Source organism: Rahnella inusitata, from assembly GCF_018288855.1.
GTDB classification, from domain to species: Bacteria; Pseudomonadota; Gammaproteobacteria; order Enterobacterales; family Enterobacteriaceae; genus Rahnella; species Rahnella inusitata.
In genome coordinates this window covers 4,547,839-4,605,022 of record NZ_CP065024.1, presented here as the reverse complement: position 1 = coordinate 4,605,022, position 57,184 = coordinate 4,547,839, and the positions used below count along the sequence as shown (strand labels likewise).

Annotated in this window: 56 protein-coding genes and 1 other RNA gene (2 of these 57 running past the window's edge); 25 read left to right on the top strand and 32 right to left on the bottom strand. The window is 53.5% G+C overall.

What is annotated here, in order from left to right; translation table 11 throughout:
- The 6 genes in view from lptB to I2123_RS21430 are tightly spaced (at most 19 nt apart) and all read right to left on the bottom strand, a layout consistent with a single transcriptional unit that may run on beyond the window.
- Positions 1–502 carry the 5' portion of an LPS export ABC transporter ATP-binding protein gene (lptB, locus tag I2123_RS21455; protein WP_112169191.1) on the bottom strand. It extends 224 nt beyond the left edge of the window, so 502 of the gene's 726 nt are visible here — the first part of the coding sequence; its start codon is at positions 500–502; its stop codon lies beyond the left edge, outside the window.
- Between the two features lie 6 nt (positions 503–508).
- The gene (lptA, locus tag I2123_RS21450; RefSeq protein WP_112169193.1) at positions 509–1,066 is read right to left on the bottom strand and encodes a lipopolysaccharide ABC transporter substrate-binding protein LptA; all 558 of its coding nucleotides are present in this window, start codon (positions 1,064–1,066) and stop codon (positions 509–511) included.
- Entirely contained in the window at positions 1,044–1,613 is a 570-nt protein-coding gene (gene lptC / locus I2123_RS21445; RefSeq protein ID WP_112169195.1) for an LPS export ABC transporter periplasmic protein LptC, read from the bottom strand. The genes lptA and lptC overlap by 23 nt, the downstream gene beginning before the upstream one ends.
- Positions 1,610–2,176, bottom strand: a complete 567-nt coding sequence (gene kdsC, locus I2123_RS21440) for a 3-deoxy-manno-octulosonate-8-phosphatase KdsC (RefSeq protein WP_213051481.1) — start codon at positions 2,174–2,176, stop codon at positions 1,610–1,612. Before kdsC ends, lptC begins: the two co-directional genes overlap by 4 nt.
- Before the next feature lie 16 nt (positions 2,177–2,192).
- Positions 2,193–3,179 carry an arabinose-5-phosphate isomerase KdsD gene (gene kdsD, locus I2123_RS21435; protein WP_112169199.1) on the bottom strand — a complete coding sequence of 329 codons (987 nt, stop codon included), beginning with the start codon at positions 3,177–3,179 and terminating at the stop codon, positions 2,193–2,195.
- Between the two features lie 19 nt (positions 3,180–3,198).
- Positions 3,199–4,176 carry a calcium/sodium antiporter gene (locus I2123_RS21430; protein WP_112169201.1) on the bottom strand — a complete coding sequence of 326 codons (978 nt, stop codon included), beginning with the start codon at positions 4,174–4,176 and terminating at the stop codon, positions 3,199–3,201.
- Positions 4,177–4,513: 337 nt separating this feature from the next.
- Between I2123_RS21430 and mlaF the strand changes: the two genes are divergently transcribed.
- The 7 genes from mlaF to murA all read left to right on the top strand — a co-directional run bounded on the left by mlaF (position 4,514) and on the right by murA (position 9,424).
- The gene (gene mlaF, locus I2123_RS21425; protein ID WP_112169203.1) at positions 4,514–5,317 is read left to right on the top strand and encodes a phospholipid ABC transporter ATP-binding protein MlaF; all 804 of its coding nucleotides are present in this window, start codon (positions 4,514–4,516) and stop codon (positions 5,315–5,317) included.
- A 15-nt stretch (positions 5,318–5,332) separates the two neighbouring features.
- A complete protein-coding gene (gene mlaE / locus I2123_RS21420) occupies positions 5,333–6,115 on the top strand; it encodes a lipid asymmetry maintenance ABC transporter permease subunit MlaE (protein ID WP_112169205.1) in 783 nt (260 codons plus the stop codon).
- Positions 6,116–6,119: 4 nt separating this feature from the next.
- On the top strand, positions 6,120–6,677 hold the full coding sequence (mlaD, locus tag I2123_RS21415; RefSeq protein ID WP_112169345.1) for an outer membrane lipid asymmetry maintenance protein MlaD: 558 nt from the start codon (positions 6,120–6,122) through the stop codon (positions 6,675–6,677).
- A 41-nt stretch (positions 6,678–6,718) separates the two neighbouring features.
- Positions 6,719–7,351, top strand: coding sequence for a phospholipid-binding protein MlaC (gene mlaC / locus I2123_RS21410; protein ID WP_112169207.1), 633 nt, complete (start codon positions 6,719–6,721; stop codon positions 7,349–7,351).
- Positions 7,348–7,665 carry a lipid asymmetry maintenance protein MlaB gene (gene mlaB / locus I2123_RS21405; protein ID WP_112169209.1) on the top strand — a complete coding sequence of 106 codons (318 nt, stop codon included), beginning with the start codon at positions 7,348–7,350 and terminating at the stop codon, positions 7,663–7,665. The genes mlaC and mlaB overlap by 4 nt, the downstream gene beginning before the upstream one ends.
- A gap of 174 nt (positions 7,666–7,839) precedes the next feature.
- Entirely contained in the window at positions 7,840–8,094 is a 255-nt protein-coding gene (gene ibaG / locus I2123_RS21400) for a BolA family iron metabolism protein IbaG (RefSeq protein ID WP_112169210.1), read from the top strand.
- Positions 8,095–8,164: 70 nt separating this feature from the next.
- Positions 8,165–9,424 (top strand): UDP-N-acetylglucosamine 1-carboxyvinyltransferase, encoded by a 1,260-nt coding sequence (gene murA / locus I2123_RS21395; protein ID WP_112169212.1) that lies wholly within the window; start codon positions 8,165–8,167, stop codon positions 9,422–9,424.
- A gap of 72 nt (positions 9,425–9,496) precedes the next feature.
- Here murA and degS read toward each other — a convergent pair whose 3' ends face one another.
- From degS to zapG, 3 genes are all read right to left on the bottom strand, one after another.
- Positions 9,497–10,564: an outer membrane-stress sensor serine endopeptidase DegS gene (gene degS, locus I2123_RS21390; RefSeq protein WP_112169346.1), complete on the bottom strand. Its 1,068-nt coding sequence runs from the start codon at positions 10,562–10,564 to the stop codon at positions 9,497–9,499.
- An 87-nt stretch (positions 10,565–10,651) separates the two neighbouring features.
- A complete protein-coding gene (degQ, locus tag I2123_RS21385; protein ID WP_213051480.1) occupies positions 10,652–12,019 on the bottom strand; it encodes a serine endoprotease DegQ in 1,368 nt (455 codons plus the stop codon).
- A 162-nt stretch (positions 12,020–12,181) separates the two neighbouring features.
- Positions 12,182–12,583: a Z-ring associated protein ZapG gene (gene zapG, locus I2123_RS21380; RefSeq protein ID WP_112169216.1), complete on the bottom strand. Its 402-nt coding sequence runs from the start codon at positions 12,581–12,583 to the stop codon at positions 12,182–12,184.
- A 285-nt stretch (positions 12,584–12,868) separates the two neighbouring features.
- On the opposite strand from zapG, the gene zapE reads away from it, so the two are divergent.
- The 9 genes from zapE (at position 12,869) to nanK (ending at position 21,202) form a co-directional block, all read left to right on the top strand.
- Entirely contained in the window at positions 12,869–14,005 is a 1,137-nt protein-coding gene (gene zapE, locus I2123_RS21375) for a cell division protein ZapE (protein ID WP_213051479.1), read from the top strand.
- A gap of 317 nt (positions 14,006–14,322) precedes the next feature.
- Positions 14,323–14,751: a 50S ribosomal protein L13 gene (rplM, locus tag I2123_RS21370; protein WP_013577239.1), complete on the top strand. Its 429-nt coding sequence runs from the start codon at positions 14,323–14,325 to the stop codon at positions 14,749–14,751.
- Between the two features lie 16 nt (positions 14,752–14,767).
- The gene (rpsI, locus tag I2123_RS21365) at positions 14,768–15,160 is read left to right on the top strand and encodes a 30S ribosomal protein S9 (RefSeq protein WP_056776311.1); all 393 of its coding nucleotides are present in this window, start codon (positions 14,768–14,770) and stop codon (positions 15,158–15,160) included.
- Between the two features lie 380 nt (positions 15,161–15,540).
- Positions 15,541–16,182: a stringent starvation protein SspA gene (sspA, locus tag I2123_RS21360; RefSeq protein ID WP_112169222.1), complete on the top strand. Its 642-nt coding sequence runs from the start codon at positions 15,541–15,543 to the stop codon at positions 16,180–16,182.
- A gap of 3 nt (positions 16,183–16,185) precedes the next feature.
- On the top strand, positions 16,186–16,680 hold the full coding sequence (gene sspB / locus I2123_RS21355) for a ClpXP protease specificity-enhancing factor (RefSeq protein ID WP_112169224.1): 495 nt from the start codon (positions 16,186–16,188) through the stop codon (positions 16,678–16,680).
- Between the two features lie 179 nt (positions 16,681–16,859).
- Complete coding sequence (locus I2123_RS21350; protein ID WP_213051478.1) at positions 16,860–17,651, top strand: transcriptional regulator NanR; 792 nt, start codon at positions 16,860–16,862, stop codon at positions 17,649–17,651.
- 170 nt (positions 17,652–17,821) lie between these two features.
- Positions 17,822–18,721, top strand: coding sequence for an N-acetylneuraminate lyase (gene nanA / locus I2123_RS21345; RefSeq protein WP_213051477.1), 900 nt, complete (start codon positions 17,822–17,824; stop codon positions 18,719–18,721).
- A 96-nt stretch (positions 18,722–18,817) separates the two neighbouring features.
- Positions 18,818–20,308: an MFS transporter gene (locus I2123_RS21340; RefSeq protein WP_213051476.1), complete on the top strand. Its 1,491-nt coding sequence runs from the start codon at positions 18,818–18,820 to the stop codon at positions 20,306–20,308.
- Positions 20,309–20,326: 18 nt separating this feature from the next.
- Positions 20,327–21,202 carry an N-acetylmannosamine kinase gene (gene nanK / locus I2123_RS21335; RefSeq protein WP_213051475.1) on the top strand — a complete coding sequence of 292 codons (876 nt, stop codon included), beginning with the start codon at positions 20,327–20,329 and terminating at the stop codon, positions 21,200–21,202.
- 67 nt (positions 21,203–21,269) lie between these two features.
- On the opposite strand, the gene I2123_RS21330 is transcribed toward nanK, so the two are convergent.
- Together I2123_RS21330 and gltB are read right to left on the bottom strand one after the other, a co-directional pair.
- The gene (locus I2123_RS21330) at positions 21,270–22,688 is read right to left on the bottom strand and encodes a glutamate synthase small subunit (protein ID WP_112169234.1); all 1,419 of its coding nucleotides are present in this window, start codon (positions 22,686–22,688) and stop codon (positions 21,270–21,272) included.
- A gap of 9 nt (positions 22,689–22,697) precedes the next feature.
- Positions 22,698–27,155 carry a glutamate synthase large subunit gene (gene gltB / locus I2123_RS21325; RefSeq protein WP_112169236.1) on the bottom strand — a complete coding sequence of 1,486 codons (4,458 nt, stop codon included), beginning with the start codon at positions 27,153–27,155 and terminating at the stop codon, positions 22,698–22,700.
- Between the two features lie 869 nt (positions 27,156–28,024).
- On the opposite strand from gltB, the gene arcB reads away from it, so the two are divergent.
- Together arcB and mtgA are read left to right on the top strand one after the other, a co-directional pair.
- A complete protein-coding gene (gene arcB, locus I2123_RS21320; RefSeq protein ID WP_213051474.1) occupies positions 28,025–30,364 on the top strand; it encodes an aerobic respiration two-component sensor histidine kinase ArcB in 2,340 nt (779 codons plus the stop codon).
- Between the two features lie 896 nt (positions 30,365–31,260).
- The gene (mtgA, locus tag I2123_RS21315) at positions 31,261–31,989 is read left to right on the top strand and encodes a monofunctional biosynthetic peptidoglycan transglycosylase (protein ID WP_112169240.1); all 729 of its coding nucleotides are present in this window, start codon (positions 31,261–31,263) and stop codon (positions 31,987–31,989) included.
- An 81-nt stretch (positions 31,990–32,070) separates the two neighbouring features.
- Here mtgA and dolP read toward each other — a convergent pair whose 3' ends face one another.
- The 4 genes from dolP to I2123_RS21295 form a co-directional block, all read right to left on the bottom strand.
- Complete coding sequence (gene dolP, locus I2123_RS21310; RefSeq protein WP_112169242.1) at positions 32,071–32,646, bottom strand: division/outer membrane stress-associated lipid-binding lipoprotein; 576 nt, start codon at positions 32,644–32,646, stop codon at positions 32,071–32,073.
- Positions 32,647–32,655: 9 nt separating this feature from the next.
- A complete protein-coding gene (gene diaA, locus I2123_RS21305; protein ID WP_056776362.1) occupies positions 32,656–33,246 on the bottom strand; it encodes a DnaA initiator-associating protein DiaA in 591 nt (196 codons plus the stop codon).
- Between the two features lie 30 nt (positions 33,247–33,276).
- Positions 33,277–33,651: a YraN family protein gene (locus I2123_RS21300; protein ID WP_112169244.1), complete on the bottom strand. Its 375-nt coding sequence runs from the start codon at positions 33,649–33,651 to the stop codon at positions 33,277–33,279.
- A gap of 77 nt (positions 33,652–33,728) precedes the next feature.
- On the bottom strand, positions 33,729–35,753 hold the full coding sequence (locus I2123_RS21295) for a penicillin-binding protein activator (protein WP_213051473.1): 2,025 nt from the start codon (positions 35,751–35,753) through the stop codon (positions 33,729–33,731).
- Positions 35,754–35,815: 62 nt separating this feature from the next.
- Between I2123_RS21295 and rsmI the strand changes: the two genes are divergently transcribed.
- Together rsmI and rnpB are read left to right on the top strand one after the other, a co-directional pair.
- On the top strand, positions 35,816–36,685 hold the full coding sequence (gene rsmI / locus I2123_RS21290) for a 16S rRNA (cytidine(1402)-2'-O)-methyltransferase (RefSeq protein WP_112169248.1): 870 nt from the start codon (positions 35,816–35,818) through the stop codon (positions 36,683–36,685).
- Between the two features lie 25 nt (positions 36,686–36,710).
- An RNA gene (gene rnpB / locus I2123_RS21285) (RNase P RNA component class A) lies at positions 36,711–37,089 on the top strand.
- Positions 37,090–37,270: 181 nt separating this feature from the next.
- On the opposite strand, the gene I2123_RS21280 is transcribed toward rnpB, so the two are convergent.
- Positions 37,271–37,975, bottom strand: a complete 705-nt coding sequence (locus tag I2123_RS21280) for a pirin family protein (RefSeq protein ID WP_112169249.1) — start codon at positions 37,973–37,975, stop codon at positions 37,271–37,273.
- A gap of 110 nt (positions 37,976–38,085) precedes the next feature.
- Between I2123_RS21280 and I2123_RS21275 the strand changes: the two genes are divergently transcribed.
- Positions 38,086–38,991 (top strand): LysR family transcriptional regulator, encoded by a 906-nt coding sequence (locus tag I2123_RS21275; RefSeq protein WP_112169251.1) that lies wholly within the window; start codon positions 38,086–38,088, stop codon positions 38,989–38,991.
- A 68-nt stretch (positions 38,992–39,059) separates the two neighbouring features.
- On the opposite strand, the gene I2123_RS21270 is transcribed toward I2123_RS21275, so the two are convergent.
- From I2123_RS21270 to I2123_RS21225, 10 genes are all read right to left on the bottom strand, one after another.
- Positions 39,060–40,043: a glutathione S-transferase family protein gene (locus I2123_RS21270; protein ID WP_213051472.1), complete on the bottom strand. Its 984-nt coding sequence runs from the start codon at positions 40,041–40,043 to the stop codon at positions 39,060–39,062.
- 155 nt (positions 40,044–40,198) lie between these two features.
- Positions 40,199–40,591 carry a DoxX family protein gene (locus tag I2123_RS21265; RefSeq protein WP_112169255.1) on the bottom strand — a complete coding sequence of 131 codons (393 nt, stop codon included), beginning with the start codon at positions 40,589–40,591 and terminating at the stop codon, positions 40,199–40,201.
- 258 nt (positions 40,592–40,849) lie between these two features.
- A complete protein-coding gene (locus I2123_RS21260; protein WP_112169257.1) occupies positions 40,850–41,134 on the bottom strand; it encodes a YqjK-like family protein in 285 nt (94 codons plus the stop codon).
- Positions 41,131–41,538 carry a phage holin family protein gene (locus I2123_RS21255; RefSeq protein WP_213051471.1) on the bottom strand — a complete coding sequence of 136 codons (408 nt, stop codon included), beginning with the start codon at positions 41,536–41,538 and terminating at the stop codon, positions 41,131–41,133. Before I2123_RS21255 ends, I2123_RS21260 begins: the two co-directional genes overlap by 4 nt.
- Before the next feature lie 2 nt (positions 41,539–41,540).
- Positions 41,541–41,843 carry an ElaB/YgaM/YqjD family protein gene (locus I2123_RS21250; protein ID WP_101074995.1) on the bottom strand — a complete coding sequence of 101 codons (303 nt, stop codon included), beginning with the start codon at positions 41,841–41,843 and terminating at the stop codon, positions 41,541–41,543.
- Between the two features lie 148 nt (positions 41,844–41,991).
- Positions 41,992–42,369: a DUF1090 domain-containing protein gene (locus tag I2123_RS21245; protein WP_112169261.1), complete on the bottom strand. Its 378-nt coding sequence runs from the start codon at positions 42,367–42,369 to the stop codon at positions 41,992–41,994.
- A 155-nt stretch (positions 42,370–42,524) separates the two neighbouring features.
- Entirely contained in the window at positions 42,525–42,908 is a 384-nt protein-coding gene (gene mzrA, locus I2123_RS21240) for an EnvZ/OmpR regulon moderator MzrA (RefSeq protein WP_213051470.1), read from the bottom strand.
- A complete protein-coding gene (locus tag I2123_RS21235; protein WP_112169265.1) occupies positions 42,908–43,588 on the bottom strand; it encodes a DedA family protein in 681 nt (226 codons plus the stop codon). Before I2123_RS21235 ends, mzrA begins: the two co-directional genes overlap by 1 nt.
- Before the next feature lie 385 nt (positions 43,589–43,973).
- Positions 43,974–44,750, bottom strand: coding sequence for a transcriptional regulator ExuR (exuR, locus tag I2123_RS21230; RefSeq protein WP_112169267.1), 777 nt, complete (start codon positions 44,748–44,750; stop codon positions 43,974–43,976).
- 185 nt (positions 44,751–44,935) lie between these two features.
- Positions 44,936–46,228: an MFS transporter gene (locus I2123_RS21225; RefSeq protein ID WP_112169269.1), complete on the bottom strand. Its 1,293-nt coding sequence runs from the start codon at positions 46,226–46,228 to the stop codon at positions 44,936–44,938.
- Positions 46,229–47,088: 860 nt separating this feature from the next.
- Between I2123_RS21225 and uxaC the strand changes: the two genes are divergently transcribed.
- The 4 genes from uxaC to I2123_RS21205 all read left to right on the top strand — a co-directional run bounded on the left by uxaC (position 47,089) and on the right by I2123_RS21205 (position 52,285).
- Positions 47,089–48,501, top strand: a complete 1,413-nt coding sequence (gene uxaC, locus I2123_RS21220) for a glucuronate isomerase (RefSeq protein WP_213051469.1) — start codon at positions 47,089–47,091, stop codon at positions 48,499–48,501.
- Positions 48,502–48,643: 142 nt separating this feature from the next.
- Positions 48,644–50,095, top strand: coding sequence for a tagaturonate reductase (locus tag I2123_RS21215; protein ID WP_213051468.1), 1,452 nt, complete (start codon positions 48,644–48,646; stop codon positions 50,093–50,095).
- A gap of 10 nt (positions 50,096–50,105) precedes the next feature.
- Positions 50,106–51,596, top strand: a complete 1,491-nt coding sequence (locus I2123_RS21210) for a UxaA family hydrolase (RefSeq protein ID WP_112169275.1) — start codon at positions 50,106–50,108, stop codon at positions 51,594–51,596.
- A gap of 125 nt (positions 51,597–51,721) precedes the next feature.
- On the top strand, positions 51,722–52,285 hold the full coding sequence (locus tag I2123_RS21205; protein ID WP_112169277.1) for a YgjV family protein: 564 nt from the start codon (positions 51,722–51,724) through the stop codon (positions 52,283–52,285).
- Between the two features lie 23 nt (positions 52,286–52,308).
- Here I2123_RS21205 and I2123_RS21200 read toward each other — a convergent pair whose 3' ends face one another.
- The 6 genes from I2123_RS21200 to pyrI all read right to left on the bottom strand — a co-directional run.
- Positions 52,309–53,040: a proteasome-type protease gene (locus tag I2123_RS21200; protein WP_213051467.1), complete on the bottom strand. Its 732-nt coding sequence runs from the start codon at positions 53,038–53,040 to the stop codon at positions 52,309–52,311.
- 31 nt (positions 53,041–53,071) lie between these two features.
- Positions 53,072–53,866, bottom strand: a complete 795-nt coding sequence (locus I2123_RS21195; protein ID WP_112169281.1) for a transglutaminase family protein — start codon at positions 53,864–53,866, stop codon at positions 53,072–53,074.
- Positions 53,866–54,807, bottom strand: coding sequence for an alpha-E domain-containing protein (locus tag I2123_RS21190; protein WP_213051466.1), 942 nt, complete (start codon positions 54,805–54,807; stop codon positions 53,866–53,868). The genes I2123_RS21195 and I2123_RS21190 overlap by 1 nt, the downstream gene beginning before the upstream one ends.
- Positions 54,801–56,255, bottom strand: a complete 1,455-nt coding sequence (locus tag I2123_RS21185; RefSeq protein WP_213051465.1) for a circularly permuted type 2 ATP-grasp protein — start codon at positions 56,253–56,255, stop codon at positions 54,801–54,803. The genes I2123_RS21190 and I2123_RS21185 overlap by 7 nt, the downstream gene beginning before the upstream one ends.
- A 320-nt stretch (positions 56,256–56,575) precedes the next feature.
- Positions 56,576–56,962, bottom strand: a complete 387-nt coding sequence (gene ridA, locus I2123_RS21180) for a 2-iminobutanoate/2-iminopropanoate deaminase (RefSeq protein ID WP_112169291.1) — start codon at positions 56,960–56,962, stop codon at positions 56,576–56,578.
- Positions 56,963–57,015: 53 nt separating this feature from the next.
- A protein-coding gene (pyrI, locus tag I2123_RS21175) for an aspartate carbamoyltransferase regulatory subunit (protein ID WP_213051464.1) crosses the window boundary here: on the bottom strand, positions 57,016–57,184 show its final stretch. 296 nt of this gene lie beyond the right edge of the window; the window shows 169 of its 465 coding nt (coding positions 297–465); its start codon lies off the right edge, out of view; its stop codon occupies positions 57,016–57,018.

Here is a 57,184-nt window from a genome sequence, read left to right as displayed (position 1 = left end):
CACCGGCGAAGGGTTCATCCAGCAGGATAAATTTAGGGTTCGCCGCCAGCGCACGGGCAATTTCCACACGACGGCGTTCACCACCGGACAGTGACTGACCGAGGTTATCGCGCAAATGGGAAATATGGAACTCTTCCATCAGCTCGTTGGCGCGATCGTTTCGCTGGTCTTTATTCAGGTCGTCACGGATCTGCAATACCGCCATCAGGTTATCAAACACGCTGAGGCGACGGAAAATGGACGCTTCCTGAGGCAGGTAACCAATGCCGCGACGTGCGCGGGTGTGCAATGGCAAAAGGCTGATGTCCTCGTCGTCGACGATAATGCGGCCCGCATCACGCTGGACGATACCGACCACCATGTAAAACGTGGTGGTTTTACCGGCACCGTTAGGGCCGAGTAATCCGACGATTTCGCCCGAATTAACGTTCAGGCTGACATCTTCAACGACCTTACGGCCTTTGTATGCCTTCGCCAGATTTTCTGCGATTAATTTTGCCATAAATTATCAGTTACTCTTTTTGGTCTGGCCGCCGGCTGCTGCCGGGGTCTTTTCCTGCAACTGCGTCGGGACCAGAACGGTCGTGACACGCTTGCCTTTATCACTGAAGGCTTCCATCTGCTGCTTCTGCACCAGATAGGTAATACGATCGCCTTTCACGTTGCTGTCGAGCTGTTCAAGGTACGCGTTGCCGGTGAGGGTCACCAGATCGGTTTCCACTTCATAACGGACTTTCTGCGCGTGGCCTTTGATAGGCTTGCCGTTGTCTTGTAACTGGTAGAAGGTCACAGGGTTGCCGTAGCCTTCAACCACTTCTTTGCCGGATACGCCTTGCGGGCGGATCACGACCACTTTATCGGCTTTAACCTGAATCGAACCCTGATTCACCACCACGTTCCCGGTAAAAGTCGCCGTGTTGGTGTTCACATCCAGCGCCTGATTAGCTGAATCAATGGTGATCGGTTTCGTTGTGTCATCTTTCAGCGCGAACGCCGGAATGCTGACGGCCAGCAAGGAGCCTGTGATCAGAAGATTACGGATTTTATTTTTTACTTTGAATTTCATAAGAGGTCGTTACCTTTTCGATCAGCTCTGCTGTTTTATCACGCAGATTACCACGCATTTTCATGCCGTTAGATGTAAAACCTGTACCGTAAAGCGTCACTTCATCGTCTGAAGCAACGTCTTGTGTCGTCAGGTTAACCCGTGCATTGTCCGTTTTGATTCTTTGCAGCTGCGATGTTTCCGGCGTCAGGCTATCTGCCTGCACATGCCCATAAAGATAGAGCATTTTATCCTGAGTCATCTTGGCTTTATCAGAACGCAGCACCCAGGTTGGAACTTTATTCTTGTCATACATGGTCGCCACCGGGTTGGTAAACCAGGTTACCTGATCGGTGGTGTAGTATTTGACCTGATCGGAGACCAGTTTGTAAGTCAGGCTACCCAGCGGGTCATACACCATGGTGACCGTGTGGGAGCTTTGATAGGTCGGATCCTGATCGTTAACCGCCTGCGGTGCGTCATCGGAGTTATCCGACAGCGACCAGCCAATCAGCACCAGAACAATGGCTGTCAGAACCAGAATGATCCAAAGTCTTGTTTTATTCATATCGACAGCCCTTTGGCGTCCTCCAGCTTGCCCTGCGCCAGCAGAATCAAATCACATAATTCGCGAACTGCGCCACGGCCACCGGCAATGCGGGTGACGTAATGTGCCTTTGGCAACAGGATAGGATGTGCGTCCTGAACCGCGACGGACAGACCCACTTCGGCCATCACCGGCCAGTCAATCAGGTCATCACCGATGTAAGCGACTTCCTCTGCCCGAAGCGACAGTGTATCTAACAGTTCGCGGAAGGCCAAAAGCTTATCTGATTGACCCTGATACAAGTGACGGATCCCGAGGGTTTTGGCGCGATCTTCTAATAATTTTGCATTGCGGCCTGTAATAATGGCGACCTCAATGTCAGAAGTCAGCAGGCAACGGATACCATAACCGTCGCGAACGTTGAAACTTTTCAGCTCTTCTCCCTGATTTCCCATGTAGATCAGGCCATCAGACATGACGCCGTCCACATCGCAAATCAGCAGGCGAACCGCTTTCGCCCGTTCAAGCACGTCGGTGCTGACCGGACCGTAGCAGGTATCCACCAGGGCTGTGCTAATACTCATTCAGGGCATTCCTCAATTAAACTACGCCAGCGCGCAGCATGTCGTGCATATGTAACACACCCAACAACTGGTCACCATCAGCAACCATCACACAGGTAATGTGTTTTTCCTGCATTAAATTCAGCGCATCCACTGCCAGCAGGGAAGGACGCACGCGAACGCCGCCGGTGGTCATCACATCTGCAATGGACGCCGTGTTGATATTCACGCCCATGTCGAAAATCCGGCGTAAATCGCCGTCAGTGAAGATACCCTGAATTTTCATCAGGTCGTCGCAGATGACGGTCATCCCCAGATTCTTACGGGTGATTTCCAGCAGGGCATCGCGCAAAGACGCATCGCGGCTGACGTGCGGGATTTCATCACCTGAGTGCATGATATCGCTAACGCGCAGCAGGAGCTTGCGACCCAGTGCTCCGCCGGGATGTGACAGGGCGAAATCTTCCGGCGTAAAACCGCGAGCTTCAAGCAGCGCCACGGCAAGGGCATCGCCCATCACCAATACCGCTGTGGTGCTGCTGGTTGGCGCTAACCCGAGCGGGCACGCCTCTTTCGGCACCCGCACGCAAAGATGCACGTCGGCAGCTTTCCCCATGGTACTTTCGGGATTCGCGGTCATGCAGATAAGCGTAATGGCTAAACGCTTTAACACCGGGATTAGCGAGAGAATTTCATTCGCTTCGCCGGAGTTGGAAATCAGGATCACAATGTCCTGTCTGGACACCATGCCGAGATCGCCATGGCTGGCTTCGCCCGGGTGGACAAAAAACGCCGGGGTGCCAGTACTGGCGAAGGTGGCGGCCATTTTCCGGCCAATATGCCCTGACTTGCCCATACCCATCACTACAACTTTACCGGTGCAGGCGAAAATTTTCTCACACGCACGGGTGAAATCACCGTTGATGTATTGATCTAACTGCTCAAGTCCTTCACGTTCTGTTTTCAGCACTTCACGTCCGACAGCCTGGAAATCAAAGTCGGAGGCGAGGATATCGTTAGCCATAGTCAATTCCTGACAGAGTTCAGAGGCCAATGCCGTCCGGTTGAAGGAACAGCACCGCCATATAGGCGATAAATCCACAAAGTAACAGTGCACCGGCTAAATGACCGATACGGTGTTTTCGCATCAGACAAAGCCCGGTAAGTACTATACTGACCGCCAGCATGACCCAGTAATCGCGATGAAACGCATCCGGGTTGAACGAGCCTGGTGCCACCAGCGCGGGTAATCCCAGCACCAGACAGGTATTAAAGATATTCGCGCCGATGATGTTACCCAGCGCGATGTCGTCTTCACCTTTAAGAGCACCGGCAATAAACGTCGCCAGTTCTGGCAGGCTGGTTCCGATGGCAATCACCGTCAGGCCGATCACCAGTTCGCTGACGCCAAAATAACGGGCAATCACGGTACTGTTATCGACAATCATCCCTGACGCCAGCGGCATAATGATAAAGCCCAGCGCCAGCCACAAAAACGCCACGGTGTTACTGCTGTCGGAAGGCAGCTCGGACATCTGCTCATAAGTCAGCGTATCGAGCCCTTCTTTTTCGGCCGCGCGGGCGATTTTTATCACCAGCATCATAAAGACCGCGGCGCTGGCCAGCAGCAAAACGCCATCCAGACGGCTGAGTTCTCCGTCACTTAACAGAAAACCGCAGAGCCCTGTGACCAGTAACAATAGAGGGAGTTCGCGGCGTAATATATCAGAACGCACGGAAAGTGGATGAATCAGGGCTGCACCGCCCAAAATCAGAAGAATATTAATGATATTTGAACCAATTGCGTTTCCGACCGCCAAATCCATTTGATCGTTGATGGCGGCAGTGGTGGAAACGACCAGCTCAGGAAGGGAGATCCCGACGCCGACGACGGTCATCCCGATAATAAGCGGAGGCATGCCCATCGAACGTGCTAATACTGCGGCTCCGTACACCAGACGATCGGCGGCATACACAAGAAGTAAGAGGCCGACAATCATCAGTACGATAGCGAGAAGCATGAAACATCCTTTCTTGGGTATAATGCGAGATTCGTTGCCCAGGCGGGCAGGCGATTCCTTCGTCAACATGGTCTGGTGCAATATTTTGTCTGAAAAGGGCGCCAGCAGGTTCCTGTATGTTAGACGATGAAGGCTTTTATCATAAAATGGTTATTCGTTGATTTTGACCGTCTGTGGCGGAAAAGTAAATCGATGGCAACTTTGGTAACGAAACTGGGGTAAGTTTTTGTAAAAATACCAAAGTTATACAACACGGCTTGCGGGCCAGACGTATTCTTAGCGAAAGTAATTTAAGCGGAAGTCGTCTTTTGCAAAGGCATTCCGAAGGGATAAACGAATGAGTCAAAGCGAGTCGAATCTGGTAGAGATCAAGGGCATGAGCTTCGTGCGCGGCGATCGTCCCATTTTCGAAGAGATAAATATGACGGTGCCGCGAGGCAAAATCACCGCCATAATGGGGCCTTCAGGGATCGGTAAAACGACGTTGCTGCGCCTTATCGGCGGTCAGCTGACGCCCGACAGCGGTGAAATCTGGTTCGACGGGGACAATATTCCGACTCTTTCGCGCCGCAAGCTGTATGAGTCCCGCAAGAAAATGAGCATGTTGTTTCAGTCCGGTGCATTGTTTACTGACCTCAATGTGTTCGAGAATGTGGCGTTTCCGCTGCGCGAACACAGTAAATTGCCGGAGGTCTTGCTGCGCAGCACGGTGACCATGAAGCTGGAAGCGGTCGGTTTGCGCGGTGCCGGTGAACTGATGCCTGCTGAATTATCCGGCGGGATGGCAAGACGCGTCGCACTGGCGCGTGCTATTGCCCTTGACCCGGAACTTATCATGTTCGATGAGCCGTTCGTCGGGCAGGACCCCATCACTATGGGCGTGCTGGTTAAACTGATTGATGAGCTGAACCATGCGCTTGGCGTCACCTGCATCGTGGTTTCTCACGACGTGCCCGAAGTGCTGAGCATTGCCGATTACGCGTATATCGTTGCTGCACAACATGTCATTGCTGAAGGAACGCCTGAGGAGCTGCAAAACAATCCTGATCCGCGCGTTCGTCAGTTCCTTGACGGTATTGCCGATGGACCGGTGCCTTTCCGTTTCCCAGCCGGTGATTACAAAGCCGAGTTGCTCGGATGATGGAGTTTCCAATTTATGTTAACTAAGGCGCTAGCCTCAGTCGGGCGTCGCGGGATACAAACCTGCGTCTCTTTTGGCCGTGCGGGTCTGATGCTCTTCCGGGCACTGGTCGGCAAGCCTCAATTCGCCAAGCAGTGGCCGTTGCTCATCAAGCAACTCTACAGCGTCGGCGTACTTTCTCTGTTAATCATCCTGGTGTCCGGCCTGTTTATTGGCATGGTGCTGGGGTTACAGGGCTACCTGATTTTAACCACCTACAGTGCTGAAGCCAGTCTGGGCATGATGGTCGCGCTTTCTTTGCTGCGCGAGCTGGGCCCTGTGGTGACTGCCTTACTGTTTGCCGGTCGCGCCGGTTCTGCCTTAACCGCAGAGCTGGGCCTGATGAAAGCGACGGAGCAAATCTCCAGTCTTGAAATGATGGCGATCGATCCGCTGCGCCGCGTTGTGGCACCGCGTTTCTGGGCCGGTCTGATTTCCATGCCTTTGCTGACGGCAATATTTGTCGCGGTAGGGATTTGGGGCGGATCGCTGGTCGGCGTGGACTGGAAAGGTATCGACAGCGGTTTCTTCTGGTCAGCGATGCAAACCGCGGTAGACTGGCGGACTGACTTGCTTAACTGCCTGATTAAAAGCCTTGTTTTCGCGATCACTGTGACCTGGATTGCGCTGTTCAATGGCTATGACGCGATCCCGACGTCCGAAGGGATCAGCCGGGCAACGACACGTACTGTGGTGCATTCGTCACTGGCGGTGCTGGGATTAGATTTTGTGCTGACAGCACTGATGTTTGGAAATTAAAACCATGCAAACGAAAAAGAGTGAAATCTGGGTTGGCGCATTTATGATTATCGCATTGATTGCGGTGGTCTTCCTGTGTCTGAAAGTCGCTGATATCCGCTCCATCGGTTCGGATCCCACTTACCGTATTTCTGCGGACTTTGACAATATTGGTGGCCTTAAAAGCGGCTCACCGGTGAAAGTGGGCGGCGTAGTGATCGGTCGTGTCAGTAGCATCACGTTGGATAAAAATTATTCTCCGCGTGTCGAAATGAATATCGATCAGAAGTACAACCAGATCCCAAGCACCAGTACGCTGGCGATCCGTACTTCCGGTTTACTGGGCGAACAATTCCTGGCACTGAATATTGGTTTTGAAGATCCTGAGATGGGGACGACTATCCTTAAAGAGGGAGGCGTCATTCAGGACACCAAATCAGCGCTGGTGCTTGAAGATCTGATAGGTCAGTTCCTGTACAAGAGCGGTGATGGAAAGGCCGACCCTGATGCGGGCGAGGCACCTGCTGCAAATGCCACACCTGCACCTGATGCTAATACAGCCCCACAACCGGCTGTGCATTAAGCATTTGGCAACGTGGATTCTCCAATAAAGAGGAAGTTAGAATGTTTAAACGTTTAGTAATTGCTGCGCTGCTGGTGGTGATGGCCCCGATGGCTAATGCCGCTGTGGATAAAACCAATCCGTACAGCGTGATGAATGAAGCGGCGAACAAGACTTTCACCCGTCTTAAAAACGAACAGCCAAAAATTAAGCAGGATCCAAACTATCTGCGTCAGGTCGTGCGCGACGAGCTTCTGCCGTATGTGCAAATCAAATACGCCGGTGCGCTGGTGTTAGGCCGCTATTACCAGCAGGCTACCCCGGCACAGCGTGAAGCCTACTTCGCGGCGTTCAGCGATTACCTGCAGCAGGCTTATGGCCAGGCGCTGGCGCTGTATAACGGTCAGAGCTATCAGGTTCAGCCTGAACAGTCTTATGCCGACAAAGACATCATCGCCATCCGCGTGACCATCACCGATCCAAATGGCCGTCCTCCGGTTCGTCTGGATTTCCAGTGGCGTAAAAACAGCCGCACCGGTGAGTGGCAGGCGTATGACATGATTGCCGAAGGCGTCAGTATGATTTCCACCAAGCAAAATGAATGGGCGGATATCCTGCGTCAGAAAGGGATTGATGGTCTGACTGCACGTCTGAAACAGGCTGCGGCACAACCGATTACCCTGGATCAAAAATGAGTGATGGCCTGCGCTGGGAATGCCAGCCGCCGCTGCTGACGTTGCACGGCTGCCTGGATCGCGAAACGCTGTTGCCGGTCTGGGATGCCCGTAAATCGCTGCTGGCCGGCGTCACGCGTCTGGATGTCTCCGGGCTGGAACGCGTGGACTCTTCCGGTCTGGCGCTGCTGGTGCATTTGCGTCAGGAAGCCAGCCAGCAAGGCGTCTCTCTGACCCTTGAAGGGACTACCGACCGGCTGAGAACGCTGATCGCGCTGTATAACCTTCAGGACATTATTCCAGCCGACATCTCCGCTCCGGCGGTCAGTCAGTGAATAAAGAATAGTGAGTGGTTACGGTAAGTTAGCGAACCTGCCGTGAACTGCTAACGTAAAGACCTCAAAGCCCCTGTGCGAAACTCTTCCTCAGGGGCTTTTTCGTGGTTTAAGATTTGCCCCGATCCCTATAAGATACCGGGCTGTTATGATCCTTCAGAAGAATAGATCCCTATGGAAACGAATGAAATTAAAGAAGTGCTGATGAACGCCTTGGCACTGGATGAAGCCCACATTACTGGCGATGGCAGTCATTTTCAGGCCATTGTCGTTGGTGCGATGTTTGATGGCATGAGCCGCGTGAAAAAACAGCAGACCGTTTACGCCCCGCTGATGGAATACATCGCCGACAATCGAATTCACGCACTGTCTATCAAGGCGTATACCCCTGAAGAATGGGCGCGTGACCGTAAACTGAGTGGGTTATAAGACTGTCGGGCTTCCGGCAGCTTCCTCGTCTTTGACTCTTATTTAAACCTCATACAAGAGAGCAGTCATAATGGATAAATTCCGTGTACAGGGTGGGACGCGCTTAAACGGCGAAGTCACTATCTCTGGTGCAAAAAATGCAGCACTTCCTATTTTGTTTGCCGCACTGCTCGCAGAGGAGCCGGTTGAACTTCAGAACGTTCCCCATCTGAAAGACATTGATACCACCATCAAGTTGCTTGGTCAGTTGGGCACTAAAATTGAACGCAACGGTTCTGTGTTCGTGGATGCCAGCGGTGTGAATGAGTTTTGTGCGCCGTACGATCTGGTGAAAACCATGCGTGCTTCAATCTGGGCGCTCGGTCCGCTGGTTGCTCGTTTTGGTCGTGGTCAGGTTTCTCTGCCGGGCGGTTGTGCGATTGGCGCACGTCCTGTTGACCTGCACATCTCCGGTCTGGAACAGCTGGGCGCGACGATTGTGCTGGAAGAGGGTTACGTTAAAGCCTCTGTGGATGGTCGCCTGAAAGGTGCGCACATCGTGATGGATAAAGTCAGCGTGGGCGCGACGGTCACTATCATGAGTGCTGCTACGCTTGCCGAAGGCACCACCATCATTGAAAACGCCGCGCGCGAGCCGGAAATTGTCGATACCGCCAACTTCCTCAACACGCTGGGTGCAAAAATCACCGGTGCAGGCACCGATAAAATTACCATCGAAGGCGTAGCTCGTCTGGGTGGCGGTGTATATCGTGTGGTTCCTGACCGTATCGAAACCGGGACTTTCCTGGTGGCTGCGGCTATTTCTGGCGGCAAAGTCACCTGCCGCGAAGCGCGCCCTGATACGCTGGATGCCGTTCTGGCAAAACTGCGTGAAGCGGGCGGCGACGTTGAAGTGGGAGAAGACTGGGTCAGCCTGGATATGCACGGCAAACGTGCTAAAGCGGTCACCTTCCGCACTGCGCCTCACCCTGGTTTCCCGACCGATATGCAGGCGCAGTTCAGCCTGCTGAATCTGGTGGCAGAAGGTACCGGTGTTATCACCGAAACCATCTTCGAAAACCGCTTCATGCATATCCCTGAGCTCATCCGTATGGGTGCTCATGCGGAAATCGAAGGCAGCACGCTTATCTGTCATGGCGTTGAAAAACTGTCTGGCGCACAGGTGATGGCGACCGATTTACGCGCATCAGCCAGCCTGGTTCTGGCGGGTTGTATCGCAGAAGGCGTCACCGTCGTTGATCGTATTTATCATATCGATCGTGGCTATGAGCGTATCGAAGATAAACTGCGTCAGCTGGGTGCGAAAATTGAGCGTTTTAAAGGCGAGTAATTCTTAAGCCTGACGCAATAAAAAAGCCGGAAGGGGAAACCTTTCCGGCTTTTTCGTTTATGCAGTTTAGGGTCAGTGGGCAGGATATTCCTGCACGGTGACCTGCAATGTCAGCTTGTCGCCGTTGCGCATGATTTCCACCGGAATGACGGTGCCGGGGCGCACTTCTGCGACCTGATCCATCGTTTCGATAGCGGAAACTGCCGGTTTGTTATTCACGTTAACAATGACGTCGCTGACCCGCATACCCGCATTAGCCGCCGGGCCGTTAGCGGTCACTTCGTTCACCACGATACCCTGAATGCGATCCAGCCCGCTGTTCGGTCCGTGAAGTGGCGAAACTTCGCGGCCGCTGATCCCGATATAACCACGAATAACGCGGCCATCGCGGATCAGTTTACCCATCACTTTAGTCGCCAGCGCGGTAGGGATGGCAAAGCCGATACCTTCCGGTGTCGCGCCGTCGTTGCTCTGGTCAAAGGATAGTGTATTGATACCCACCAGCTCGCCGAGCGAATTGACCAGCGCGCCGCCGGAGTTACCCTGGTTTATCGAAGCATCGGTTTGCAGGAAGTTCTGACGGCCGGACGGGCTGAGGCCGATACGGCCTGTGGCGCTGATAATACCCTGTGTCACCGTCTGCCCGAGATTGTACGGGTTGCCGATCGCCATCACGATGTCGCCAACGTGCGGATTACGGTTGGGATTAATCGGGATGACCGGCAAATTCCCGGCGTTAATTTTCAGCACGGCCAGATCTGTCAGGCTGTCGGAGCCGACCAGCAGCGCTTCGAATACCCGACCATCCTGCAACGCGACAATAATCTGGTCAGCATTGTTGATCACATGTTTGTTGGTGAGAATATAGCCATTGTCATTCATGATCACGCCAGAACCCAGCGTGCGGATCTGTAATTCGTTTTGCGAGCTGTTGCCCATGTTGCGGTTGTATACATTCACTACCGCCGGCGCGGCGCGGCGTACACCCGAGTTATAGCTAACCGGTTCTTCGCTGGTTTGGGTGAAATTGCGTTCGAACAACGGTTCCGTGATCTTTTTACGCAGCATAGGCACCGCCGCCAGCAAAATGCCGGCAACAATCAGACCAATAACAGCGGATCTCAATAGCTTAACAAACATGAGTTTATGGGGTGCGAGATGAAAAGTGACTGAAGAATAGCACGAGTTAATCGGACGCAGCAGCATCTGCGTCCGATTTTCAACCCTTTACGGCATCAGCAGGTACATATTTTGCCCTTTGCGCACAATGCTCAGGGCGATCAGGTCCGGTTTGGTTTCGAGGATTTTGCGGAACGCCGCCAGATTGTCGATCGGCTCACGGTTTACGCCGATGATCACATCGTCTTTCTCCAGACCCACCTGTTCAGCCGGTGTGCCTTTTTTGACGTCATCGACCTTCACGCCTTTCGCCGTTTTTGCATCAACATCACTGAGCGTGACGCCTTGCAAGGCCGGATTGATCTTCTCGATGCTCACTTCCACCGCCGGGCTTTGCGCCAGCGTGACATTGACGGTCATCGGTTTGCCTTCGCGCAGTAAACCAATCTGCATCACCACGCCTGGCCCGGCGGTGCCGACTTTGGCGCGCAACTCTGCAAAGCTGCTGAGGGTTTTGCCCTGCAACGTAATTAATACGTCGCCGGATTTGATTCCCGCTTTGGCAGCCGCCGAGTCTGGCAGCACTTCATTGACGAACGCGCCGCGCTGACTGTCCAGTTTAAACGCCTGTGCCAGTTCCGGCGTCATTTCGCTGCCGCGGATCCCGAGCAGGCCGCGTTTGACTTCGCCAAACTCAATCAGCTGGTGGCTAAGGTTTTTCGCCATGTTTACCGGGATCGCAAAACCAATCCCAACGCTGCCGCCCTGAGACGAGATGATCGCGGTGTTGATCCCGATAAGTTCGCCTTTCAGATTCAGCAGTGCGCCACCAGAGTTGCCACGGTTAATGGAAGCATCGGTCTGGATAAAGTTTTCCAGCCCTTCGAGATTCAGCCCGCTGCGTCCAAGTGCAGAAACAATCCCTGATGTGACGGTCTGCCCCAGTCCGAACGGATTCCCTACCGCGATGGCGAAATCGCCAACCTGCAAGGCATCGGAATCGGCCATCGCGATTTGCGTCAGGTTTTTCGCGTCAATCAGCTGGATCACTGCAATGTCCGACTGGTCGTCTTTACCAATCAGTTTAGCTTTGTATTCGCGCCCATCGTTAAGCTGAACGGTAATTTTGTCGGCATTGTTCACCACATGGTTGTTGGTGAGGACATAGCCTTTGGCAGCATCAATGATGACGCCGGAACCCAGTCCTTCGAACGGCTGAGCGCCCTGATTAGGTTCCGGGTCTTGCTGACCAAAGAAAAATTTGAATTCAGGAGGTACGTCCGTGCTTGGCGGCTGTGTGCCAGAAACCTGAACGCCCACCACGGCGGGCAATACTTTTTCAAGCATCGGCGCCAGACTGGGCAGCGGTTGCCCTTGAACGGCCATCGGCAAAGCAGCAGTTGCCATCGGCGCAGAAGCGAAGGTTAATCCGAGGCTAACAGCTAACACACTGAGCAAAAAAGACTTTTTCTTCATCAGGATAACTCTCTCGCTTTCTGTAATGGGCGTCTTTTATCGACAATCGAACGATGATTCACAGCACGGGAAGGGGCAGGTCTGGAGACGGTGCATGCGCAGGGCATGCACCGTGGTTGTCCCGGCGTCGATGAACAGCGATGCCGGGCAATGTTGCGTTGGTTATTTGCGTACAGGACGCTCGCCGCGCAGCAGACCCGATGCACCATCAGAGTAATCGCGTGGCATCTGAACTGGTGCCTGATCGTTATCGGCTTCAGAACCTGTCAGACGGTAGTTGAACGGATTATCCTGCGCAGGCATGTCCGGCAGCAGGTTGTTAGAGCTTTTTGCCATGTGCTGATAAAGCTGACGGTAATCCGTCGCCATGTTATCGAGCAGTTCTGCGCTGCGCGCAAAGTGGCCTGTCAGTTCCTGACGATATTCGTCGAGTTCTGCTTTGCTTTTCTCCAGCTCATTTTTCATCACTTGCTGATCGCGTAATTGACGATTGCCAAAGCGCATCGCCACCGCACCAATCGCGATACCGACCACTAATCCAATGAGTGCATACTCCCAGGTCATAATGACTCCTATTTTGACTTCGTTGTCCCGCAGGGCTTTTTCACGTAACTTTTATGACTTAACTTTTTTACACAATGGTTTTAACGTTATTGTCACACGCATTCGTCATGCAATAGCTCCACTATAACCGTTAACCTTGTCTGTGTGGAATCCTGCCGTCACAATCACCGCAGTCCGGTGCCTTTTTCGCGCACAGACTGAGGGGAAAAGCAGCGAACCGACGGCAAAAAAGCGGCTAAACGACGTGAAAAACATTAAAATTTTTTCTCAGGGACGTTAACTAACATGCAACCCAAATCACCTCTTATCCTTTATCAGAACGCTGTTGATGCCGGAGAGTTCCAGCCGGACGCCGTTCAGAAGCAGGCTGTGGTCCAGCTTGATGCCATTTATCAGGCACTCAGTGCCCTCTGTGCACCTGCCGCTCAGCCTGCCAGCCGTGGTGGCCTGTTGGGGCGCCTGTTCGGCAAAGCCCCGGTAAAGACTGCGCAACGTCCGGTTCAGGGTTTATATATGTGGGGCGGAGTAGGGCGAGGCAAGACCTGGCTGATGGATTTGTTTTTCCATAGTCTGCCGGGTGAGCGCAAATTGCGCCTGCACTTCCACCGTTTCATGCTGCGCGTTCATGAAGAACTGACGCAGTTGCAGGGGCAGGAGGATCCGCTCGAAGTGATCGCCGATCGCTTTAAGGCTGAAACCGACGTGCTGTGTTTTGACGAGTTCTTTGTCTCGGATATCACCGATGCCATGCTCCTGGCTACGCTGTTACAGGCGCTGTTTGCCCGTGGTATCACCCTTATCGCCACGTCTAACATTCCGCCGGATCTGCTGTACCGCAACGGACTGCAACGCGCGCGCTTCCTGCCGGCAATCGATCTGATTAAAGAATACTGCGATGTGCTGAATGTCGATGCGGGCATTGATTACCGTCTGCGTACGCTGACGCAGGCGAATCTTTGGCTGTCACCGGCCGGGGAAGAGACCACTGACGCGATGCATTCAATGCTGGGCAAGCTGACCGGCAATCACAGCGGCTCAGCCGAGACAAAACCGGTGCTGGAAGTGAATCACCGCCCGATGCAGGCGATCGCCGCTGTCGACGGCGTGCTGGCGGTAGAGTTTCATACTTTGTGCGAGGAAGCGCGCAGCCAACTCGACTACATCGCTCTTTCAAAAATCTATCACAGCGTGTTACTGCACAATGTGCCGGTGATGGGCGCGGACAGCGAGAATGCAGCGCGACGTTTTCTGGCGCTGGTGGATGAGTTCTATGAACGTCATGTGAAGCTGGTTATCTCTGCTGCGGTGCCGATGTTTGAAATTTATCAGGGCGAGCGGCTGAAGTTCGAATATCAGCGATGCCTTTCGCGCCTGCAGGAGATGCAGAGCGAGGAATACCTGAAACTGCCGCATCTGCCTTGATCTTGTTGACTAAAAGGCAGGCGATAAATCGTATAAAAAAGAAACAGTGCATCGTGCAAGGGTGGCCGTTACACTGACTTCAGGGATTTATGATTTTTCGTCAAAAAGGGTTCGCTCTTTGCGGGAGACTTCTCTATAATCTTGCGACCCCACGTTACTACAAAGTTTTTTTCCCGAAACTTTATAAGTGCCAGCATTGGCTATTCGAAGGGGTAGGTTTGCTGGACGATGGTCGTGTGAACCTCAAATACTTATTTTATAAACAAGTAAGCGTTCGGGTGTTCGCCAACGTGTAACTTTAATTGGGTAAGCTTTTAATGAAAACTTTTACAGCTAAACCGGAAACCGTACAACGTGACTGGTTCGTAGTTGACGCTACCGGCAAGACCTTAGGTCGCCTGGCCACTGAACTGGCCCGCCGTCTGCGTGGCAAACATAAAGCGGAATACACTCCGCACGTTGATACTGGTGATTACATCATCGTTCTGAACGCAGAAAAAGTTGCTGTAACCGGCAACAAGCGTAACGACAAGATCTATTACCATCACACCGGCCACATCGGTGGTATCAAGCAAGCGACCTTTGAAGAGATGATCGCTCGCCGTCCTGAACGCGTGATCGAGCTCGCGGTTAAAGGCATGTTGCCAAAGGGCCCGTTGGGTCGTGCAATGTACCGTAAAATGAAAGTTTACGCGGGTAACGAGCACACTCATGCGGCGCAACAACCGCAAGTTCTTGACATTTAATTCGGGATTATAGGCAATGGCTGAAAATCAATACTACGGCACTGGTCGCCGCAAAAGCTCCGCCGCTCGTGTTTTCATCAAACCGGGTAGTGGTAACATCGTAATCAACCAGCGTAGCCTGGAACAGTACTTTGGTCGTGAAACTGCCCGCATGGTAGTTCGTCAACCTCTGGAACTGGTCGACATGGTTACTAAATTTGACCTGTACATCACTGTTAAAGGTGGTGGTATCTCTGGTCAGGCTGGCGCTATCCGTCACGGTATCACCCGTGCACTGATGGAATATGACGAAAATCTGCGTGGCGAACTGCGTAAAGCAGGCTTCGTTACTCGCGATGCTCGTCAGGTTGAACGTAAGAAAGTCGGTCTGCGTAAAGCACGTCGTCGTCCTCAGTTCTCCAAGCGTTAATTTTCTGCTGCTTATGCAGCACAGTGCTACGGCACGAAAATCAACGTCAAAAACCCGGTGCCACACCGGGTTTTTTTATGCCTGTCATTCCGCCAGGGCTTGCAAAAAACAGGCTGAAATGATTTTCAGATACACAATTCACCACGAATTCATCTCGCCGTCCCCACAGCACGCGTAAAATCTGGTAAACTATCACACACTTTTGTGCCTATTCGCCGAGCAGTTGACGTTGCCGCGCTTCCTGGCTGGGTTCGCCTTGCCAACGGTTGTCTATGAAACTACGGAACAAAAACTGCAGGCTGGCGATAAAATGATTGTTCAGGATAGCAGCCTGACAGTTGGCTATTCGCTGTATAATTCTAGATAACTTGGAGGTTTTCATGGCTGTCGCTGCCAACAAACGTTCGGTAATGACGCTGTTTTCCGGCCCGACCGACATTTTTAGCCATCAGGTACGTATCGTACTGGCCGAAAAAGGTGTCAGTGTCGAGATTGAGCAGGTTGAGATGGATCACCTGCCGCAGGATCTTATTGACCTCAACCCTTATCGCACCGTACCTACGCTGGTCGATCGTGAGCTGACGCTGTTCGAATCCCGCATCATCATGGAATATCTTGATGAGCGTTTCCCGCATCCACCACTGATGCCGGTCTATCCGGTAGCGCGTGGCGAGAGCCGTCTGATGATGCACCGCATCGAAAACGACTGGTACTCTCTGATGCGTCAGATTGAAAACGGCACCGCCGCCGAAGCCGACGCAGCGCGTAAGCAACTGCGCGAAGAACTGCTGGCCATCGCACCGATCTTCTCTTACATGCCTTACTTCAAGAGCGAAGAGTTCAGCCTGGTCGATTGCTATCTGGCTCCGCTGTTATGGCGTTTGCCAGAGATGGGCATTGAGTTGTCCGGCACCGGTTCTAAAGAGCTGAAAGGCTATATGACGCGCGTCTTCGAACGTGATGCATTCCTGGCCTCCCTGACCGAACCCGAGCGCGAAATGCGTTTGCACACACGGGGTTAAGGTATGGAGATGAACGACATGTCTCCGCGCCGGCCTTACCTGTTGCGGGCCTTTTATGAGTGGTTGCTCGATAACCAGCTCACCCCGCACCTGGTGGTTGATGTGACGATGCCCGGCGTCATGGTTCCGATGGAGTTTGCACGTGACGGACAAATTGTTCTGAACGTGGCACCTCGCGCTGTCGGTAACCTTGAACTGGGTAATGACGATGTACGTTTCAACGCCCGTTTTGGCGGTGTGCCGCGTAACGTATTTGTGCCGATCGCTGCCGTACTGGCGATTTACGCCCGTGAAAACGGTGCCGGTACCATGTTCGAGCCTGAGCCTGCTTACGAAGCTGAAGGTGCCTTCGCGGATAACCTGAGCAACGATGAGACCTCAGAGCCGACCATGTCAGTCATTGACGGTGATTTGCCTGATGTGTCTGAAGAAGGCCCGGATGACGAGCCGCCAACGCCGCCACGCGGTGGTCGCCCGGCATTACGCGTCGTGAAGTAATCGTTCGTCAGATTGATTCTGGTTTGCCCTCTGGCCAGACTGAAACCCCGCGTGAAAACGCGGGGTTTTTTATTGCTCAGACCCCACCGGGCTCTCCTTTCGCCAGTGCAGATTTGCTGTGTTATCATTCAAAAAGTCATTCGCAAACGTCCCATTAATAATGGTCTGATCCCGACGCTATGAGCACATTCGACGAACAACCGGCAGAATCCAGTGACACCTTCGGGCTTGCAATGCGCCGCCGTCCGCTCGCGCGCAAGAAGCTTTCAGAGATGGTGGAAGAAGAGCTGGAGCAGATGATCCGCAGGCGCGAGTTTGCTGAAGGTGAACAACTGCCGTCAGAACGTGAGCTGATGACCTTTTTCAATGTTGGCCGTCCCTCCGTGCGTGAAGCACTGGCTGCGCTTAAACGCAAAGGACTGGTGCAGATCAGCAACGGTGAACGCGCCCGTGTTTCCCGTCCTTCGGCGGAAACCATTATCAGTGAACTGTCCGGCGTGGCGACAGACTTTCTGGCGCGTCCTGAAGGTATCGCTCATTTCGAACAACTGAGGATGTTTTTCGAATCCAGCCTGGTGCGTTATGCCGCCGAGTTTGCCACCGATGAGCAGATTCAGCGTCTGGGTCAAGCGCTGGAAATGAATAGCCAGTCGCTTGATGACAACGAGCTTTTCATTCGCTCGGATATCGAGTTTCATCGCGAACTGGCTGAAATTCCGGCCAATCCGATCTTCATGGTCGTTCATGTTGCCTTGCTGGACTGGTTGATAGCGGCGCGTCCTGCCGTACCGCAGGAAGAATTGCATGCGCATAATAATGTCAGCTATCAGCAGCACATCGAAATCTTTAACGCCATCCGTTCGCGTGATCCTGATGCCGCGGATGCTGCACTGAAAGCCCATCTTAAAAGCGTATTTGCGGCCTATTACGCGGCACCGCGTAAGCAGGGTTTGAAAAAAAAACCGGCCTGAACTGAGATCTTCCCCGCATTCTTTTTGATCATCGCTGATCAACCATAATTATTTCATATGGCAGAGATCACATCCTGAGCCTTCAGTTGTGTTGTGTTTGTTTTTTGGTCTGGTATAACAGGTATAAAGGTATATCGATATGACTGCAAACCAACAACCAAGAGGCGTTTATGAAACAGAATCTGCGGGGCGTGATGCCGGCATTGCTCACTCCTTTTAATCAGCAACAGCAAGTAGATACCGACAGCCTGCGCCGTCTGGTGCGTTTCAATATCGAACAGGGGATCGATGGCCTGTATGTCGGCGGCTCCACTGGCGAAGCTTTTCTTCAAAGCCCGCAGGAACGCGAACAGGTGCTGGAAATCGTGGCGGAGGAAGCAAAAGGGAAGGTGACACTAATCGCCCATGTCGGTGCAATCAGCACCCGTGAAAGTCAGATGCTGGCAGCTGCCGCCTGCCGTTACGGCTTTGATGCCGTCTCCGCAGTCACGCCTTTTTACTACCCTTTCAGCTTCAATGAACATTGCGATCACTACCGTGCCGTGACGGATTCTGCTGAAGGCTTGCCTATGGTGGTCTACAACATTCCCGCTCTGAGCGGCGTGAAACTGACATTGCAACAGATTGATACGCTAATCACACTGCCCGGCGTTGGTGCGCTCAAACAAACCTCCGGTGATTTGTATGAAATGGAAAAAATCCGCCGTGCGCATCCGGATTTAGTTCTCTATAACGGTTATGACGAAATCTTTGCTTCCGGCCTGCTGGCGGGGGCGGATGGCGGAATTGGCAGCACATACAACGTGATGGGCTGGCGATACATGGCTATCAAACAAGCAGTGCAGGAAGGGGATGTGGGACGCGCAATGCATCTGCAAAGTGAGTGCAACAAGGTCATCGATCTGCTGATTAAAGCGGGTGTCTTCCGCGGGCTGAAAACGATTTTGCATTATATGGATGTCGTTGCCGAGCCGCTGTGTCGCAAACCTTTTGCGCCGGTGGATGAACAATATCTGCCAGCGCTTAAGGCACTGGCCGCGAAGCTTCAGGCAGAACGTACCGCGTTCTGATCCCTGCTCCCTGATGCCGGTTTTTCCGGAATCAACAATACTCTATCAGTCCTAACCAAAGGGCGGGTTAATACTAATCCGTCCCGGGGGTGATTTATGCGTAACAATGCCCGACAGATCTCATGGTTTCGCCTTTTGACTAAACCGCAATGGAAAGCATTTTCGGCCGCATGGATTGGCTACCTTTTGGATGGTTTTGATTTTGTCCTGATCGCATTAGTGCTGACAGAAATTAAAAGCGAGTTCGACCTGACGGGCGTACAGGCGGCGAGTCTGATTTCGGCAGCGTTTATATCCCGCTGGTTCGGTGGATTATTGCTCGGCGCAATGGGCGATCGTTACGGCAGGAAGCTGGCGATGATCACCAGTATCGTGCTGTTCTCTATCGGGACATTGGCCTGCGGATTCGCGCCTGGTTTCACGGTGATGTTTTTCGCCCGTCTGATTATCGGTATAGGCATGGCAGGCGAATACGGTTCGAGTGCCACATACGTCATTGAAAGCTGGCCGAGACATTTGCGCAACAAAGCGAGCGGGTTTCTGATATCCGGGTTCTCGGTGGGCGCTGTGATTGCCGCACAGGTATACAGCGTGGTGGTGCCCGTCTGGGGGTGGCGCGCGTTGTTCTTCATCGGCATCTTACCGATTATTTTCGCTCTCTGGCTGCGTAAAAATATACCGGAAGCAGAAGACTGGAAGGTGAAGTTCGCTCATAAGAAACCGGCCAAAACCATGGTCGATATTCTCTATCGCGGCAAGCATAGAGTCATCAACGTGGGTATGACGATGGTCGCGGCCATCGCGTTGTATTTCTGTTTCGCTGGCAACGTGGGCAGTGCGGTAGTGATTACGATACTGGGTCTCATGTGTGCGACAATTTTCGTCAGCTTTATGGTGCAGGGCAGCGGCAAACGCTGGCCGACGGGCGTATCGCTGATGGTTGTCGTCTTCTTTGCCTTTCTGTACTCATGGCCGATTCAGGCGCTATTACCGACATACTTAAAAACCGAACTGGCCTATTCGCCAACGCTGGTGGCTCATGTGCTGTTCTTCAGTGGTTTTGGTGCAGCGGTAGGTTGCTGCGTGGGCGGTTTTCTCGGCGACTGGCTGGGAACGCGTAAAGCCTATGTGTACAGCCTGTTGGCCTCTCAGATATTGATCATTCCGGTATTTGCCATTGGCGGCGGAAATATATGGGTATTGGGATCCCTGTTGTTCCTGCAACAAATGCTGGGGCAGGGCATCTCGGGCATTCTGCCTAAGCTCATCGGGGGGTATTTCGATACTGAACAGCGCGCAGCAGGGCTGGGCTTTACCTATAACGTCGGCGCGCTGGGTGGCGCTCTGGCACCGGTGATTGGGGTGACAATTGCACAGCGTTTGGATCTCGGTACTGCGCTGGCATCACTGTCCTTCGGGCTGACCTTTGTGGTGATCCTGCTTATCGGGCTGGATATGCCCTCACGCATTCAGCGCTGGATCCATCCGGAAGCATTACGCACGCACGATGCGATTGATGGCCAACCTTTCAGCGGCGCAGTGAAAGTGAAGCCGGCAAATACAAAAACCGGGTTGATCAGAAACTGAATTTGCGAGGGTTCCCCCATGACAACGCTGGTGATTGATATCGGTGGCACTAAACTTGCGGCTGCGTTAGCAGACAGCGACTTGCATCTCACCCGGCGTCGGGAAATCCCCACACCCGCCAGCCGGACAGCGGATGCTTTGTATGCTGCACTGGCTGAACTGATTGCACCGCTGGTTTCACAGGCACAACGAGTCGCAGTCGCTTCTACCGGCATCATTAAGCAGGGTGTTCTGACGGCGCTGAATCCGGATAACCTCGGCGGCCTCAGCCATTTTCCGCTGGTGGAGGCGATTTCCCGTATGACCCAACTTCCCTGCATAGCGATAAATGACGCTCAGGCCGCCACCTGGGCCGAGTATCATTCACTTACAACGGATATCCGGGATATGGTTTTTCTCACTGTCTCGACCGGCGTAGGCGGCGGAATTGTCAGTAATGGAAAGTTGCTGACAGGCACCGAAGGGTTGGCGGGACATTTTGGCCATACGCTGGCCGATCCCGAGGGGCCGCGCTGTGGTTGCGGCCGGACGGGGTGCGTGGAGGTGATGGCCTCTGGGCGTGGAATTGCCAGCGCAGCACGAGGCGATTTAGCCGGTAGCACCGCAAAACAGATTTTTGCCCACGCGACTGTGGGAAATTTGCACGCACAATCACTGATCTTGCGTTCGGCCCGAGTGCTGGCACGTCTGATTGCCGATATCAAAGTGGTGACGGATTGCCAGTGTGTAATTGTTGGCGGAAGTATTGGTCTGGCAGAAGGTTATTTAAGGCAGGTGAAAACCTGTCTTGATGAAGAGCCTGAGGTGTGTCGCGTGCCACTCTCCGGAGCGAAACATCAGCATGACGCGGGTTTGCGGGGAGCGGCTTTGCTGGCGCGGGAAATGACGTTTTAGCTTGATTACGCTTAAAAAAAGGGGCTGTCATCGCTGGCAGCCCCTTTTTTATTTATGACCTGGTAGATCAGACCTCGAGGAAATTCATAATCCCTTCAGCCGCTTTACGACCTTCGGCAATCGCCGTGACCACCAGATCAGAACCGCGAACCGCATCGCCACCGGCGAAGATTTTCGGATTGCTGGTCTGGAAAGCGTTATCGCTGCCTTCCGGTGCCAGGATGCGCCCCTGAGTATCCAGTTCGACGTCGTGTGCAGCCAGCCATTCCATTTTGTGAGGACGGAAACCGAAGGCCATGACCACGGCGTCTGCTTCCATCACATGCTCGGAACCGGCAACAATCTCAGCGCGGCGACGGCCATGTGCATCCGGTGCACCCAGTTCGGTACGCGCCATGCGTACGCCGCAGACCCGGCCAGAGTCATTCAGTTCAATGCTCAGAGGTTGCAGGTTGAACTTGAATTCCACGCCTTCTTCACGCGCGTTCTTCACTTCGCGGCGTGAGCCCGGCATGTTCTCTTCATCACGACGGTACGCACAGGTCACGTGAGTCGCACCCTGACGGATTGACGTACGTACGCAGTCCATCGCTGTATCACCACCGCCCAGCACCACCACGCGTTTCTTGTCCATAGTGACGTAAGGTTCTTCCTGACTGTCGTCGTAACCCATCAGCTGTTTGGTATTGGCGATGAGGAACGGCAGGGCATCATACACGCCGGGTGCATCTTCGTTCGCCAGACCGCCGCGCATGGACTGATAAGTCCCCACGCCGAGGAAGACAGAATCGTATTCCGCCAGCAGTGCATCAATGGTGATGTCTTTACCGACTTCCGTATTGAGTTGGAACTCGATACCCATCTCCGTGAAGATTTCACGACGCTTGGTCATGACCGATTTTTCCAGCTTGAAGGCCGGAATACCGAAGGTCAGCAGGCCGCCGATTTCCGGATGACGGTCATAGACCACTGCTTTGACGCCGTTACGGGTCAGTACGTCGGCACAGGCCAGGCCAGCCGGCCCTGCGCCGATGATAGCCACACGTTTACCCGTCGGATGAACGTGAGACATATCAGGACGCCAGCCCATTTCGATGGCTTTGTCGCTGATGTAGCGTTCGATGTTACCGATGGTCACCGCGCCAAACTCATCGTTCAGGGTGCAGGAACCTTCGCACAGACGATCCTGCGGGCAGACGCGCCCGCAAACTTCCGGCAGGCTGTTGGTCTGGTGCGCGAGGTCGGCGGCTTCCATGATGCGACCTTCGTTTGCCAGCTTCAGCCAGTTTGGAATGTAGTTGTGTACCGGACATTTCCATTCGCAATAAGGGTTACCACAGGACAGACAGCGGTCTGCCTGCGATGCAGCCTGAGTTGCTGAGAACGGCTCGTAAATTTCCACAAACTCAATTTTACGGATCTTCAGCGCTTTCTTAGGCGGATCAACACGCTGTAAGTCGACAAATTGATAAACGTTTTGACTCATCTTAACCTCTTACTGCGCTTGTACCCGCAGCTCAGCTGCGGAACGGCTACGGTGACCCAACAATGCTTTGACATCACTGGACTTCGGTTTAACCAGGGCAAATTTCGGTGCCCATTCAGGCCAGTTTGCCAAAATCTCTTCACCGCGGGCGGATGCGGTCAATTGTACGTGTTCAATAATCAAACCGCGCAGATGCTCTTCATGGATGGCCAGATCGGCCACTTCCAGCACTTCCACCAGCTCAGGGTTGACGCGTTTACGGAATTCACCATCTTCATCAAGCACGTAAGCGAAGCCGCCGGTCATGCCTGCGCCAAAGTTGACGCCGGTACGACCCAGTACACAGACGATACCGCCGGTCATATATTCACAGCCGTTGTCGCCGATGCCTTCAACCACGGTAATCGCTCCGGAGTTACGCACCGCGAAACGTTCGCCTGCGCGACCCGCCGCAAACATCTTGCCGCCGGTGGCACCGTACAGACAGGTGTTACCGATGATGCTGGCTTCGTGACTGCGGAACGCCGAACCGATAGGTGGGCGAATGGCGATACGGCCACCGGCCATGCCTTTACCCACGTAGTCATTCGCGTCGCCGGTCAGCATTAAGTCCACGCCGCCTGCGTTCCAGACGCCGAAGCTCTGGCCTGCGGTGCCGTTGAAGTTAATACGCACCGGATCTGCCGCCATGCCCTGATCGCCATGTTTCTCTGCAATCGCACCGGACAACATCGCGCCGACAGAACGGTCGGTGTTACGAATATCGAAGTAGAACGCTTTGCTCTGCTTGGAATCGATATGCGGCGACGCCTGCTCGAGAATGTCTTTATTCAGCTGGCCTTTGTCGAAGGCCGGGTTACCTTCGGTGCAGTACACCGCTTTGCCTTCATGCGGCGTGGCGGTCGCCAGCATCGCAGAGAGATCCAGACTGTTTTGCTTCGCGGTGAAGCCGTCCAGCTCGGTAAGCAAATCGGTACGACCGATCAGATCTACCAACTGGCTGACGCCCAGCTCAGCCATGATTTCACGGGTTTCCTGCGTGATGAACTTGAAGTAGTTCACTACGCGCTCTGGCAGGCCGTGATAATGGTTGCGGCGCAGTTTGTCATCCTGCGTTGCCACGCCGGTGGCGCAGTTATTCAGGTGGCAAATGCGCAGGTATTTACATCCCAGCGCGACCATCGGGCCGGTACCAAAACCGAAACTCTCTGCGCCCAGAATGGCCGCTTTGATGATGTCTAAGCCGGTTTTCAGACCGCCGTCTACTTGCAGACGAATTTTGTGACGCAGGCCGTTGGCCACCAGTGCCTGCTGTGTTTCCACCAGACCCAGTTCCCACGGACAGCCGGCGTATTTCACCGAAGACAGCGGGCTTGCGCCGGTGCCGCCGTCGTAGCCTGCGATAGTGATCAAATCGGCATAGGCTTTTGCCACACCGACCGCGATGGTGCCGACCCCCGGTTCAGAAACCAGTTTCACCGAAATCATCGCTTTCGGGTTGACCTGTTTCAGATCGAAGATCAGCTGTGCCAGATCTTCGATGGAATAGATGTCATGGTGCGGCGGTGGAGAAATCAGGGTCACGCCCGGCACGGAATAACGCAGTTTCGCAATGTATGGCGTCACTTTGTCACCCGGCAGCTGGCCGCCTTCGCCCGGTTTTGCACCCTGCGCTACTTTGATCTGAATAACGTCAGCATTCACCAGATACGCCGGTGTCACGCCGAAGCGGCCGGAAGCCACCTGCTTGATACGGGACACTTTATTGGTGCCGTAGCGCGCCGGATCTTCGCCGCCTTCGCCGGAGTTTGAACGTCCGCCGATGCTGTTCATCGCTTCGGCCAGAGACTCATGCGCTTCCGGGCTTAACGCACCGATAGACATCGCCGCGGTATCGAAACGGGTGAACAGGCCTTCCGCCGGCTCTACCTGATCCACCGGGATCGGCTGGTCTTTCGGTGTCACTTTCAGCAAGTCGCGCAGTGTGGCGACCGGACGCTCGTTAACCAGTTTGGCGTATTTTTTATAGTCGTCGTAATCACCGCTGTTTACTGCGGTTTGCAGTGTGGTGACCACATCCGGGTTGTAAGAATGATATTCACCGCCGTGGACGAATTTCAGCAATCCGCCCTGATCCAGCGTTTTACGTTTCAGCCACGCGCGTTTGGACAGGTTCAGCAGATCCTGTTCAAAATCAGTGTAACCGGCACCGCCGATACGGCTGACCACGCCGTTAAAGCAGGTGTTGCAGAGATCTTTCGCCAGACCGACGGCTTCAAACAGTTTGGAACAACGGTAAGAGGCGACGGTGGAGATGCCCATTTTGGACATGATCTTGTACAGACCTTTGTTGATGCCGTTACGGTAGTTCAGCATCACTTCACGGTATTTCTTCTCGATAACCTGCGAATCCACCAGCTTGGCCAGCGTTTCGTAGGCCAGGTATGGATAAACGGCGGTTGCACCGAAGCCGATCAGCACGGCGAAATGATGCGGATCGCGGGCGCTGGCAGTTTCAACAATAATGTTGGCGTCGCAGCGCAGGCTTTTCTCAACCAGGCGCAGCTGCAGCGCACCGACGGCCATCGGTGCAGGCAGCGGCAGGCGGTTAGCGGAAATGTTGCGGTCCGACAGCACCAGCAGCACCGCGCCGTTACGCACTTTCTCTTCGCCTTCGTCACAGAGTTTCTGGACGAACTGCTCCATATTTTGCTCGGTCGGATCGTAGGTCAGATCAAGCGTCTCAGCGCGATAGTGTTTACTGTCCAGCGTGGTGAGCTGTTTAAAGTCAGACCACAGCAGGATTGGCGATTTGAAGCTCAGACGGTGTGCCTGACCTTCGGCTTCGCAGAACACGTTCATCTCGCGACCAATGCTGGTCGCCAGAGACATGACGTGCGCTTCACGCAGCGGATCGATTGGCGGGTTGGTCACCTGCGCAAACTGCTGGCGGAAGTAGTCATAAATGATACGCGGTCGGCTGGAGAGTACGGCAAACGGCGTGTCATCGCCCATCGAGCCGACGGCTTCCTGACCATTCTCACCGAGTACACGGATGATTTGATCTAATTCTTCGCTGCTGTAGCCGAACTGTTTCTGGAAGGTTTCAAGCGTAGTGTCGTCCAGCTCGCGGCTGCCGACCTGATCTTCCGGCAGATCTTCGAACGGCACCAGACGCTGAACGTTTTTCTCCATCCACTGTTTATACGGATGACGACCTTTCAGATCGTTGTCGGTTTCCGCCGAGTGGTGGATCTTCCCGCTGCGGGTGTCGATCACCATCAGTTCGCCCGGCCCGACGCGGCCTTTTTCGACTACTTCGTCCGGCTGATAATCCCAGATACCCACTTCAGACGCACAGGTGATCAGCTTGTCTTTGGTGATGACGTAGCGGGCAGGACGCAGGCCGTTACGGTCGAGGTTACAGGCGGCGTAGCGGCCATCTGACATCACGATACCGGCCGGGCCGTCCCACGGTTCCATGTGCATGGAGTTAAAGTCGAAGAACGCGCGCAGATCGTCGTCCATATCCGGGTTCTGCTGCCAGGCTGGTGGTACCAGCAAACGCATGGCGCGCAGCAGATCCATACCGCCCGCCAGGAACAGTTCCAGCATGTTATCGAGCGAGCTGGAGTCCGAACCGGTTTCATTGACGAAAGGTGCAGCATCTTGAAGATCGGGGATCAACGGCGTTTTGAATTTGTACGCACGGGCGCGTGCCCACTGGCGGTTACCGGTGATGGTGTTGATTTCACCGTTGTGGGCCAGATAACGGAAAGGCTGAGCCAGCTGCCAGCGCGGTACGGTGTTGGTCGAGAAACGCTGGTGGAACAGGCAGATCGCCGATTCCAGACGCAGGTCGGCCAGGTCTAAATAGAAGCGTGGCAGATCCGCAGGCATACACAGGCCTTTATAGATAGTGACCACGTTGGAGAAACTGCACACGTAGAAGTCTTTATCCTGAACGCGTTTCTCGATGCGGCGGCGCGCCATATAAAGGCGTCGCTCCATATCACGCGGACGCCAGCCAGCAGGCGCGTTGACAAAAATTTGTTCGATGCGGGGCAGGGAGGAAAGCGCGATTTCACCGAGGACATCCGGATTGGTCGGAACGTCACGCCAGCCCACCACGGACAGCGTCTCGTTTTGCAGCTCTTCTTCAACAATGCGGCGGCTTTCAGCCGCTTCTGTTTCGTCTTTGCTGAGGAATAGCATACCGACGGCATAGTTCTTCGCCAGACGCCAGCTGCGCTCTTCGGCGATCATGCGGAAGAAACGGTCCGGCTTCTGTAAATGCAGGCCACAGCCGTCGCCGGTCTTGCCGTCAGCAAGGATCGCGCCACGGTGTTGCATACGGGCCAGTGCGTGGATTGCCGTACGCACGACCTTATGGCTAGGTTCGCCTTCAATATGGGCGATCAGGCCGAAACCACAGTTGTCCCTCTCTTGGGATTTATCGTACAACATATCGTGAACCCCCCAGGCTCTGCGAGACTCTCACACCAACCGCGAGGGCACTATAGACAGAGATTGCTCGCATTTTCGCGCACTCTTGCGGTGCGTTGAATGCCCGGGCATCTCCGTCAAAGGCCTCTCGTGATGGTGCTCACAAGTGGTGGTTGACTTGTTTTAATGAGGGAGTCTTCAATTACTGCATAAATATGACGAGTTGCTCACCCGTCGAGATTGCTTCCAGCGGACTCCCAACTTAGCGAGAAAGCACTGACAGGTCAAATGGCGAATTAAGTTATATTAAAAGTGATATAAAGAGATTTAATTATATGAAATATATAGAAATTATGGTGTTTTGATTGGCGTATTTTCGGTGGGGTCATGCCTGCAAAGTGTGAGCTGACTCACTATGGGGAAAGCTTCAGATCTCCGCACCATGCTGGCACGGGCGTAATTACCAGTATTTTATACTGCAAAAGACTGTGCTGATGCGGTTTGTCACTGTTTTTAACCGGGTCGTAATAATGTACTAATACGGCTGCGGTAATAAGAATTATTCATACAGTCATCAATGACTTTATTTGCAGTAATAATGAATAGTTATGCCTGCGCGGGCAGCGCCTTCAGGGAAAGGTTTACGGGGATAAAGAAGAAAAACGTTAGCCGGAGGGCATTTGGCCGGGCTACGGGCAGAATATGGCCGGCCGATATTAATAATATCGTGGCGAAAATTAGTCAATAACTCTGCACTTATTTCCCGCATTGCACCACAGCAAGCCCCTGCAAGGTGCAGCTCACAACTTTATGCTCAATATCCGCCCTCAGACTCACCCCGGTGAGGTTTTGCGGTATGATTCACGCGACTTCGTTTTAAGGGAACCGTTATGAAGCAAATCCGGGTTTTAGCGCAGTATTATGTCGATCTGATGGTCAAACTGGGGCTGGTGAGATTCTCACTGCTGTTGGCCTCTGCGCTGGTGGTACTGGCGATGATTGTCCAGATGGCGGTGACCATGCTTCTGCGTGGCCAGGTGGAAAGTATCGACGTGGTTCGGTCCATCTTCTTTGGTTTGCTGATCACGCCCTGGGCCGTGTATTTCCTCTCGGTGGTGGTCGAGCAGCTTGAAGAGTCACGGCAGCGGTTAACGCGTCTGGTTGATAAGCTCGAAGAGATGCGCCATCGCGATCTCGAACTGAATCAGCAACTGAAAGACAATATCACCCAACTGAATCAGGAAATCGCCGACCGTGTGAAAGCGGAAGAAGCACGTCTGGCGGTGGTCGATAAGCTAAAACTTGAAATGCATCACCGCGAGCAGGCGCAGATAGAACTGAGCCAGCAATCAGCATTATTACGCTCCTTCCTCGATGCGTCCCCGGATCTGGTGTATTACCGCAACGAAGATAAAGAATTCTCCGGCTGTAACCGTGCGATGGAATTGCTGACCGGTAAAAGCGAGAAGCAGCTGATCGGCCTGACGCCTGATGATGTGTATACCCCGGACATCGCCGAGAAAGTGGTGGAGACCGATGAAAAAGTATTCCGTCACAACGTTTCGCTGACCTACGAACAATGGCTGGTGTATCCGGATGGCCGTAAAGCCTGCTTCGAACTGCGTAAAGTCCCGTTTTACGATCGTATCGGTAAGCGCCATGGCCTGATGGGCTTCGGACGCGATATTACCGAGCGTAAGCGCTATCAGGACGCGCTGGAGAACGCCAGCCGTGAAAAGACCACGTTTATTTCCACCATCAGTCACGAGTTGCGTACGCCGCTGAACGGCATTGTCGGGCTTAGCCGCATTCTTCTCGATACCGAACTCGATAAAGAACAGCACAGCTACCTGAAAACCATTCACGTCAGCGCCATCACCCTTGGCAACATCTTCAACGACATTATCGAGATGGACAAAATTGAGCGCCGTAAAGTGCAGCTCGATAACCAACCGGTGGATTTCACCGAGTTCCTGTCCGATCTGGAAAACCTCTCCGGTCTGCTGGTGCAGCCGAAAGGGCTGAAGTTCATCATGGAGCCCGATTTACCCTTGCCGCGCAGCATCACCACCGACGGCACGCGTTTACGCCAGATCCTGTGGAACCTGATCGGTAACGCCGTGAAATTCACCCGCGAAGGCGAAATCGTGCTGAGCGTGCATTACGAAGCTAATGACATGCTGCGTTTCGTTGTGCGTGATTCGGGGATGGGGATTCCGCAGGACGAGCAGGACAAAATCTTCGCCATGTATTATCAGGTGAAAGATCGCAACGGGGGCAAACCGGCGACCGGCACCGGTATCGGTCTTGCCGTGTCGAAGCGTCTGGCGCAGGCGATGGGGGGCGATATCACCGTCAGCAGCGTGCCGGGGCAGGGATCAAGCTTCACCTTAACCGTACGCGCGCCGACGCTGGATGCACCAGTCGCACAGGCTGATGACGAAGAGGATATGCCGCTGCCAGCGCTGCACGTGCTGCTGGTGGAAGATATCGAGCTGAATGTCGTTGTGGCCCGCTCGGTGCTGGAGAAACTCGGTAACAGCGTGGAAGTGGCAATGAACGGTCATGACGCGCTGGAGATGTTCGATCCACAGGAATTCGATCTGGTGCTTCTGGATATCCAGCTGCCGGACATGACCGGGCTGGATATCGCCCGCAAACTGCGCACCGATTACGCCGGTCAGCATTTGCCGCCGTTGATCGCGCTGACCGCCAACGTACTGAAAGACAAAAAAGAGTATCTCGACGCCGGAATGGACGATGTGCTGAGCAAGCCGCTGTCCGTTTCTGCGCTGACCGCGATGATCCAGCAGTTCTGGGATCATCAGCCTGATGTTTCCCTTGTGCAGAAGGAGCCCGTAGTGATGAAAGACAGCGAAGCTTTACTCGATACCGCCATGCTGGAGCAGTACATCGATCTGGTTGGCCCGCAGTTGATCTATCAGAGCGCAGACATGTTCGAAAAAATGATGCCGGGTTACCTCGCGGTATTGGATTCCAATATGACGGCGCGCGACCAGAAAGGGATTGCGGAAGAAGGGCATAAAATTAAAGGCGCGGCGGGTTCGGTCGGTCTCAAGCATTTGCAACAACTGGCGCAGCAGATACAGACGCCGACGTTACCGGCATGGTGGGATAACGTGCAGGAATGGATTGATGAGCTGAAGGCTGAGTGGCGAAATGATATACAGGTATTGCGCGAATGGACGGCAAACGCTGAAAAAAAATAACCCCAGCCGAGGCCGGGGTGCGCGAATACTGCGCCAACACCAGGGAAAGAGGTAACCCACGATAGTTGTTAGGGTTTGGATTTCGCAGGTCTTGGAATTCAGCGTTAAGTCTAATACATCCTGTAGCAATCAACATAACAAATATAAGCTGAACTGTTACAACATTCATTAAAAACTGTGATGTAGATTAGTCTTTGTCTATACAAAACATCAAGTCTTTATCGCAGGATTTTTGAGAGATTACAAATGAAGGTTGCTGATGTCTTCCCAAAGGCATGCAGTTTTACTTATGTTCATGAAAATAAAGGCACTGATTTGCTGGTTTTTCCAACAGAATTTCAGTGTCGTTAATCACTACAATGATAAACAACAGCGTGCCAAGCCACTGTAATTCATGATTTATAGGCATCTATTGATCATATATTGATCAAAATGGCCGGCAGTTTTCCGTATCCTAAGTGTAATGAAAAAATTTCACTTAGGTTGGAAAGGAAAATGCCGGGCATACATGCAAATTCGCCCCTGAATTTTGGTTTATTTGCGTTACAGATTTGACTTAGTAGCAATAAATTTCAGAGATAAATTGATGAGAGTTCGTTCAGTTTACATAATCTAATTCATTAGATTTTCTAACCAATTTTTTTTCGATTTGTTACGAGTTACAAACAGAGATCACACGAAAAACAAATGAGGCAAAAGGCATGGGAACCGGTTCCCATGAGGCGGAACTCATTGATGATATGGATCAAAAATATTTTTATTTATTCATTTTATGGGTAAAAATCTTAACAATATAAACAGATTGTTAGCAATTTGAGTCGTTGTTTCGCTAGCCTAAACCGGCAGCTTCTTACGGAGATTGATTAGATGGTCAGATGTGTTGTGGAAAGTGCTGAATGAATAAATCTTCTAAAAGAGGTCTGTTACGTAAGCCACTGTTATGGCTGAAACGTGTGCTGATATTGATACCCTGCTTATGGATAGCAGGTATCGTTATTTTTGCGTTTTTACCGGTGCCATTTTCAGCTGTTATGGTGGAAAGGCAGGTCTCGGCGTGGCTGACCGGCGACTTTGGCTACGTCGCACATTCCGACTGGGTGTCTATGGACGAAATTGCCTCGCCGATGGCGCTGGCCGTCATGGCGGCAGAAGATCAAAAATTCCCGGAGCATTGGGGATTTGATGTGGATGCCATCCAGTCAGTGCTCGATCGTGATAAAGAGGGCGGTAAGATGCGTGGCGCATCGACTCTGTCGCAGCAAACCGCAAAAAACCTCTTCTTGTGGGACGGGCGCAACTGGATCCGTAAAGGGCTGGAAGCCGGGCTGACCGTTGGTATTGAAACAGTCTGGACCAAGCGACGCATCCTGACGGTTTACCTGAACATCGTGGAGTTTGGCGATGGCGTCTTCGGTGTCGAGCAGGCCGCTCAGCACTTCTTCCATAAACCCGCCAGTAAGCTGACCGCGTCGCAGGCGGCATTATTGGCTGCAGTGCTGCCTAATCCGCATCTGTTTAAGGTCAACGCGCCGTCGGCGTATGTCATGCGCCGACAGCAGTGGATCCTGCGCCAGATGAGCCAGCTCGGTGGCGAGTCTTTCCTGCGGGAACATAAACTCAACTAAGTTTAGCGAAGTTGAACGCATAAAAAAGGACAGCATGAGTGCTGTCCTTTTTCGTTACTAAGGTTCTGACAACCGTCGGAATTACTTCACATAAGTAAATGCCGTGGTGACGTGTTTCACGCCGCTAACACCTGCTGCAATACCCGCCGCAGATTTACCTTCATCTTGTGTCACCAGACCCAGCAGGAAGACTTCGCCGTTTTCGGTGGTGACTTTCACGTTAGAAGATTTCACTGAATCACTGGTCAGCAACTGCGAGCGGACTTTGGTGGTGATCCAGGTATCTGTCGACGCGGTGCCCATGCTGACTGGCTTGCCGGTACGGATTTCGTTGTACACTTCGGTTGCACCCTCCACACCCACAGCAATCTGTTTGGCGCGTGCGGCCATGTCCGGTGTCGGCGCCTGACCGGTCAGCAGGACTTTGCCCTGATAGGCGGTCGCCACGATACGGGCTTCGTCTTTCAGCTGTTTATCTTTGCTGATGGCATTGGAAACACGGGCTTCCAGCGTGCTGTCGTCTACCTGAGTACCAACGCTACGCGGGTCAGTGGTGGTTTTGGTGGCCACGCCAGCTACGCCAACAACGGCGGCGGCAACGCAACCTTGTAAAAGAAGGGCGCTAAACACTACTGCAAAGAGGGAACTTGCCTTCATTGGATCTCCTTAATCGTCCTGGTGAGGGAACAGCGTGCTATCAATCAGGTCACAGAGGCAATTCACTGTGAGCATATGCATTTCCTGAATACGGGCGCTGCGATGGGACGGGATGCGGATCTCAACGTCATGAGGCCCCAGTAAACCCGCCAGCTCGCCGCCGTCATAACCCGTCAGTGCCACAATCGTCATATCACGGGTTACCGCTGCTTCAACGGCTTTAACAATATCACGGCTGTTGCCGCGCGTAGATATCGCCAACAGGACGTCGCCCGCTTGTCCCAGCGCCCGCACCTGTTTGGCGTAGATTTCGTCATGCAGCCGGTCATTCGCGATGGCGGTCAGCACAATGTTATCTGCACAGAGTGAGATTGCAGGAAGGCTCGGACGTTCAGTTTCAAAACGATTAATCAGACTGGCGGAAAAATGCTGAGCATTGGCCGCAGAAGTGCCGTTACCGCAGCACAGAATTTTATTGCCGTTGAGCAGCGATTGCACCAGCGTCATCGCGGCGCGGGAAATCGCGTCAGGCAAGGCTTCTGCCGCTGCAATCTGGGTTTGGATACTTTCGGTAAAGCAGACTTTGATTCTATCCAGCACGGGTTTTCGTCCAGTCAGTCGTCATAATATTTATTCCGCATTGAAGGCATCACGCAGCCATTCTATCTGGCTGCCGGTGATGGCAAAAACATCAAAACGGCAAGATGATGTGTCAAAGCTTGCGTGACGTGCGGCAAGCCAGAAAGATGCAGCACGGAGTAAACGCTGCTGTTTTTGACGCGTTACGCTTTCCGCCGCGCCGCCAAAGTTCGCATTGCGCCGGTAGCGAACTTCAACAAACACCCAGGTCTGCTGGTCGCGCATGATCAGGTCAATCTCTCCCGTGCGGCATGCCACATTGGCCGCCACAAAGGTTAACCCTTCGCGTTCAAGATAGCGTCGTGCGAAAGCTTCATACTGATCCCCACACGATCTTGCTCGCAACTTTGACACATTTCCAAACATCAGTACGTCCTTGTACCTGTAAAATTCTGAATTCCCTTCGCGCTCGGGCTGTTTCAGTTATCTCTTAGAATCGAGTCTTAAGAGGAAACCGGCACCAGCGAGCCTTGGCGGTATTGCAGCCACGGCAGTTTACGATGGATCACGCAGTTAGGGTTGGCGCTCAGATCTCCTGTGCTGCCGGACACTTCAAAGCCTGGCAACGTGCGCATTTGGGAGAAGTGATTGGCCAGACTCCAGGCATCAATCCCCATTGCGTAGAGACGCACCAGCGAGTAATCGTTGCCAAATTTTGCGGTGGCCTGCTGCATCAGCGCCGGGTTAGAACCTGCCAGCAAGGGAATATCGCTAAACTGCACGCCTTCCATTTCCAGTCGGTAATCCGGACCTGCACCGGCCTGATAGCTGCGGGAGCTGGCATACACGGACGGACGCGAACGGCCACTGCCGCTCATGTCGAGCATCGGTTTGATCAGCGTCAGTTCGTTTTGCGTGGCGACAACGTAGACAGAATCCACTGCACCGCCTGAGCTGCCCTGAACAATCTGAGCGTCAGTCGGCGGTGCCGGAATGGTGATCCCGCCGATGGTCACACCCTGCGCCTGCGCAGGTGCGGCGGCATCACTGGCCATGACCGGCGTACCGGTCAGGCGAATGCCGCTGCCGATTGAGGAGCGTAATTCCCCCGCAGAACCCAGACCTTGTTTCAGGACGGTCTGACCACCCAGCTTCTGCCATTCATTAGCAAACGCCTGTGCGATTCGATCGCCAAAGTTGCCACGCGGAACCAGCAGTAACGGCATACGTTTTTGCTGCGACCACATATGGCGTGCGGCATCCTGTGCCTCGTCTTCCGGCGAGAGCGCAAAGTAACAGATATTCGGGGCGTTTTTCTCAGTTTCTGGCTGATTGAGCGCTAAAACGTTCAACGGGGTTTGATCAGAAGACAGCTCGTTCACCTGATCTTTCAGCAACGGACCGACGACAAGCGTTGCGCCATCTTGCTGAGCCTGCGTCAGCAACGCGCTGAGCGGCTGGCCATTGGTGTCGTAGATTTTGACCTGTGCATTGCTGCTGGCAACCGGTGCGGTGGCAGGAGCAGACGTTTGCGGCTGTTCTGTCGGCGTCGCTGTACTTGCGCTCGCGTCCGGCGCAGAGGTGCTGACTGCGGCATCAGGATCCGTGGCGGGCTGAGCCTGCGCATTTTGGTCTACCGACGCATTTTGTGGTGCAGGTTGTGAAACCTGGCCGGTCATCGCGGCATTAAAGCCCTGCTGGATGGCATTACCGTACACCTGCGCCGGGCCGCTCATCGGCAGGAATAGCGCAATTTTACCGGTGGAAGCCTGCTGGAATGACAGCACATTATTAAGCTGCACTGGCAGGTTTTTGGCTGCCGGATTGACCGGATAACGGCGCTGCCAGTCTTTGATACCGGCTTTCAGCAGATCAGGATCCTGCTTATTGCTCTGCCAGACGCTGAGTAAATCCAGCCATCCCTGCAAGGTATTTTCGTCCGCATTGATAACAATGCTGGAGGCATCCTGCGCAGAAAGCTGGGTCAGCGACATCCAGGTACGGTCGATGTTGTCCTGATGCGGCTGGCCCTGCAACAGCGGCTCCTGCGCGATATAGGCACGGATCACGCCGAGGCTGGTGCGGCCCTGACTGGCGTCGATTTGCGCCTGATAGTATCGCGCCTTCTGATCGTTGGTCAGCGAAGTTGGGTCGATGATGCTTAACGTGGTGGCTGCTGGCGCGAAATCTTTGAGGGCGAGCTGGACTTCGGCCGTCGTCAGTTTTTGTTCCAGCTGTTGCTCGGCACTCAGTTGCTGGGTCATCGCGTTCAACTGGTTATAGGCTTGCGGAGCTTTGCCTTCGCGCACAAGGGCACGCACTGCAAGCAATTGCCAGTCAGCCTTGTTATCATCACCGCTTTGCTGTGCCTGTTGCAGATAATAGTCAGAGCTGCCGGACGCTGCACCCTGGACACTTTCAGTCGGTGCCTGTGGCGACTGACCGCTACAGCTGGCGAGCAGCATCGCTACGATAATGGCAGGGAGCAAACGTCCCGAACGGGTACGAAAAGTCATTGAGGAAGGCATTCAGTTTCCAGTGATGTTTTTTTCAAGATGCTCAATATTAAATCGGCAATCCGGATGAAACAATGAATCAACACGATCAAGCAGATATTTCTGCATCAACGCTGTACATCGTACCCACGCCAATCGGCAATTTAGGGGATATAACCCAACGTGCATTGGCCGTGCTGAGCAGCGTGGATTTGATTGCGGCGGAGGATACCCGCCATACCGGATTATTGCTTCACCATTTTGGTATTAGCGCCAAAATGTATCCGCTTCATGACCACAATGAACAGCAAAAAGCCGAGCATTTATTATCAAAACTTCAGGAAGGTCAAAGCATTGCGCTGGTTTCTGATGCCGGGACGCCGCTGATTAATGACCCCGGCTACCATCTGGTACGTCGCTGTCGTGAAGCCGGTGTGCGCGTGGTGCCCTTGCCGGGTGCCTGTGCGGCGATCGCCGCGTTATCCGCCGCCGGTTTGCCTTCCGATCGCTTCTGTTATGAAGGTTTTCTGCCTGCGAAAACAAAATCGCGAAAAGATACCCTTCAGGCGCTGATTGAAGAGCCACGGACGCTTATCTTCTACGAATCCACCCATCGCCTGCTCGACAGTCTGCAGGATATGGTGGAAGTTTGGGGGCCGGATCGCTACGTGGTTCTTGCCCGTGAGCTGACCAAAACCTGGGAAAATATTCGTGGCGACGGCGTCGGTGCATTACTGGCCTGGGTGCTGGAAGATGAAACCCGCAAGCGCGGTGAAATGGTACTGATCGTCGAAGGCCATAAAGCCGATACCGAGGCGTTACCGGCAGAAGCTTTGCGCACGCTGGCGCTGCTGCAAAAAGAACTTCCGTTGAAAAAAGCCGCCGCGTTGGCCGCCGAAATCCACGGTGTGAAAAAGAATGCGTTGTATAAATACGCGCTTGATGAGCAAGAGGGTGACAAATAGGGCGTAATACCCTATCATCCGCCGCGGAGTTGACCAGACAGTCGCCGCTTCGTTGCCGTCCCTTTCGGGGGAGACAGATGGAGGGGAGGAAAGTCCGGGCTCCATAGGGCAGGGTGCCAGGTAACGCCTGGGAAGCGCGAGCTTACGACAAGTGCAACAGAGAGCAAACCGCCGATGGCCCACGCAAGTGGGATCAGGTAAGGGTGAAAGGGTGCGGTAAGAGCGCACCGCGCGGCTGGCAACAGTTCGTGGCATGGTAAACTCCACCCGGAGCAAGGCCAAATAGGGGTTCACATGGTACGGCCCGTACTGAACCCGGGTAGGCTGCTTGAGCCAGTGAGCGATTGCTGGCCTAGACGAATGACTGTCCACGACAGAACCCGGCTTAACGGTCAACTCCCTCGTCAAAAGAAAGCCCGCGTAGCGTTTGCTACGCGGGCTTTCGCCTTTTTCCCGTCATCATTATTCCAGCCGCAGATGCGTTGGCTGCATTGACTCACCCTAATCACTTACCAAAGTAAGCTCATCGGGATCCGCTCATTCACCGCCTTCCTGCAGCCGAATGATGTAGGGGCTTCCAAACTGCTACACCGGCAAATCGATCAGCAATGCCCGCAGCGCGGTGCTGGCGGAGACGGTCAGGCTATTTTCCTGATGAATGAATGCTCCATCGCCGCAGGCCAGTTTTTGGCATTCGCGGCTGGCTGAGCCCTGCGCATCCACCTGTCCGTGAATTGACTGCAAATACGCACGCGGTCCGCGGATCGGAATCGAGATATGTTCGCCCGCCGCTAAATCCAGATGATGGATCCACACGCTTTGCCGCAGTTGCAGGCTGCCCGCTTCGCCATCCGGAGAAGCCAGCAGAAAACTTTTCGTATTTGGCAGCGCCATTTTTTGCGTCACCGGATTTTCATGCTCCGGGCAGGCATCCAGCCACAACTGCATGCGCGTCAGCGGCTGTTTCTCGCTGGTGTTCAGTTCGCTATAGCTGACATTGGCCTGCGTCGAGAGCAACGCGGCTTCACCGGCTTTCACCCGCACACTGTGCCCTTCGCTGTCGCGGTACTCTGCTTCACCCTGCAAGACCAGATTCAGCACGTCCACGCGCGGATAGGTTCGCGGCTGAAAACTGGCGCCTGGCGCCAGCACTTCCTGATTCAGCACACGCAGTGAGGCGTAGCCCATCAGTTTAGGATCGAAGTAGTGACCAAAGGAAAATGTGTAGCGGGCTTGCAGCCAGCCAAAATCAGCGGTGCCGCACTCTTTTGCCGTTCTGCTGGTAATCATGGCGGTCGCCTCAGTTAAAAATTTCAATGGATAAATGGTAAGCGTCTGGACGTGTGATTGTTAGCCAGTTAATCTGGTCGCTATATTCAAATTTCCTGAAAGAGAAAAGAATGGCTAAGGATCGCGCACTCACACTGGAAGCCTTAAGGGTCATGGACGCCATAGACCGGCGCGGCAGTTTTGCCGCCGCTGCCGATGAGCTGGGCCGCGTCCCGTCAGCCCTGAGCTACACCATGCAGAAGTTGGAAGAGGAGCTGGACGTAGTGCTGTTTGACCGTTCAGGTCATCGGACAAAATTCACCAATGTGGGCCGTATGCTGCTCGAACGTGGTCGCGTACTGCTGGAAGCAGCGGATAAACTGACCGTCGATGCCGAAGCGCTGGCGCGTGGCTGGGAAACGCAGATCACCATCGTCTGTGAAGCGCTGTCACCGGCGACTAAACTCTTTCCGCTGGTCGAAAAACTGGCGCTGAAAGCCAATACGCAGGTGTCGTTGATCACCGAAGTGCTGGCCGGTGCCTGGGAACGTCTTGAGCAGGGCCGCGCTGACATCGTCATCGCCCCCGATATGCACTTCCGCTCATCAACGGAAATCAACAGCCGTAAGCTGTATAAGCTGGTCAGCGTCTATGTAGCCGCACCGGATCATCCCATCCATCTGGAAGCGGAACCGCTCTCTGACGTCAGCCGCGTGAAATATCGTGGGATTGCCGTGGCCGATACCGCCCGTGAGCGTCCGGTGCTGACCGTGCAGCTGCTGGACAAACAACAACGTCTGACGGTAAGTACGCTGGAAGAAAAGCGTCAGGCTTTGCTGGCAGGCTTAGGTGTGGCGACGATGCCTTATCCGATGGTGGAAAAAGACATCGCCGAAGGGCGTTTGCGGGTGGTGAGTGCGGAATACAATCACGAAACCGACATCATTATGGCCTGGCGTCGCGACAGTATGGGGGAAGCAAAAGCCTGGTTCCTGCGCGAAATCGTCAAACTGCTGGGCACGCGAGAAGTGAAGTGATTCTTTTCACTCATTAACAAGCCCATATTCCACGCCGTCCTTCCCCTTGTGAAAGGGGAAGGAGCCGGTCAGAAGCGGGTATCGCGACCGTGATCTGATTCTAAATCCTGCGCCGGGCCGGTGGAGATAATGCCGTGGGGATTGATCGTCGCGTGGCTGCGGTAATAGTGGTTGCGGATGTGCGCGAAGTCGGTGGTGTCGCGGATGCCCGGCATCTGATAGATATCGCGCAGGAAGCCGTAAAGATTCGGGTAATCGCTGATGCGGCGACGGTCGCATTTGAAATGCGTGACGTACACCGGATCAAATCGCACCAGCGTGGTCCACAGACGCAGATCGGCTTCGGTCAGCTGATTGCCGGTCAGATAGCGGTGTTTACCCAGTAAATCCTCCGCGCGTTCCAGCGCAGCAAACACGCCATCCACCGCTTCATCGTAAGCATCCTGAGACGTTGCGAAACCGGCTTTATACACGCCGTTGTTGAGCTGCGGATATACCCATTCATTAATCTCATCGATCGCCGGACGTAACGACTGCGGATAATAATCGCCCGCCCGCGCACCGACGGCGTCAAACGCGCTGTTGAACATGCGGAGGATATCGGCGGATTCGTTGCTGACTATAGTCTGCTGTTTTTTGTCCCACAGGATCGGTACGGTGACGCGTCCGGTGTAGTCCTTCTGCGCGCGCAGATAGACTTCATAGGCAAAATTCAGGTGATACAGATTGTCGCCGGTGGCGGCCGGGAAATCAGTCCCGAAGGTCCAGCCATTTTCCAGCATCAGCGGATGCACGACGGAAACCGGAATAATATCCTCGAGGCCTTTTAGCGTGCGCATCAGCAGAGTCCGGTGCGCCCACGGGCAGGCGAGGGAAACATAAAGATGATAGCGGTCGCGTTCTGCCGCAAAACCGCCTACGCCATGTTCACCGGGAGTGCCGTCGGCCGTTACCCAGTTACGGAATTGCGATACGGAACGTTTGAAGTGTCCGCCGGTAGACTTGGTGTCATACCAGATGTCTTGCCAGATGCCATCTACTAATTGTCCCATGGTCTTCTACCTTGTTTTCAGATGTTTTTTTCAGAAATAAAAAAGGGCGAGGTGATAAATCACATCGCCCTGCAGGTCTTACATATTATCTAATTATTCAAGTATAGCTGGGTATTGCCGGTGCGATGTCCGGCGTTTTCCCTGGTGTCGGGCAATTACCAGTTTTTCTTGATCAGACGGTCGATGCTGAACGCACCAGGGCCTGAAGCAAACAGGACGAAGAAACCACCGGCGATGGACAGGTTTTTCATGAACATCATTTGGTTTACGCCCTGAGCGAAATCAGTGTGGAAGATAAGCGCGGTCAGGATGGTGAAGACGGCGGTAATCAACGCTGTGGTACGGGTGAAGAAACCGAATAAAATCGCCAGGCCGCCGCCAAATTCCAGCAGGATGGTCAGTGGCAGGAAGAAGCTTGGCACGCCCATGGAAGCCATGTAACCGGCGGTTGCGGAGTAGCCATTGATTTTGCCCCAACCTGCAACGATAAACAGAATTGGCATCAGAATACGGGCAACCAGCAGGGCAGTGTCTTGTAACTTAGTCATCTTATTTCTCTCCGAACGTCATGTGCTCAAATTGAGCTTTAAATGTTACCGGCCCGGTCGGAAAATGTTTCCTGCCGTTACCGCATCAGTTGATGACGAGATAATAGGGGGAATGAAGACGCTTTGTTAGCAAGTAAATCTGTCTGATAGCTTCAAAAAAATTGAACGGGCTTAAGATTGTTATTCAAAAAGAAAAGGGCCGGATGAATGTTCATCCGGCCCTCAGACGTGAAAGCATTGATGCTAAGAGCAGAGCGCTTATTTCTGAGCGAACGTTTTACGGAACAGACGTACCGTTCCCCAGATCCCGAAAGCGCGTCGTGACCAGCGGACAATCACGCTGGGATGGCGAATACCGTAGACGGCGACCAGACTGGAGCCGACCACCAGATATTTACGCATATCCACGAGTTTCACCCAGCCGCGGTCGATTTTTGCAGTGGCATCCAGCCAGTCAGCACTGGCATGAGATAACTCATTCCGCTGGCGCTGTATCTTGCGCAAAAGTCTGACTTTCTCGATAGCGCGGTCCGGGGTGCTCATTGCTCGTCATCCTTCTCAAGCAGGGCGCGATCGACGTCAAGTTGCTTACGCGTGAGGCTGAGCAGCGTAGAGCGCTTAGCTTTCGCCAGCGTCATTGCGCCCAGAATCACCGCCAGCAGCAGCAGTACGCCGGTCGTGGTGCCCATAGCCATCAGGCGATAAGCCGGATCGATTGCCCAGAAGAGAACAACCAGCAGGCTCATCAGGCCGAAGGCAGTAAAGATCAGGGTAATACCGGCCATGAGCAGCAATTGGAAAATATTGGCCTTTTCCTCTTCCAGCTCAATAACGGCCAGTCTGACGCGCGTTTCGACAATGCCGACCACCACGGTGGCGACACGTTGAACAATGTCGAAAAGCCCTTTACCCGGTCCTTGTGGTGCAGGTTTTAACGGTTCAGCCATAATTATCGGCGAGCTAACAGAACGCCGATGACTACGCCGACCGCGGCACCAATACCGACGCCCGTCCAGGGTTTTTCATGTACATAATCGTCGGCTTTGCCGGCAATTTCTTTAGTCTGATAGGCAATTTTGTCACCCGTATCGCTCAGACGTGCGCGCGTATCTTTGAGCAGAGATTCCGCTTTACCACGCAGTTTATCGAGTTCAGCTTTCGGCTTATCGGTAGAGGTCTGGAGCACTTCTTCCAGGGTATCCGCCAATGACTTTAATTCAGCCCGCAGTTGTTCTGATGTATTACTCGCCATGTGTAAGTCACTCCATACGTTAACTGATTCGAACTTTTAACATAGCGGATATTCGGGTGATCGCAAATGCGAATTGTCTGTTTCAAAAAGCAAGATCACTCAAAAATCCGCCGTGGGAAGGGGAAAAATCACCTCTGACGGAATGAAATCAGTGGCCCTGGGCCTGTTTCAGTTCCGCTTGTGCTTCCTGCAACTTCTGCTGTTTTTTAACGATTTTATCATGATCGCCTTTTGCCTGAGCTTCTTTCAGCTCCTGCTCGCGCTCGCTGACTTTTTCACGTTTCTCTTCAACACGTTTTTCATTCTCAGCTTTCAGGCCGGCGTCGGTACAATGCGCCTTATTTTCACGCAGTGCTTTCTCCAGACCATTCACGCGGTTCTGATTTTTGTGCGCGCGAGCTTCGTCGATTTGTTTCTGAATTTCGTGTTGTTTGGTCACACAGCTTTCAGGCTGTGGTGCAGCAAAGCTGGCCGTGGTGAAGAGTAACGCAGGGGTTAAAAGCAGTGCAGATAAGGTCAGTTTCATCGTATAGCTTCCTTTTGATGGTTAAGTGAGTGTGGCACTTAATTCCTTGAATATAGAACGTCGAACAATAGATTTTATGAATAACTATCTTATAAATAATATCACCGCCAAATGGGCGGTGATATCAGACAATTTAACCAAAACAGCCAAAGTGCTTATCCAAACTTCAACCGGTCGCGGTTGAGCTTATCCAGCCACACCCTCGTACGGGGCGGCTCACAGTTCTGGATGAGGAATCCGGGCGGCAGAATATCCTGTAAAACGCTTTGCGCCATCTGGCGCTGTTCAGAGGAATCGAGCTGAACCACTAAACCGTCATTAAGTGGCGTAATGCTTTTGATGTGGATCCCACGCTGGCTAAGCCCCTGATAAACAAAAAAGCCGTCAGGCAGCGAAATCCCTGCTTTAGCCGGGCGAATTTGCAGCGCATTGCCGTTGGCGGGGATCCGTGAAATAGCCAGCCCGATCATGGCAGCGGTGGCCAGCAGCATGATCATCACCGGCAAGAGAAGAGAACGTTTCAGAAACCTGCGGCTCATTATGCGCTTTTGCCTTTGTTCTGGCGGTCGGCGTGTTTTTTACGCCACAGCACGACAATCGAACCGACCAGCCCGCCGACCAGCAACAGCACCGGCAATAACATCAGACAGTTCATCACCTGATCTTCGTATTTCAGGAATAGCGGTGTTTTACCGAGAAAATAGCCCAGCGAGGTCAGGATCATGATCCACAGGAATCCGCTGACCCAGTTGAAGAACTGAAAGCGGCTATTGCTCAGCCCGGATAAACCGGCGATGGTCGGCAACAGGGTGCGAACGAAGGCCAGAAAGCGCCCCACCAGCAGAGCCGAAAGACCGTGTTTATGGAACAGCGCGTGGGCACGTTCGTGATAATGGACAGGCAAATGCCCGAGCCAGCTTTGGACTATCCGCGTATTGCCCAGCCATTTCCCCTGTACATAACTGAGCCAGCAACCCAGGCTGGCGGCGGTGGTGAGCAGGAAAATGGTGAGCGGGAAATTCATCGCGTCTTTGGCGATCAGCACGCCGACCAAAATTAACAGGCTGTCGCCGGGCAAAAACGCCGCAGGTAGCAGGCCGTTTTCAAGAAAGATGATCATGAATAAAATCAGGTACAGCGCCCAGACCAGGGAAGGGTCAGCCAGGGTTTTATAATCTTGTTGCCAGAGTGCATCGATGAGAGAACTGATAATTTCCATCTGTTTCCTAAAACTCCATCATGTTCAGTGAGTCAGCGAAATACATCAGCGGAGAAACTGTCTCGACGCTGCCTGTAAGACTGATGTTGGGCGCCTCTTCCCTGGCGTGCGGTCTGGTTGCGTGTCTTGTGCGTTCCTACGCGTCATTTTGCCGTGTTTCACCTGGCGCAAACGGGTAAGAAAAGTCGTCTAACTGTAACAAAATAACAATAGCTCAGACAGGTAAATATAGCGCGTTGGGGCCGATCATTTAAGCCTGAAGCACGTTATGGAAAAGGGTTTTACATTGACTGACACTACTCGACAGTGACTGACAGGGAAGGGAAGTTTCATGCAGAGGCAGGAAAATGGCAGGTTGGGAGAATGAACCTGCCGTAATGCGGCTTTATTTATTATTCACTAATGGCTGATCGAGATGAACCACCGGATTTTCTGAATACAGGTAACGATCTACATTAAACTCGAAATCATCACTGGTGGCACGGAAAAGCATTTGTTTGGTGTTTTCCAGATGCTGCCACATGGCCAGTTTTGCCGCGTGCGGATCGCGGCGGATCAACGCCTTGAGGATCAGGTCATGATCTTCACACCAGCTTTCGATCGACTTTTCGTCGATATGTTCATGCAACTTGCGCCAGTACGGATTGTGTAAGCGCTGGCTCCACATCTTTTCGACGATGGTAGCGAGTGCGCTGTTTTGCGTCGCCTGCGCCACCTGCACGTGAAATTTAAGATCCCATTCTGAATCACGGAACCGGTCTTCCTGCCGCGCATGCTCCTGAATTTCCATCAGGCGCATGATGTCCTGCTTGGTGACCTGCGTGGCGGCAAACTCCGCGATATTACTTTCAATCAACTGGCGCGCCTGCAATAACTCAAACGGACCCGCGGTGCCAAATTCACTGCCGCAGTCCGGCACGACCAGATGGCGTTGCTGGTTGGACATCACATGAATGCCCGACCCTTTACGGACTTCCACATAACCTTCCACTTCCAGCATGATTATCGCTTCGCGCACCACGGTACGGCTGACGTTCATTTCATCGGAAATCAGACGTTCGGCGGGAAGTTTCTCGCCAACCGGATAGACTCCGGTCTCAACGCGTTCCTTAAGCGTGGCAGCCAGTTGTTGATAAAGGCGTCTGGTGTCTGTGGATTCCATGTGAGTGCTCTTTAAAGTAGTGAACCTGCAACGAATGAGTCTGACAGATCCCGGGACCTGTTATACAAGTACCAGTATACGGTTTAAGAAGAGGGGATGCACCGTGCATTGGTCAGAAAGGCAGGGGGGATATCTCAGAAAAAGCAAAGCCCGGCAAAGGATCTTACCGGGCGGCAATCAGCGGATCAGGCTTTCGCGGTTTTTAGCGGAGCCGGAACAGGTTCTACTGCGGAACGGTTTTGCAATACTGTCCAGATGATGATGGCACCCAGCAAGTCGAAGACGGCGAGCGCCGCAAACAGCGGGCTGAAACCGATGGTATCGGCCAGCGCACCAACGACCAGCGCAAACAGGGTACTTGCCGTCCAGGCGGCCATCCCCGTCAGTCCGTTAGCTGTCGCCACTTCGTTACGACCAAACACGTCAGAGGAGAGTGTAATCAGCGCGCCAGACAGTGACTGGTGAGCAAAGCCACCCACACACAATAAAGCGATAGCTGCGTACGGGCTGGTGAACAGGCCGATCATGCCAGGGCCTATCATCAGGACTGCACCCATGGTCACGACCATTTTGCGGGAAACGATCAGGTTCACTTTAAAATGTTTCTGGAAGAACGGCGGCAGATAACCACCAAGGATACAGCCGAGGTCAGCAAACAGCATCGGCATCCAGGCGAACATCGCGATTTCTTTCAGGTTGAAGCCATACACCTTGAACATAAACAGCGGGATCCAGGCGTTGAATGTACCCCAGGCCGGTTCAGCCAGAAAACGTGGTAGTGCGATACCCCAGAACTGACGGTTACGCAGGATATCCCAGGCAGACATTTTCTTGCCGTTGGTGGTTTGGTGCTGCGCTTCCTGACCTTCCAAAATGTAATCGCGTTCTTCGTTACTGAGTTTTTTCTGATCTTTCGGGTGTTTGTAGAGAACTAACCAACTGATCGCCCAAAGCATGCTGAGCGCACCGGTGATGACGAAGGCGAGCTGCCAGCTGTGCATGATGATGCACCAGACAACCAGCGGTGGCGCAATCATCCCGCCGATAGAAGAACCCACGTTAAAGTAACCGACGGCAATAGAACGTTCTTTTGCCGGGAACCATTCGCTGCTGGCTTTGAGGCCGGCAGGGATCATCGCGGCTTCTGCCATACCGACAGCACCACGTGCTATGGCGAGGCCACCCCAGCTGCTGGCCAGCGCGGTCGCCATACAGAAGATGGCCCACATGATGGCAAACATGGCGTAACCGACTTTGGTGCCCATCACGTCGAGAACATAACCGGCTACCGGCTGCATCAGGGTATAGCAGGCGGAATAGGCGGCGATAATATAAGAATATTGCTGTGTACTGATGTTGAGCTGACTCATCAGTGTCGGTGCTGCAGCGGCTATGGCGTTACGTGTTAAATAACCTAGTACAGTCCCGACGGTGACCAGCCCGATCATGTACCAGCGTAACCCTTTGATCTTACCCATTTAACTCACTCCCAGTAAATAATCCGGCAATGACAGCTAAGGCTGTCATCGCACATTTCGCGCCATCTGACTCAGCATGGGCTTCTGGCTTTTCCTTAAAGTGTTTTCCGGGAACATCGCCGCCAGAGGATTTCGCTGGGGGGAGCTGCCCGATGACTCACGCACTGCTTTATTCTTATCTGTGCGTAAGGGTCCGATGAACTTCCTGCACACCAGAACAACTGCTTCACCTTTCGGCTGACTGCACCTGAGAAGTGTTGTCCGGCAACAGCGAAAGGACGTGGCAGGTAATCTCTGACGCTCTTGTCCGGACGCAGCAAAGATAACTTGTCATACAGATTTAAAATTTGAATGACATCACAAAACCACATTTAAACTGTGTGCTTACTTAACTTTTTTAAATTCACTGTTATTTACTTGATTTTACAGAGTTAATGGATTTTTTATCGACCGCGGTCACACTTTTAGCTGATTACGTAACAACCAGCACCTGAAAATTCAAACCAAAGTGGTGTAACAACTTTACGATTCGTTCACAAACGGGGAAAAGAGAGTTAAAACGGCTTTAGGCAAGCCATCAGCGGGTGGCGGGGATTGCTGGCAGAGAAATAACTTGTCATACCGATTTAAAGTTTGAGTGACATCACAAAATCACACTCGGAATGTGAGGATAATAGCGGCCAGTGCTTAAAGACTCTAAAGTTTTTGTTTTACAGAGAATTAGTGTGTGTTTTATAACGGAAATCGCCCACTTTCGCACAAGAGTGCCCCTAAAAAGAGCTGGACGATAAACTGAATTGGTGTGATAACTTCGCACCATTGAGAGACAACTCTACAGAATTCATGATGAGGAACCTAAGATGGCGCAGTTTTTAACGGAAGACTTCCTTCTCGACACAGAATTCGCACGTCGCCTGTATCACGACTACGCGAAAGATGAGCCCATTTTCGACTACCACTGCCATTTGCCACCTGAGCTGATTGCCCAGGATTATCAATTTAAAAACATGTACGACGTATGGCTGAAAGGCGATCACTACAAATGGCGCGCGATGCGTACCAATGGTGTGCCTGAGCGTATGTGTACCGGTGATGCCACTGACCGCGAGAAGTTTGACGCCTGGGCGGCAACGGTTCCGCACACCATCGGAAACCCGCTGTACCACTGGACCCACCTCGAGCTGCGTCGTCCGTTCGGCATCACCGGTAAATTGCTTTCTCCGTCTACCGCAGGCGAAATCTGGGAGCGCGGCAATGCTTTGCTGGCGCAGGATGACTTTTCTGCCCGTGGCATCATGAAACAGATGAACGTGAAAATGGTCGGCACCACCGATGACCCTGTCGATTCTCTGGAACACCATAAAGCCGTGGCGCAGGACAGCAGTTTTGACATCAAAGTGCTGCCAAGCTGGCGTCCGGACAAAGCCTTCAACATTGAAGCAGCGACCTTCGTGGATTACATGAAGAAACTGGAAGCGGCCTCTGATGTGTCTATTAGCCGTTTCAACGATCTGCGTGATGCCCTGAAAAAACGGATGGACCACTTCGCGGCGCACGGCTGCAAAGTTTCCGACCACGCGCTGGACGTTGTGGTGTACGGCGAAGCGGACGACGCGACGCTGGATGGCATTCTGGCCCGCCGCCTGAGCGGTGAAACGCCAACCCCGGCAGAAATCGCGCAGTTCAAAACCGGCGTTCTGCTGTATCTGGCTTCTGAATATCAGCGTCGCGAATGGGTACAGCAGTACCACATTGGCGCGCTGCGTAATAACAATACCCGGATGTTCCAGCTGATCGGTGCAGACGTCGGTTTCGATTCCATCAATGACCAGCCGCTGGCAGAACCGCTGTCCAAATTATTGGGTGCGCAGGGCATGGCCGGTGGCCTGCCGAAAACCATTCTGTACTGCCTGAACCCTCGTGATAACGAAGTGATCGGCACCATGGTCGGTAACTTCCAGGGTGAAGGGATGCCGGGCAAGATGCAGTTTGGTTCTGGCTGGTGGTTCAATGATCAGAAAGACGGCATGCAGCGCCAGATGACTCAGCTCGCCAACCTCGGTTTACTCAGCCGTTTCGTGGGCATGCTGACCGACAGCCGCAGCTTCCTGTCTTATACACGTCACGAATATTTCCGCCGCATTCTGTGCCAGATGATTGGCCGCTGGGTGGAAGAGGGCGAAGCGCCGGCAGATATCGAACTGCTGGGCAGCATGGTGAAAAATATCTGCTTCGACAACGCCAAACAGTATTTCCAGATTGAACTGAACTAAAAACGCACGACGGGGCGCAGGTTCCTGCGCTCCGATAATAAACAGAGCAATAACAACTAATTATCCCATTTAGCACGGCGGCCACAGGACACATTCTTTGTCCTCAAAGACCGGCGTCTGAGCAAATTAAGGTAAATGTGAGATGCAAAGGTTAAATCGCCGTGACTTTCCAGGCCGTCAACATCCCGACAAAATTATTCAGTTCGGTGAAGGTAACTTTTTGCGGGCGTTCGTTGACTGGCAAATCGACCTGTTAAATGAACATACCGATCTGAACGCCGGTATCGTGATCGTTCGCCCGATTGACACCGATTTTCCGCCTTCGCTCAGCACGCAGGATGGCCTGTACACCACCATCATCAGCGGCCTGAACGAGCAGGGCGAAACGGTGCGTGATACGCGCATCATTCGTTCCGTCAACCGCGAAATCAATATTTATCATCAGTTTGACGAGTATCTGGCGCTGGCGCGCGATCCCAATATCCGCTTTGTGTTTTCCAACACCACCGAAGCAGGGATCAGCTACGTCGAGAGCGATCGTCTGGAAGACGCGCCACCGGCCAGCTTCCCCGCCAAACTGACCCGTTTGCTGTTCGAGCGTTTCACTCACTTCTCTGGCGCTGCCGATAAAGGCTGGGTTTTACTGCCGTGTGAACTGATCGACTACAACGGCGAAGCCTTGCAGGAACTGGTGCTGCGCTACGCACAACAGTGGGCATTACCTGCTTCCTTTACCCAATGGCTGGAAACTAGCAACACCTTCTGCTCAACGCTGGTTGACCGCATCGTGACCGGTTATCCACGCAGCGAAGTGGACAGTCTGCAGCAGGAACTGGGCTATCAGGACAGCTTTTTCGACAGCGCGGAACACTTCTATCTGTTCGTGATCCAGGGGCCGAAAAGTCTGGCTCAGGAGCTGCGTCTGGACAAACTGCCGCTGAACATTCGTTTAGTTGATGACATCAAACCGTACAAAGAACGCAAAGTGGCAATCCTCAACGGTGCGCATACCGCGCTGGTGCCGGTGGCATTTCTGTGTGGTCTGAACACCGTCGGCGAATCGATGAATGATGCGCAGTTAAGCCGCTATGTTGAGCTGGCTATTTCTGAAGAAATCTCGCCGGTACTGGATCTGCCGCAGGATGAACTGACCTCCTTCGCGCAGGCCGTGCTGAGCCGTTTCCGCAACCCGTTCATTCAGCATCAGCTGTTGTCGATTGCCCTGAACGGCATGACTAAATACCGCACCCGTATTCTGCCGCAACTGCTGGCGAGTCAGGAAAAACATCAGATCCTGCCGCCACGCCTGACCTTCGCGTTGGCCGCGTTGCTGGCATTTTACCGCGGCGAACGTAATGGTGAAATCTATCCGTTGCAGGATGATGCCCACTGGCTGAGCCGTTTCTCAGAACTGTGGAGCAGCGTACGTAACGGCGAATTACCGCTGGCCGGGCTGGTGGAAACCGTGCTGGCCGATGAAGAACACTGGGGACGGGATCTCAACACCGTGCCTGGCCTGACCGCTAAAGTGACCGAACAGTTACAGGCGATCGAAGACCGTGGCATGCGCGATGCGCTGGCGGCTTACAGCTAAGAGGGCGACTATGCAAAGTATCATTCAAATTCATCCTGCTGATAACGTTGCCGTGGCACTGCGCGACATTGAAGCCGGTGAGCGCGTCGAAGCGGGCGATTATCAGGTCGTGTTGCCAGAAGCGGTTGCCCGTGGTCACAAATTTGCCCTGCGCCCGATTGTGGCCGGGGAAAATATTGTCAAATACGGCCTGCCGATTGGCCATGCGCTGTCCGTGATTGAACCGGGCGTGCATATCCATTCGCAAAACGGCAAAACCAATTTAAGCGATCTGGATCAGTACCAGTATCAGCCGGAGTTTGTGACCGTGCCTGAGCAGATGGCCGATCGCGAAGTCCAGATCTATCGCCGAAAAGACGGTCAGGTGGGGATCCGCAACGAGCTATGGTTAATCCCGACCGTCGGCTGTGTGAACGGTATCGCCCGTCAGATCCAGACGCGTTTTCTCAAAGAGACTAATGACGCAGAAGGCACCGACGGTGTTTATCTGTTCACGCATCCGTTTGGCTGTTCGCAGCTGGGTGACGATCACATTAATACCCGCACCATGCTGCAAAATATGGTGCGCCACCCGAACGCCGGTGCGGTGCTGGTAATCGGCCTGGGTTGTGAAAACAATCAGGTGGACGTATTCCGCGAGACGCTGGGTGACGTCGACGAAGACCGCGTGCGTTTCATGACGCTGCAAAAATTCGATGACGAAGTGGAAGCCGGTCTGGAGCGTCTGCGCGAGCTGTATGCCGTCATGCGTAATGACAAACGCGAGAGCGGTAAACTCAGCGAACTGAAGTTTGGTCTGGAATGCGGTGGCTCCGACGGGCTGTCCGGTATCACCGCCAACCCGCTGCTGGGGCGCTTCTCTGACTATGTGATTGCTAACGGCGGCACCTCCGTGCTGACCGAAGTGCCGGAAATGTTTGGCGCAGAACGTATCCTGATGAGCCGTTGCCGTGACGAATCAACGTTTGAAAAAACCGTCCACATGGTGAACGACTTCAAGCAGTACTTCATCGAGCATAATCAGCCGATTTACGAAAACCCGTCTCCGGGCAACAAAGCCGGGGGTATCACTACCCTGGAAGAGAAGTCGCTCGGTTGTACGCAGAAAGCCGGTCAAAGCCCGGTCATGGACGTACTGAAATACGGCGAACGCCTGACCACGCCTGGGCTAAACCTGCTCAGCGCGCCGGGTAACGATGCGGTGGCGACCAGCGCATTAGCCGGTGCCGGCTGCCACATGGTGCTGTTCAGCACCGGACGCGGCACGCCTTATGGCGGTTTCGTTCCGACGGTTAAACTGGCAACCAACAGCGAGCTCGCGGCGAAAAAACCACACTGGATCGATTTCGATGCCGGTCAGCTGATCCACGATGTCACCATGGATCAACTGCTGGGCGAATTTGTGGATCTGATCGTGGCGATCGCTGATGGCCGCAAAGCCAAAAACGAGCTGAATGATTTCCGTGAATTAGCGATTTTTAAAAGCGGTGTCACATTGTAACCCTGCGGCTTTATCGTTAGGATGAAACGGCGTTTCAATTATGAAGCGCCGTTTTTACGTTACAGCTTTGCGTAGCAGCGATACGTGAAAAAACGACGAAGTCTTCTACGCAGAGAGCCTGATAAATGACGTATTACTGGTTTGCCCAGTCGATTGGTGTGGTGGCTTTTGTTGTCGGCATCACCATGTTTTTCAACCGCAGCGATCGACGCTTCAAACAGCAACTTTCCGCCTACAGCGCCATTATCGGCGTGCATTTCCTGCTGATGGGCGCCGCACCCGCAGGCATGAGCGCCTTGCTCAACTCTATCCGTACCCTGATTTCCCTGCGCACCCGTAACCAGTGGATTATGGTGATTTTCATCGTCCTGACGCTGTTCTTAGGCCTGAGCCGCGCGCATCACTGGATGGAGTTATTGCCGGTCGGTGCCACCGTCGTCAGTACCTGGGCGCTTTTTCGCACCAGCGGGCTGACCACGCGCTGCATCATGTGGTGCTCAACCTGCTGCTGGGTGGCGCATAACGTCTGGCTCGGCTCGATTGGCGGCTCGCTTATCGAAGGCAGTTTCCTCGTCATGAACGGTTTTAACATCATTCGCTTCCGCCGCCTGCAACTGCGTGGCATCGATCCTTTCCTGGTGGAAAAGAAGATTGTGAAGAAGATGGATCAGAACAAAGCGGCGGAGTGAGATTTCACTCCGTCTCAGGAAAATTACTCTTCCAGCTTAAGCGGCGGCAGCTGCGCGAAGATGCTCAGCAAGCCTTCGCCCCAGCCTTTGCGGATCATGTCGAAATACGGGTGCGTTTCGGTGATCCGATATTGTTGCGCGGTACTGTAGCTGTCGCTCGGGTAGGTCAGGACGTCGAGCGGCAGACCGACGGACAGATTGCTGCGCAGCGTGGAATCCATTGAAATCAGCGCGCACTGCATCGCCTGATCCAGCGGGGTATCGAAGCTCAGCACGCGATCGATAATCGGCTTGCCGTATTTGCTTTCACCCACCTGAAAATAGGGCGTGTCGTGCGTGGCTTCGATGAAGTTGCCTTGCGGATAGATGTGGAACAGCCGCAGGCCTTCGCCCTTTATTTGCCCGCCGAGCAGCAGGTTGCAGCTGAAATCCGTGGTGCCGCCCTGATTCGCGCCGCTGTCGCGGGCAATCACTTCGCGCACCGTTTCACCGAGCAGGCTGGCGGCGTCATACATCGACGCCACGTTGAGCAGGTTTTCCCGTTGATCATCCAGACAGCGGCGATGGAGCAGACTGATAATGCTCTGTGTGGTCGCCAGATTTCCGGCACTTTGGAGCACCAGTACGCGTTCATCGCTTTGATGAAAAACGTGCAGTTTTCGGAAAGTGGAAATATGGTCCACCCCGGCATTGGTGCGCGAGTCTGATACAAACACCAGGCCAGAGGACAAGCGCATGGCCACACAGTAAGTCATAGAAAAATCTTCCTATTTCAAGCAGTCAGGATTATTGCGGAATGTCGAACATTTCGACCGCCGCGACAGTGCGCATGTCTTCGCATCCCCCACCTAACCGGATACCGCGAACCGGACATGCATCAAGATAATCTATGCCGATAGCCAGTTTCAAATGCTGATTGGGCTGGCAGGTATTATTCGTGACATCGAAGCTTTGCCAGCGGTCATCCAGCCAGGCTTCGGCCCACGCGTGCATCGCCACATGGGCGGAGTCTTGGGTATAGAGATAACCGCTGACGTAGCGCGCCGGAATGCCCAGACTACGGCAGCAGGCGAGGAAAACGTGGGTGTGATCCTGACACACGCCCTGCTGCGCAGAAAACGCTTGTGAGGCGCTGTCTTTTACCGTGGTGGTGCCTGGGCTGTAGGGCATTTTCAGCAACAGCTCACCCATCAGGCTGCACAGACTTTCGTGTTGTGCCTGCGGGCGGTAATAACGGTTGGCAAAATCGCGGATCGCGCCATCGGCCAGCGTCAGCGGGCTGGTGCGCAAAAACACCAGTGGCGAGAGATGCCCGCAGTTGTCGTCCTCGGTATTGTCTTCAATTTCGACCACGCCGTTAGCTTCAATGGTGATCGCCTGATGCGGCTGATCCAGCGTCAGCACATGCAGCACGTTGCCGTAAGCATCGAACGTGCGGGTGGCGTATTCCGGCAGCGTTAAATCCCATGACAGGATTTTCTGATGGCTGGAGTTCTGCGGCGTGAGGCGCAGATATTGCGTGCTGTGTTTGACCTGTTGCGCATAAGTGTAATGCGTCTGATGACTGACATTCAGTTTCATTATTGTGCCTCCAGATAGGTCTGATGGATGCTCTCTGCGATAGCGCCGGTCTGGTCGAGGAACTGCATCAACCAGGGGCTGAGACCCATTTCGACAATTTCTTCCATTTCGGTGAAGCGTAGCTGCGCGTGCAGGGTGTGAACGCGCCGGCGTGGCAGATTGCCCGCTGTACCGCCGATTTCGTCTAACTGCTCGGCCATAATCTCCACGCATGACAGCAGGGATCGCGGCAACTCACGGCGCAGGATCAGCAACTCGGCGATGCGCTTCTGGCTGAGTTGCTGTTTGTACAGTGTATGGAATGCCTCGCGTGCACTGACGGCGCGCAGTAGCGTGTCCATCCGGTAATATTCGCGCACCGGATCTTCATCCGCGTTAAGCAGCTGATTTTTGGCATCCAGCAGGCGCGCAGTGCTGTCTGCACGTTCCAGCATGGTGCCGAGGCGGATGAAATTTTGGGCGTCGCTGCGCAGCAAAGTGCCGAACATCGCGCCACGGAACAGATGTGAGCGCTCCTTAACCCAGTCGAAGAAGGAATCCGCACCGGCGGAACCGACGCCCTGACGGCGGATCAGTTTCATCTCAATCCATGTGGCGTTGATGCTTTCCCAGACTTCAGAAGACAGGCTGCCGCGCACCGCGTGGGCGTTGTTCCACGCCATTTGCAGGCAGCTGTAAATACTGCCGTGATTGATGTTATCGAGCGCGAAAAAGTTGAGCAGATTGCTCATGGTCAGCTGCGGATAATGTTCATTGAACAGCGTGCGGGTACCGGTCATGGTCAGCGGCACCAGCAGATCGTTATTTTCATCGCGCGCCATGACGTCACGGATCGACATCATCGACAGCTTGTTGGTGACGTCCAGCAGACGGGCGATATTCTCGGCGCGTTCCAGATAACGCGCCATCCAGTACAGCTCACTGGCGGTTCTGCTTAGCATGCGTCATCCTCCGTCGAATCTTCTTCTTCCAGCACCCAGGTATCTTTCGTCCCGCCGCCCTGCGATGAGTTGACCACCAGCGATCCTTCGGCCAGCGCCACGCGGGTTAAACCGCCGGGAACCAGACGGATCTCCGCACCGGTGAGCGCGAAGGGCCGCAAATCGATATGGCGGGGTGCCAGACCATTTTCGACAAACGTCGGGCAGGTGGAGAGCGCGAGCGTTTCCTGTGCGATGTAATTCTCGGGGCGGGTTTTCAGTAAATCGCGAAAACGTGCCAGTTCCTCAAGGCTGGCCGTCGGGCCAATCAGCATGCCGTAACCGCCCGCGCCGTGAACCTCTTTCACCACCATTTTTTCCAGATTCGCCAGCACAAAAGACAGGTCAGATTGCTTACGGCATTGCCACGTCGGCACGTTATTGAGGATAGGATCTTCGCCCAGGTAGTAGCGGATCATCTCAGGCACGTAAGGGTAGATGGATTTGTCGTCAGCAACGCCGGTGCCGATGGCATTCGCCAGCACCACGCCACCGGCGCGGTAGACCGAAAGCAGGCCGGGTACGCCCAGCATGGAATCGGCGCGAAACGCCAGCGGATCCAAAAACGCATCGTCGATGCGCCGGTAGATAACGTCGATCTTGCAGGGACCCGCGGTGGTACGCATCAGCACTGCACCGTCTTTAACGAACAAATCGGCGCTTTCAAGCAGTTCAACGCCCATTTGCTGCGCAAGAAAACTGTGTTCGAAATAGGCACTGTTAAAACGCCCCGGTGTCAGCACGACGACGGTAGGATCGTTAACTGGCGTGCTTTCACGCAAAGTTTGCAGCAGATGAGAAGGGTAGCGCGAAACCGGTGCGATGCGCTGCTCGGCAAACAGCTCCGGGTACAACCGCATCATCATTTTGCGGTTTTCCATCATGTAGGAAACGCCGGACGGTGTGCGCAGGTTGTCCTCCAGCACGTAGTATTCACCATCGCCGCCGCGCACCATGTCGGTTCCGGCGATGTGAGCGTAGGTATCACGATGAAGATCGATGCCCTGCATACAAGGCTGATACTGATCGTTGGCCAGCACCTGTTCGGCAGGCACCAGTCCGGCTTTGAGTATTTTCTGGTCGTGATAAATATCATGCAGAAATGCGTTCAGCGCCTGAACCCGCTGGCGGATCCCGCGATCGAGCATTTTCCATTCCCCGGCGGGAATAATGCGCGGCACGCTGTCAAACGGGATCAGCCGCTCTGCGCCATCATCTTCGCCGTAAACATTAAAGGTAATCCCCACCCGGTGGAACAGCAGCGCTGCTTCCTCTTTTTTGCGCTGGACGGCCTGTTGATCGGCCTGCTGCAACCATTGCCAGTAAGCCTGATAATGACTGCGGTGTTTCCCTTCAGCCATTAACATTTCATCAAAGAAGGGTGAATCGGAAAGGTCAATCTTAATCATCATCACCTCACAAACTGGACCGGCTGCAATTGAATCGTTCAATAACAATGAAGATCACGCATAAAGTGTGCCATCGTGCAAAACCCGCGGAAAATCAGGGGTCAGGACGGGCATCTGCTCTGAAAAGGTGCAGAAAAAGCCACGGCTGAGTGAAAAGAGGGCAAAAAAGGTCGGGATATAATGAGTATGGTCGCTGATGAGGCAATCGCCACTGCCGGGCGAAAACAACAGAAAGGCTAATGGGTGGGGGGATTCATAAAAAGCAGGCGAAAAAAAACCAGCCCGAAGGCTGGCTCATTAAAACCTGATGCTTTCGCGAATTAACGGCGAACAGCGATGGCTTCGATTTCGATTTTTACGTCTTTTGGCAGACGGGCAACTTCAACGCATGAACGCGCAGGGAAAGGTGCTTTATGCTCGGTAAAGAATGCTTCGTAAGTGGCATTAACGGTGGCGAAATCATTCAGATCTTTCACGAAAACGGTAGTTTTCACGATATCTGAGACTTTCAGGCCAGCGGCTTCGACGATAGCCTGCACATTTTCCAGTGACTGACGCGCCTGAGCGGCGATGTCTTCGGCGACGGCACCGGTTTTAGGATCCACAGGGATCTGACCGGAGGTGATGATCATGCTGCCCAGATCCACGCCCTGAACATAAGGACCGATGGCGGCTGGAGCGTTTTCAGTGCTGATTTCGCGGGACATAATGTCTCCTGATTATTGAGTAGTTGGAACGAGATTCGCGCCAGTATAATCGGTCAGTCGTTGTTGAGCACGACCTGATGCTCAAACTCTTTCTCGCAATACTTACATTTCAGATGCACGCCGTCAGCGCGCTGTTTCACCGCAAAGCTCGAATCCACCGGCTCAAAACGACTGATGCAATTGCTGTTCGGGCAACGCAGCACGCCGACGATCCGGTCCGGC

Coding starts and splice junctions, on each gene's coding strand:
- lptA (WP_112169193.1), bottom strand. CDS start 1,066: ATGAAATTCAAAGTAAAAAATAAAATCCGTAATCTTCTGATCACAGGC.
- lptC (WP_112169195.1), bottom strand. CDS start 1,613: ATGAATAAAACAAGACTTTGGATCATTCTGGTTCTGACAGCCATTGTT.
- kdsC (WP_213051481.1), bottom strand. CDS start 2,176: ATGAGTATTAGCACAGCCCTGGTGGATACCTGCTACGGTCCGGTCAGC.
- kdsD (WP_112169199.1), bottom strand. CDS start 3,179: ATGGCTAACGATATCCTCGCCTCCGACTTTGATTTCCAGGCTGTCGGA.
- I2123_RS21430 (WP_112169201.1), bottom strand. CDS start 4,176: ATGCTTCTCGCTATCGTACTGATGATTGTCGGCCTCTTACTTCTTGTG.
- mlaF (WP_112169203.1), top strand. CDS start 4,514: ATGAGTCAAAGCGAGTCGAATCTGGTAGAGATCAAGGGCATGAGCTTC.
- mlaE (WP_112169205.1), top strand. CDS start 5,333: ATGTTAACTAAGGCGCTAGCCTCAGTCGGGCGTCGCGGGATACAAACC.
- mlaD (WP_112169345.1), top strand. CDS start 6,120: ATGCAAACGAAAAAGAGTGAAATCTGGGTTGGCGCATTTATGATTATC.
- mlaC (WP_112169207.1), top strand. CDS start 6,719: ATGTTTAAACGTTTAGTAATTGCTGCGCTGCTGGTGGTGATGGCCCCG.
- mlaB (WP_112169209.1), top strand. CDS start 7,348: ATGAGTGATGGCCTGCGCTGGGAATGCCAGCCGCCGCTGCTGACGTTG.
- ibaG (WP_112169210.1), top strand. CDS start 7,840: ATGGAAACGAATGAAATTAAAGAAGTGCTGATGAACGCCTTGGCACTG.
- murA (WP_112169212.1), top strand. CDS start 8,165: ATGGATAAATTCCGTGTACAGGGTGGGACGCGCTTAAACGGCGAAGTC.
- degS (WP_112169346.1), bottom strand. CDS start 10,564: ATGTTTGTTAAGCTATTGAGATCCGCTGTTATTGGTCTGATTGTTGCC.
- degQ (WP_213051480.1), bottom strand. CDS start 12,019: ATGAAGAAAAAGTCTTTTTTGCTCAGTGTGTTAGCTGTTAGCCTCGGA.
- zapG (WP_112169216.1), bottom strand. CDS start 12,583: ATGACCTGGGAGTATGCACTCATTGGATTAGTGGTCGGTATCGCGATT.
- zapE (WP_213051479.1), top strand. CDS start 12,869: ATGCAACCCAAATCACCTCTTATCCTTTATCAGAACGCTGTTGATGCC.
- rplM (WP_013577239.1), top strand. CDS start 14,323: ATGAAAACTTTTACAGCTAAACCGGAAACCGTACAACGTGACTGGTTC.
- rpsI (WP_056776311.1), top strand. CDS start 14,768: ATGGCTGAAAATCAATACTACGGCACTGGTCGCCGCAAAAGCTCCGCC.
- sspA (WP_112169222.1), top strand. CDS start 15,541: ATGGCTGTCGCTGCCAACAAACGTTCGGTAATGACGCTGTTTTCCGGC.
- sspB (WP_112169224.1), top strand. CDS start 16,186: ATGGAGATGAACGACATGTCTCCGCGCCGGCCTTACCTGTTGCGGGCC.
- I2123_RS21350 (WP_213051478.1), top strand. CDS start 16,860: ATGAGCACATTCGACGAACAACCGGCAGAATCCAGTGACACCTTCGGG.
- nanA (WP_213051477.1), top strand. CDS start 17,822: ATGAAACAGAATCTGCGGGGCGTGATGCCGGCATTGCTCACTCCTTTT.
- I2123_RS21340 (WP_213051476.1), top strand. CDS start 18,818: ATGCGTAACAATGCCCGACAGATCTCATGGTTTCGCCTTTTGACTAAA.
- nanK (WP_213051475.1), top strand. CDS start 20,327: ATGACAACGCTGGTGATTGATATCGGTGGCACTAAACTTGCGGCTGCG.
- I2123_RS21330 (WP_112169234.1), bottom strand. CDS start 22,688: ATGAGTCAAAACGTTTATCAATTTGTCGACTTACAGCGTGTTGATCCG.
- gltB (WP_112169236.1), bottom strand. CDS start 27,155: ATGTTGTACGATAAATCCCAAGAGAGGGACAACTGTGGTTTCGGCCTG.
- arcB (WP_213051474.1), top strand. CDS start 28,025: ATGAAGCAAATCCGGGTTTTAGCGCAGTATTATGTCGATCTGATGGTC.
- mtgA (WP_112169240.1), top strand. CDS start 31,261: ATGAATAAATCTTCTAAAAGAGGTCTGTTACGTAAGCCACTGTTATGG.
- dolP (WP_112169242.1), bottom strand. CDS start 32,646: ATGAAGGCAAGTTCCCTCTTTGCAGTAGTGTTTAGCGCCCTTCTTTTA.
- I2123_RS21300 (WP_112169244.1), bottom strand. CDS start 33,651: ATGTTTGGAAATGTGTCAAAGTTGCGAGCAAGATCGTGTGGGGATCAG.
- I2123_RS21295 (WP_213051473.1), bottom strand. CDS start 35,753: ATGCCTTCCTCAATGACTTTTCGTACCCGTTCGGGACGTTTGCTCCCT.
- rsmI (WP_112169248.1), top strand. CDS start 35,816: ATGAATCAACACGATCAAGCAGATATTTCTGCATCAACGCTGTACATC.
- I2123_RS21280 (WP_112169249.1), bottom strand. CDS start 37,975: ATGATTACCAGCAGAACGGCAAAAGAGTGCGGCACCGCTGATTTTGGC.
- I2123_RS21275 (WP_112169251.1), top strand. CDS start 38,086: ATGGCTAAGGATCGCGCACTCACACTGGAAGCCTTAAGGGTCATGGAC.
- I2123_RS21270 (WP_213051472.1), bottom strand. CDS start 40,043: ATGGGACAATTAGTAGATGGCATCTGGCAAGACATCTGGTATGACACC.
- I2123_RS21265 (WP_112169255.1), bottom strand. CDS start 40,591: ATGACTAAGTTACAAGACACTGCCCTGCTGGTTGCCCGTATTCTGATG.
- I2123_RS21260 (WP_112169257.1), bottom strand. CDS start 41,134: ATGAGCACCCCGGACCGCGCTATCGAGAAAGTCAGACTTTTGCGCAAG.
- I2123_RS21255 (WP_213051471.1), bottom strand. CDS start 41,538: ATGGCTGAACCGTTAAAACCTGCACCACAAGGACCGGGTAAAGGGCTT.
- I2123_RS21250 (WP_101074995.1), bottom strand. CDS start 41,843: ATGGCGAGTAATACATCAGAACAACTGCGGGCTGAATTAAAGTCATTG.
- I2123_RS21245 (WP_112169261.1), bottom strand. CDS start 42,369: ATGAAACTGACCTTATCTGCACTGCTTTTAACCCCTGCGTTACTCTTC.
- mzrA (WP_213051470.1), bottom strand. CDS start 42,908: ATGAGCCGCAGGTTTCTGAAACGTTCTCTTCTCTTGCCGGTGATGATC.
- I2123_RS21235 (WP_112169265.1), bottom strand. CDS start 43,588: ATGGAAATTATCAGTTCTCTCATCGATGCACTCTGGCAACAAGATTAT.
- exuR (WP_112169267.1), bottom strand. CDS start 44,750: ATGGAATCCACAGACACCAGACGCCTTTATCAACAACTGGCTGCCACG.
- I2123_RS21225 (WP_112169269.1), bottom strand. CDS start 46,228: ATGGGTAAGATCAAAGGGTTACGCTGGTACATGATCGGGCTGGTCACC.
- uxaC (WP_213051469.1), top strand. CDS start 47,089: ATGGCGCAGTTTTTAACGGAAGACTTCCTTCTCGACACAGAATTCGCA.
- I2123_RS21215 (WP_213051468.1), top strand. CDS start 48,644: ATGCAAAGGTTAAATCGCCGTGACTTTCCAGGCCGTCAACATCCCGAC.
- I2123_RS21210 (WP_112169275.1), top strand. CDS start 50,106: ATGCAAAGTATCATTCAAATTCATCCTGCTGATAACGTTGCCGTGGCA.
- I2123_RS21205 (WP_112169277.1), top strand. CDS start 51,722: ATGACGTATTACTGGTTTGCCCAGTCGATTGGTGTGGTGGCTTTTGTT.
- I2123_RS21200 (WP_213051467.1), bottom strand. CDS start 53,040: ATGACTTACTGTGTGGCCATGCGCTTGTCCTCTGGCCTGGTGTTTGTA.
- I2123_RS21195 (WP_112169281.1), bottom strand. CDS start 53,866: ATGAAACTGAATGTCAGTCATCAGACGCATTACACTTATGCGCAACAG.
- I2123_RS21190 (WP_213051466.1), bottom strand. CDS start 54,807: ATGCTAAGCAGAACCGCCAGTGAGCTGTACTGGATGGCGCGTTATCTG.
- I2123_RS21185 (WP_213051465.1), bottom strand. CDS start 56,255: ATGATTAAGATTGACCTTTCCGATTCACCCTTCTTTGATGAAATGTTA.
- ridA (WP_112169291.1), bottom strand. CDS start 56,962: ATGTCCCGCGAAATCAGCACTGAAAACGCTCCAGCCGCCATCGGTCCT.